This window comes from Helicobacter sp. MIT 11-5569 (assembly GCF_000765695.2).
Classification (GTDB): Bacteria; Campylobacterota; Campylobacteria; order Campylobacterales; family Helicobacteraceae; genus Helicobacter_D.
The window spans coordinates 57,672-115,103 of record NZ_JRPB02000005.1 but is presented as its reverse complement, the minus strand read 5'-3'; the positions used below and the strand labels follow the sequence as shown (position 1 = coordinate 115,103).

61 protein-coding genes, 2 tRNA genes and 6 pseudogenes (2 of these 69 running past the window's edge) are annotated in these 57,432 nt (G+C 34.3%); 51 read left to right on the top strand and 18 right to left on the bottom strand.

The window, feature by feature from the left end:
• Positions 1-1,101, bottom strand: partial view of a cache domain-containing protein gene (locus tag LS70_RS10090; RefSeq protein ID WP_052083449.1) — the 5' portion only. The gene continues 366 nt to the left of window position 1, outside the view; 1,101 of the gene's 1,467 nt are visible here — the first part of the coding sequence; it begins with the start codon at positions 1,099-1,101; its stop codon lies beyond the left edge, outside the window.
• Between the two features lie 264 nt (positions 1,102-1,365).
• Between LS70_RS10090 and LS70_RS05940 the strand changes: the two are divergent.
• The 8 genes and pseudogenes from LS70_RS05940 to LS70_RS05905 form a co-directional block, all read left to right on the top strand.
• Positions 1,366-1,908 (top strand): annotated as a pseudogene (locus LS70_RS05940) (type I restriction-modification system subunit M N-terminal domain-containing protein); the annotation flags it as partial.
• Between the two features lie 223 nt (positions 1,909-2,131).
• On the top strand, positions 2,132-2,407 hold the full coding sequence (locus LS70_RS05935) for a type II toxin-antitoxin system RelB/DinJ family antitoxin (RefSeq protein WP_034291061.1): 276 nt from the start codon (positions 2,132-2,134) through the stop codon (positions 2,405-2,407).
• On the top strand, positions 2,404-2,670 hold the full coding sequence (locus LS70_RS05930) for a type II toxin-antitoxin system RelE family toxin (protein WP_034291063.1): 267 nt from the start codon (positions 2,404-2,406) through the stop codon (positions 2,668-2,670). Before LS70_RS05935 ends, LS70_RS05930 begins: the two co-directional genes overlap by 4 nt.
• A gap of 202 nt (positions 2,671-2,872) precedes the next feature.
• Positions 2,873-3,448: an ATPase gene (locus LS70_RS05925; RefSeq protein WP_236096448.1), complete on the top strand. Its 576-nt coding sequence runs from the start codon at positions 2,873-2,875 to the stop codon at positions 3,446-3,448.
• Positions 3,449-3,626: 178 nt separating this feature from the next.
• Entirely contained in the window at positions 3,627-4,280 is a 654-nt protein-coding gene (locus LS70_RS05920) for a restriction endonuclease subunit S (protein ID WP_236096447.1), read from the top strand.
• A gap of 4 nt (positions 4,281-4,284) precedes the next feature.
• Positions 4,285-4,761 (top strand): restriction endonuclease subunit S, encoded by a 477-nt coding sequence (locus tag LS70_RS05915; RefSeq protein WP_052083451.1) that lies wholly within the window; start codon positions 4,285-4,287, stop codon positions 4,759-4,761.
• A complete protein-coding gene (locus LS70_RS05910) occupies positions 4,754-6,391 on the top strand; it encodes an RNA-directed DNA polymerase (RefSeq protein ID WP_052083452.1) in 1,638 nt (545 codons plus the stop codon). Before LS70_RS05915 ends, LS70_RS05910 begins: the two co-directional genes overlap by 8 nt.
• A gap of 94 nt (positions 6,392-6,485) precedes the next feature.
• Positions 6,486-6,950: a type I restriction endonuclease gene (locus tag LS70_RS05905; protein ID WP_034291067.1), complete on the top strand. Its 465-nt coding sequence runs from the start codon at positions 6,486-6,488 to the stop codon at positions 6,948-6,950.
• Positions 6,951-7,075: 125 nt separating this feature from the next.
• Here LS70_RS05905 and LS70_RS05900 read toward each other — a convergent pair whose 3' ends face one another.
• Positions 7,076-8,236, bottom strand: coding sequence for an MFS transporter (locus LS70_RS05900; RefSeq protein ID WP_034291068.1), 1,161 nt, complete (start codon positions 8,234-8,236; stop codon positions 7,076-7,078).
• 138 nt (positions 8,237-8,374) lie between these two features.
• On the opposite strand from LS70_RS05900, the gene LS70_RS05895 reads away from it, so the two are divergent.
• The 16 genes and pseudogenes from LS70_RS05895 to LS70_RS05825 all read left to right on the top strand — a co-directional run bounded on the left by LS70_RS05895 (position 8,375) and on the right by LS70_RS05825 (position 18,791).
• The gene (locus tag LS70_RS05895; RefSeq protein ID WP_034291070.1) at positions 8,375-8,776 is read left to right on the top strand and encodes a VOC family protein; all 402 of its coding nucleotides are present in this window, start codon (positions 8,375-8,377) and stop codon (positions 8,774-8,776) included.
• A gap of 149 nt (positions 8,777-8,925) precedes the next feature.
• Positions 8,926-13,068: pseudogene (locus LS70_RS05890) on the top strand (type IIG restriction enzyme/methyltransferase); the annotation flags it as partial.
• 199 nt (positions 13,069-13,267) lie between these two features.
• Positions 13,268-13,864: a TaqI-like C-terminal specificity domain-containing protein gene (locus LS70_RS05885; protein WP_138109378.1), complete on the top strand. Its 597-nt coding sequence runs from the start codon at positions 13,268-13,270 to the stop codon at positions 13,862-13,864.
• On the top strand, positions 13,857-14,324 hold the full coding sequence (locus LS70_RS05880; protein ID WP_081949656.1) for a TaqI-like C-terminal specificity domain-containing protein: 468 nt from the start codon (positions 13,857-13,859) through the stop codon (positions 14,322-14,324). Before LS70_RS05885 ends, LS70_RS05880 begins: the two co-directional genes overlap by 8 nt.
• Positions 14,324-15,499, top strand: coding sequence for a protein kinase family protein (locus LS70_RS05875; RefSeq protein WP_034286972.1), 1,176 nt, complete (start codon positions 14,324-14,326; stop codon positions 15,497-15,499). Before LS70_RS05880 ends, LS70_RS05875 begins: the two co-directional genes overlap by 1 nt.
• A 10-nt stretch (positions 15,500-15,509) precedes the next feature.
• Positions 15,510-15,821, top strand: a pseudogene (locus LS70_RS05870) (TaqI-like C-terminal specificity domain-containing protein); the annotation flags it as partial.
• 46 nt (positions 15,822-15,867) lie between these two features.
• Complete coding sequence (locus tag LS70_RS05865) at positions 15,868-16,134, top strand: hypothetical protein (protein WP_034286963.1); 267 nt, start codon at positions 15,868-15,870, stop codon at positions 16,132-16,134.
• Positions 16,131-16,316, top strand: a complete 186-nt coding sequence (locus tag LS70_RS05860) for a hypothetical protein (RefSeq protein ID WP_034286966.1) — start codon at positions 16,131-16,133, stop codon at positions 16,314-16,316. The genes LS70_RS05865 and LS70_RS05860 overlap by 4 nt, the downstream gene beginning before the upstream one ends.
• A 67-nt stretch (positions 16,317-16,383) precedes the next feature.
• On the top strand, positions 16,384-16,545 hold the full coding sequence (locus LS70_RS09945) for a hypothetical protein (protein ID WP_161594704.1): 162 nt from the start codon (positions 16,384-16,386) through the stop codon (positions 16,543-16,545).
• A 2-nt stretch (positions 16,546-16,547) separates the two neighbouring features.
• A pseudogene (locus tag LS70_RS05855) lies at positions 16,548-16,706 on the top strand (class I SAM-dependent DNA methyltransferase); the annotation flags it as partial.
• 48 nt (positions 16,707-16,754) lie between these two features.
• The gene (locus tag LS70_RS05850; RefSeq protein WP_034286967.1) at positions 16,755-16,961 is read left to right on the top strand and encodes a hypothetical protein; all 207 of its coding nucleotides are present in this window, start codon (positions 16,755-16,757) and stop codon (positions 16,959-16,961) included.
• Positions 16,962-17,234, top strand: a complete 273-nt coding sequence (locus LS70_RS05845) for a type II toxin-antitoxin system RelE/ParE family toxin (protein ID WP_034286969.1) — start codon at positions 16,962-16,964, stop codon at positions 17,232-17,234.
• Positions 17,228-17,449: pseudogene (locus tag LS70_RS10430) on the top strand (hypothetical protein); the annotation flags it as partial. The gene LS70_RS05845 and the pseudogene LS70_RS10430, both read left to right, overlap by 7 nt.
• A gap of 48 nt (positions 17,450-17,497) precedes the next feature.
• The gene (locus tag LS70_RS05835; protein WP_034286973.1) at positions 17,498-17,716 is read left to right on the top strand and encodes a hypothetical protein; all 219 of its coding nucleotides are present in this window, start codon (positions 17,498-17,500) and stop codon (positions 17,714-17,716) included.
• Positions 17,703-17,969, top strand: coding sequence for a type II toxin-antitoxin system YafQ family toxin (locus LS70_RS05830; protein ID WP_034286974.1), 267 nt, complete (start codon positions 17,703-17,705; stop codon positions 17,967-17,969). The genes LS70_RS05835 and LS70_RS05830 overlap by 14 nt, the downstream gene beginning before the upstream one ends.
• Positions 17,970-18,089: 120 nt before the next feature.
• Positions 18,090-18,791 (top strand): hypothetical protein, encoded by a 702-nt coding sequence (locus LS70_RS05825; protein ID WP_034286975.1) that lies wholly within the window; start codon positions 18,090-18,092, stop codon positions 18,789-18,791.
• A 116-nt stretch (positions 18,792-18,907) separates the two neighbouring features.
• Here the strand turns inward: LS70_RS05825 and LS70_RS05820 are convergent, their stop codons facing one another.
• The 4 genes from LS70_RS05820 to LS70_RS05805 form a co-directional block, all read right to left on the bottom strand.
• The gene (locus LS70_RS05820) at positions 18,908-19,465 is read right to left on the bottom strand and encodes a Fe-S-containing hydro-lyase (RefSeq protein WP_034286976.1); all 558 of its coding nucleotides are present in this window, start codon (positions 19,463-19,465) and stop codon (positions 18,908-18,910) included.
• Positions 19,466-19,474: 9 nt separating this feature from the next.
• A complete protein-coding gene (locus LS70_RS05815) occupies positions 19,475-20,320 on the bottom strand; it encodes a fumarate hydratase (protein WP_034286977.1) in 846 nt (281 codons plus the stop codon).
• A 94-nt stretch (positions 20,321-20,414) separates the two neighbouring features.
• On the bottom strand, positions 20,415-21,566 hold the full coding sequence (locus LS70_RS05810; RefSeq protein WP_034286979.1) for a hypothetical protein: 1,152 nt from the start codon (positions 21,564-21,566) through the stop codon (positions 20,415-20,417).
• Between the two features lie 125 nt (positions 21,567-21,691).
• Positions 21,692-22,327 (bottom strand): HAD family hydrolase, encoded by a 636-nt coding sequence (locus LS70_RS05805; RefSeq protein ID WP_138109376.1) that lies wholly within the window; start codon positions 22,325-22,327, stop codon positions 21,692-21,694.
• 306 nt (positions 22,328-22,633) lie between these two features.
• Between LS70_RS05805 and LS70_RS05800 the strand changes: the two genes are divergently transcribed.
• From LS70_RS05800 to LS70_RS05790, 3 genes are all read left to right on the top strand, one after another.
• Complete coding sequence (locus tag LS70_RS05800) at positions 22,634-24,412, top strand: DUF262 domain-containing protein (protein ID WP_034286980.1); 1,779 nt, start codon at positions 22,634-22,636, stop codon at positions 24,410-24,412.
• A 270-nt stretch (positions 24,413-24,682) separates the two neighbouring features.
• A tRNA-Pro gene (locus tag LS70_RS05795) sits at positions 24,683-24,760 on the top strand.
• A gap of 20 nt (positions 24,761-24,780) precedes the next feature.
• A tRNA-His gene (locus LS70_RS05790) sits at positions 24,781-24,857 on the top strand.
• Positions 24,858-24,962: 105 nt separating this feature from the next.
• Here LS70_RS05790 and LS70_RS05785 read toward each other — a convergent pair.
• Complete coding sequence (locus tag LS70_RS05785; RefSeq protein WP_034288860.1) at positions 24,963-25,574, bottom strand: DedA family protein; 612 nt, start codon at positions 25,572-25,574, stop codon at positions 24,963-24,965.
• A gap of 87 nt (positions 25,575-25,661) precedes the next feature.
• Between LS70_RS05785 and LS70_RS05780 the strand changes: the two genes are divergently transcribed.
• From LS70_RS05780 to LS70_RS05715, 14 genes are all read left to right on the top strand, one after another.
• Positions 25,662-26,438, top strand: coding sequence for an OmpA/MotB family protein (locus LS70_RS05780; RefSeq protein WP_034286981.1), 777 nt, complete (start codon positions 25,662-25,664; stop codon positions 26,436-26,438).
• Positions 26,439-26,450: 12 nt separating this feature from the next.
• The gene (locus LS70_RS05775) at positions 26,451-27,110 is read left to right on the top strand and encodes a carbonic anhydrase (protein WP_052083249.1); all 660 of its coding nucleotides are present in this window, start codon (positions 26,451-26,453) and stop codon (positions 27,108-27,110) included.
• Positions 27,111-27,112: 2 nt separating this feature from the next.
• Positions 27,113-27,922: a 3-deoxy-8-phosphooctulonate synthase gene (gene kdsA / locus LS70_RS05770; RefSeq protein ID WP_138109375.1), complete on the top strand. Its 810-nt coding sequence runs from the start codon at positions 27,113-27,115 to the stop codon at positions 27,920-27,922.
• A gap of 2 nt (positions 27,923-27,924) precedes the next feature.
• Positions 27,925-28,395, top strand: a complete 471-nt coding sequence (gene ribH, locus LS70_RS05765; RefSeq protein ID WP_034286984.1) for a 6,7-dimethyl-8-ribityllumazine synthase — start codon at positions 27,925-27,927, stop codon at positions 28,393-28,395.
• On the top strand, positions 28,396-29,064 hold the full coding sequence (gene nusB / locus LS70_RS10385; protein WP_081949658.1) for a transcription antitermination factor NusB: 669 nt from the start codon (positions 28,396-28,398) through the stop codon (positions 29,062-29,064).
• On the top strand, positions 29,061-29,750 hold the full coding sequence (gene pyrF / locus LS70_RS05755) for an orotidine-5'-phosphate decarboxylase (protein ID WP_034286985.1): 690 nt from the start codon (positions 29,061-29,063) through the stop codon (positions 29,748-29,750). Before nusB ends, pyrF begins: the two co-directional genes overlap by 4 nt.
• An 11-nt stretch (positions 29,751-29,761) precedes the next feature.
• Complete coding sequence (locus LS70_RS05750) at positions 29,762-30,364, top strand: FAD-dependent oxidoreductase (protein ID WP_034286986.1); 603 nt, start codon at positions 29,762-29,764, stop codon at positions 30,362-30,364.
• Between the two features lie 147 nt (positions 30,365-30,511).
• Complete coding sequence (locus LS70_RS05745; RefSeq protein ID WP_034286987.1) at positions 30,512-31,159, top strand: ferritin family protein; 648 nt, start codon at positions 30,512-30,514, stop codon at positions 31,157-31,159.
• A gap of 178 nt (positions 31,160-31,337) precedes the next feature.
• A complete protein-coding gene (locus LS70_RS05740) occupies positions 31,338-31,553 on the top strand; it encodes a flagellar basal body rod C-terminal domain-containing protein (RefSeq protein ID WP_034286989.1) in 216 nt (71 codons plus the stop codon).
• Positions 31,554-31,565: 12 nt separating this feature from the next.
• Positions 31,566-33,422 (top strand): arginine decarboxylase, encoded by a 1,857-nt coding sequence (gene speA, locus LS70_RS05735; RefSeq protein WP_034286991.1) that lies wholly within the window; start codon positions 31,566-31,568, stop codon positions 33,420-33,422.
• The gene (cysE, locus tag LS70_RS05730) at positions 33,419-34,117 is read left to right on the top strand and encodes a serine O-acetyltransferase (RefSeq protein ID WP_034286992.1); all 699 of its coding nucleotides are present in this window, start codon (positions 33,419-33,421) and stop codon (positions 34,115-34,117) included. Before speA ends, cysE begins: the two co-directional genes overlap by 4 nt.
• A gap of 29 nt (positions 34,118-34,146) precedes the next feature.
• On the top strand, positions 34,147-34,737 hold the full coding sequence (locus tag LS70_RS05725; protein ID WP_034286994.1) for a bacteriohemerythrin: 591 nt from the start codon (positions 34,147-34,149) through the stop codon (positions 34,735-34,737).
• 80 nt (positions 34,738-34,817) lie between these two features.
• Positions 34,818-36,743: a transketolase gene (tkt, locus tag LS70_RS05720; protein ID WP_034286995.1), complete on the top strand. Its 1,926-nt coding sequence runs from the start codon at positions 34,818-34,820 to the stop codon at positions 36,741-36,743.
• Positions 36,744-36,778: 35 nt separating this feature from the next.
• Positions 36,779-38,977 (top strand): PD-(D/E)XK nuclease family protein, encoded by a 2,199-nt coding sequence (locus tag LS70_RS05715; protein ID WP_236096445.1) that lies wholly within the window; start codon positions 36,779-36,781, stop codon positions 38,975-38,977.
• Here LS70_RS05715 and LS70_RS05710 read toward each other — a convergent pair.
• A complete protein-coding gene (locus tag LS70_RS05710) occupies positions 38,952-39,452 on the bottom strand; it encodes a DUF4149 domain-containing protein (protein WP_034286998.1) in 501 nt (166 codons plus the stop codon). The genes LS70_RS05715 and LS70_RS05710 overlap by 26 nt on opposite strands.
• An 85-nt stretch (positions 39,453-39,537) precedes the next feature.
• Here LS70_RS05710 and LS70_RS05705 point away from each other — a divergent pair, with 85 nt between their 5' ends.
• Complete coding sequence (locus LS70_RS05705) at positions 39,538-40,773, top strand: DUF2130 domain-containing protein (protein ID WP_034287000.1); 1,236 nt, start codon at positions 39,538-39,540, stop codon at positions 40,771-40,773.
• On the opposite strand, the gene LS70_RS05700 is transcribed toward LS70_RS05705, so the two are convergent.
• Positions 40,770-41,654: a DMT family transporter gene (locus LS70_RS05700; RefSeq protein WP_034287001.1), complete on the bottom strand. Its 885-nt coding sequence runs from the start codon at positions 41,652-41,654 to the stop codon at positions 40,770-40,772. The genes LS70_RS05705 and LS70_RS05700 overlap by 4 nt on opposite strands.
• 115 nt (positions 41,655-41,769) lie before the next feature.
• Between LS70_RS05700 and der the strand changes: the two genes are divergently transcribed.
• Positions 41,770-43,161: a ribosome biogenesis GTPase Der gene (gene der, locus LS70_RS05695; protein WP_034287002.1), complete on the top strand. Its 1,392-nt coding sequence runs from the start codon at positions 41,770-41,772 to the stop codon at positions 43,159-43,161.
• 15 nt (positions 43,162-43,176) lie between these two features.
• Here der and recO read toward each other — a convergent pair whose 3' ends face one another.
• The 9 genes and pseudogenes from recO to LS70_RS05650 form a co-directional block, all read right to left on the bottom strand.
• Complete coding sequence (recO, locus tag LS70_RS05690; protein WP_034287004.1) at positions 43,177-43,788, bottom strand: recombination protein RecO; 612 nt, start codon at positions 43,786-43,788, stop codon at positions 43,177-43,179.
• Between the two features lie 18 nt (positions 43,789-43,806).
• Positions 43,807-44,595 carry a thiazole synthase gene (locus LS70_RS05685; protein ID WP_034287005.1) on the bottom strand — a complete coding sequence of 263 codons (789 nt, stop codon included), beginning with the start codon at positions 44,593-44,595 and terminating at the stop codon, positions 43,807-43,809.
• Between the two features lie 16 nt (positions 44,596-44,611).
• A complete protein-coding gene (locus LS70_RS05680) occupies positions 44,612-46,009 on the bottom strand; it encodes a bifunctional ADP-dependent NAD(P)H-hydrate dehydratase/NAD(P)H-hydrate epimerase (protein WP_034287006.1) in 1,398 nt (465 codons plus the stop codon).
• Positions 46,010-46,019: 10 nt separating this feature from the next.
• Positions 46,020-47,021 carry a hypothetical protein gene (locus LS70_RS05675; RefSeq protein ID WP_034287008.1) on the bottom strand — a complete coding sequence of 334 codons (1,002 nt, stop codon included), beginning with the start codon at positions 47,019-47,021 and terminating at the stop codon, positions 46,020-46,022.
• Positions 47,009-47,401 carry a type II toxin-antitoxin system death-on-curing family toxin gene (locus tag LS70_RS05670; protein ID WP_034287010.1) on the bottom strand — a complete coding sequence of 131 codons (393 nt, stop codon included), beginning with the start codon at positions 47,399-47,401 and terminating at the stop codon, positions 47,009-47,011. The genes LS70_RS05675 and LS70_RS05670 overlap by 13 nt, the downstream gene beginning before the upstream one ends.
• On the bottom strand, positions 47,398-47,589 hold the full coding sequence (locus LS70_RS05665; RefSeq protein ID WP_034287013.1) for a hypothetical protein: 192 nt from the start codon (positions 47,587-47,589) through the stop codon (positions 47,398-47,400). Before LS70_RS05665 ends, LS70_RS05670 begins: the two co-directional genes overlap by 4 nt.
• Positions 47,590-47,605: 16 nt before the next feature.
• Positions 47,606-47,887: a type II toxin-antitoxin system YafQ family toxin gene (locus LS70_RS05660; protein ID WP_034287017.1), complete on the bottom strand. Its 282-nt coding sequence runs from the start codon at positions 47,885-47,887 to the stop codon at positions 47,606-47,608.
• Positions 47,884-48,117: a hypothetical protein gene (locus tag LS70_RS05655; RefSeq protein ID WP_034287705.1), complete on the bottom strand. Its 234-nt coding sequence runs from the start codon at positions 48,115-48,117 to the stop codon at positions 47,884-47,886. Before LS70_RS05655 ends, LS70_RS05660 begins: the two co-directional genes overlap by 4 nt.
• Before the next feature lie 27 nt (positions 48,118-48,144).
• Positions 48,145-49,849: pseudogene (locus LS70_RS05650) on the bottom strand (hypothetical protein).
• Between the two features lie 124 nt (positions 49,850-49,973).
• On the opposite strand from LS70_RS05650, the gene LS70_RS05645 reads away from it, so the two are divergent.
• From LS70_RS05645 to LS70_RS05610, 8 genes are all read left to right on the top strand, one after another.
• Positions 49,974-50,393 carry a hypothetical protein gene (locus tag LS70_RS05645; protein WP_138109373.1) on the top strand — a complete coding sequence of 140 codons (420 nt, stop codon included), beginning with the start codon at positions 49,974-49,976 and terminating at the stop codon, positions 50,391-50,393.
• A 79-nt stretch (positions 50,394-50,472) separates the two neighbouring features.
• Positions 50,473-51,186, top strand: coding sequence for a UMP kinase (gene pyrH / locus LS70_RS05640; protein ID WP_034287699.1), 714 nt, complete (start codon positions 50,473-50,475; stop codon positions 51,184-51,186).
• Between the two features lie 15 nt (positions 51,187-51,201).
• On the top strand, positions 51,202-51,420 hold the full coding sequence (locus LS70_RS05635; RefSeq protein ID WP_034287696.1) for a DNA-directed RNA polymerase subunit omega: 219 nt from the start codon (positions 51,202-51,204) through the stop codon (positions 51,418-51,420).
• A gap of 21 nt (positions 51,421-51,441) precedes the next feature.
• Complete coding sequence (locus tag LS70_RS05630) at positions 51,442-53,589, top strand: RelA/SpoT family protein (protein ID WP_138109372.1); 2,148 nt, start codon at positions 51,442-51,444, stop codon at positions 53,587-53,589.
• 9 nt (positions 53,590-53,598) lie between these two features.
• Positions 53,599-54,813, top strand: a complete 1,215-nt coding sequence (gene tyrS / locus LS70_RS05625; RefSeq protein ID WP_034287693.1) for a tyrosine--tRNA ligase — start codon at positions 53,599-53,601, stop codon at positions 54,811-54,813.
• A 9-nt stretch (positions 54,814-54,822) separates the two neighbouring features.
• Positions 54,823-55,914, top strand: coding sequence for a nitronate monooxygenase (locus LS70_RS05620; protein WP_034287691.1), 1,092 nt, complete (start codon positions 54,823-54,825; stop codon positions 55,912-55,914).
• Complete coding sequence (locus LS70_RS05615) at positions 55,911-57,116, top strand: N-acetylmuramoyl-L-alanine amidase family protein (RefSeq protein ID WP_034287689.1); 1,206 nt, start codon at positions 55,911-55,913, stop codon at positions 57,114-57,116. Before LS70_RS05620 ends, LS70_RS05615 begins: the two co-directional genes overlap by 4 nt.
• Positions 57,117-57,129: 13 nt before the next feature.
• A protein-coding gene (locus LS70_RS05610; protein WP_034287687.1) for a hypothetical protein crosses the window boundary here: on the top strand, positions 57,130-57,432 show its start. Its footprint extends 534 nt past the window's final position; 303 of the gene's 837 nt are visible here — the first part of the coding sequence; the start codon lies at positions 57,130-57,132; the stop codon falls past the right edge of the window.

Genomic DNA, 57,432 nt, shown 5'->3' with positions numbered 1-57,432 from the left:
TTGCTCAATACCATCATTGATTTTTTCAGTAATTTTTCCTATTTCATCATCGGCAATAATGGGATTTTTCGCAATATCTTTACGCTTAAAATTTAAATAATCAAAGAAGTTTTGAATCCCCCATTGAAGTTTTTTAAGTGGTGAAAGAATATAAAATAATACAATGGTAACAAGCGACAAAGCTATTAAGATTCCTATGCCTCCGCTGATAACTTGACGCACGAGATTGTTTCTAAGTTCTTTGTAGTAAAAATCTTTTTTAACTATAGAACAAGCTACAAAATTTGTTTTTGCGATATTGCTGCAAATTACTTCGCTTAATTCTTTCTCATTATCTACGACTTCAAACAATGTTCCATTAGTTAATCCGGGATTTGTTTGCAAACTCTTAGCAATATTCTCACTCAAAGTATTCTTGCTTAAAACTTTGTCTTGTTCAGTATGAAATACAATTGTGCCATCGCTATCATAAACATTTGTGGTGCCAACTTTTGTCTTTCCAACTTCTAAGAGATTGCTTAATTTGCTTAAATTATCATCACTCGCGATAACGCCGATAAACTCTCCATCTCGATACATTGGCAAAACATAACTTACGCTAATATTTCCGCTACTATCTTTGTAAGGAGTTGTTATGCCAAACTCTATTTCACCTTGACTAGTTTTATTCTTTGCAAATTTATACCAACCTCTTTCGCGCACATCATAGTTTGTCTCTAAAGATAGAATCTTGCCATTAGAACGAATATTTTTAATACTCTTATCAAGTCCGATATACAATAAATCCAAATCTTTTCCTACCCTAAAAAGCTCAAGCAGGTTGATAATTTCTTTATCACTTAAGTTTGGATTCTCTACAATTTCTTTTCTTAAAGCCTGCAAGGCAACTTGCTGTGTATTGAAATAAAATTCTAATGCCTTGAGTGTATTAGTATTGATTTCTCTTTGAGTGTTCTCTATGGATTCTAAATTATATTCTTTTAAATACAGGTAACTCCATATATTTCCAAGCGAAATAACAAAAATAATCGACAACGATACAAGCAGACTTAATTTTACAATAATGCTTAAATTTGAAAAAGTTTTAATAGGATTCCACATTGTTTATAATCCATTAAGAATTTTTTGATATTAGAATAGCTTTAATATTAACATAATAAAATTTTAACTTTAAAGTATAGTGGTTAGTAAATGTAACTTCTATAACTTTTGTGTTACGATTTGTAAATTTTGCTTGTATTTTTTGCTTTTTCAGGAATTAAAAATTACTTGTGGAATCGTTTGAGAGAAAAAATTTACAATATAAAGTTGCTTAACAATGCCTATGCTACAATACTTAAATCTTTAAGTCGCACAAGGAATACTATGGCAAAATCTCTTGAACAAACTCTTTTTATTGCTGCAGATAAACTCCGCAAAAACATAGACGCAGCAGAATATAAGCATATTGTCTTAGGGCTAGTTTTCTTAAAATACATTGGCGATAGATACCAAAGCACCTTTGAAGAGGTGCAAAATGAGGGTGGAGATGTGGAAGACAAAGATGAATATCTTGCACGCAATGCGTTTTTTGTCCCGCTAAAATCGCGTTGGGATTATATTATGCAAAATGCCAAACAAAGCAATATCGGCGTTATACTTGATTCTGCAATGCAAAGTTTAGAGCAAGAAAACAAAAGCCTAAAAGGTGTTTTGCCCAAAGTCTATGCCAAAAAGAGTGTTGTAGAGTTATTAGTTACAATGCTTGAGCCATTTGGTGGGCGCGTGTTTGACCTATGCTTTGGAAGTGGAGGCATGTTTGTGCAAAGTGAAGCCTTTGTGCAGAGCCATCAAGGAAATATTGATGATATTAAGGGCTTTTGCAAAAGTGCGAGCAAGCAGGAGATAGCCAAGCTTGGATTTGTCCTCACTCCCGGGCGTTATGTGGGATTAGCAGATAGTGAGTAAGAATTTGACTTTGCAAGTGAGTTTATGCGTCTTAAAGCAGAGCTTACAGAGCAGATAGAAGAGGAGTAAGCCCTGAATGCAAAGATTCTAGCCAACCTAGCACTTATGAGCGGAAGTGAAAAAATAGCTAATTTATGCTACAATTACTTACAAAATAATACAAAACCATACAAAAGGATAGAAAATGACTTCAGTTGTGCAATTTAGAATGGATAGTAACGACAAAGAAGTGCTAGAAGCAATGCTTAAAGATATGGGGCTAGATATGGGGACAGCCTTTAGAATGTTTGCAGCAAAAGTGCTCAAAACCGGCGAGATTCCCTTTAGCATAACAAGTAGTATTGACCCTGATACGATTTGGACAAAAGAAGATGAAAAAGCCTACAAAAAGGCGTTAAAAGAGCTAGAAAGAGGCGAGACAATAAGCCACGAAGAGCTAAAGCGAAAGTTTGGACTATGAGCAGTATTTTAGAATATAGCAAAGATATAGAGAAGTTTTTGCTTAAACATCGCGACTTAGCACCTAAAATCCTTAGTGCTTTGGAGCTTATCGCACAAAATCCCTACAACAACACACAAGATACCAAAAAGATGCAAGGCTATGAAAACCACTATTACTTAAGAATAGGTAAATATAGAATCCTCTATGAAATAAGAGAAGATAAGATTCTAATCATCTATGCCTACAAGGCAGATTCTCGCGGGGAAGTGTATAAAAAATGATAATTTTAAAATTCATTGAAAGAAAAAAGAAGTATCAAATGTTAAAAAAGAAATTCAGAGTAGCCTCTCACTGAAGAGTTCCCCGCACTTTTGGCAGGTTAGCCCTCTGAACTGCTAGAATTGTAGTATAATTATTCTAATACAAGTTTTAAAAATCGTGGGAATATATAAAATAATAATTTGGATTCTAAAAAGGAATATAGTGGATATAGCAAAACAGCATAAACTCTTTTCACAAAAAAGGCTACAAAGTTATAAAAACCCAAAACAGCATTATGAGAATTTTTTGCTTATCAGTCATTTGAGCTTTAAAATAGGGCTTTTGGAGATTATCACAAGAAACAAAATTGCCGCTTTGCTTGATTTAGAGGATAATCACTTCATCTCCACGCAGACACTAGGCTTTTGGTGTAGCTTAATGAAATGCACTAAAATACATAATAAACTCATTGACTTAACGCATATAAACTTTAAAGATTACTCATCATTTAATAAAAAAGACAAGATGAGAAACTATCAAAAAGTAGAGATAGCCTATTCACTATTCCGCACAATCCGCAACAGAGCCTTTCATTTTGAAAATCTATTCAAACAAAACACCAATGGCACACCTAGACTTTCCACTTGCCTATTATTTGGACAGACAAAGATTTTAGTTGGCATAGAAACACATAAAATTGAAAAGTTTTTAGATGATATGCTTGATTGTTTTGATGATGAGATAAGCAAGTATGTAAATAGTGGATATGAAATGGCGGTAAAGCACCGCCGTGAATGAGCTAAAATTATACCATAAATTTATTAAATCAAGCAAAAACAATAAATAAAATGGAGCGTTAATAATGGAATCTCTTTTACAATCCCAAAAGGAAAGTAATGAATCAAAAATTTAAGCCAAATTTTTTTGAATCCCTCCCCATAAACAGCAATGGAAAGAAGTAAGGTTGGGGGAGGTTGTGGAGTTTAATCCCAAAGAATCTTTACAAAAAAATATCCCCTACAAAAAGGTTTCTATGGACAATTTAGAGCCATTCAATAAAAAAATTTATTCTTATGGTTTGGAATCCTTTAAGGGTGGAAGTAAATTTAGAAATGGAGATACACTCCTAGCAAGAATCACTCCTTGCTTAGAAAATGGCAAAACTGCATTTGTGGATTTTCTGCAAAATAATGAAATAGCATTTGGTTCAACAGAATTTATTGTTTTAAGAGAAAAGAAAGATATAAGCAATAAGCACTTTTTATATTATTTAGCAAGAAGTGAAAGATTTAGAAAAACTGCCATTAAATCAATGACATGGAGCTCAGGCAGAGAAAGAGTGCAAATTGATGTTTTACAAGATTTTATTCTAAGTCTCCCACCCCTACCTATCCAAAACCAAATTGCGGAGATTCTAAGTAGTTTTGATGATAAGATTGATTTACTTACGTGGCAAAACAAAACCTTAGAATCCTTAGTCCTAACCCTCTTCCGCCATAAGTTTATAGAGAATCTACAAAATTCACTTTTTACAAGCAAAAATACGAATAAAGATAAATGGGAAATAGGGAAGTTGGGGGATTATGTAAGAAATAGAATTAGACGTAACTCCAAATACTGCAAAAAGTGAGTATTTGGGAGGCGATATTGCTTGGATTAATTCAGGAGAAATTAATAAATTTAGAATCATAAGTCCTACAAAATATATTACCAAATTAGGTTTGCAAAAATCTAATACAAAACTTTTACCTAAAGGCAGTGTGGTTGTGGCTATCACAGGAGCAACTTTAGGACAAGTCAGTTTGCTTGAAACTGATTCTTGTGCGAATCAATCAGTGGTAGGAATTATTCCAAATCTTGAGTTTTCAAGTGAATTTTTATATCTATGGATAAAGTTTAATATTGATAAAATTATTTTGAATCAAACAGGTGGAGCACAACAACACATTAATAAAAATGATATAGCCAATTATCCAATAATTAAACCTAATAAAGAATATTTGAAAACAATAAATCTAAAAGTGTATTTTGATAGAATATCACACAATACAAAAGAGATTTTAAACTTGCAACAAATGCGGGATTTGGTGTTGAGGAAGATATTTGAGTGAGGAAATGTTGAGAGATAAAGTAAAAAATATTTTAAAAATTAATGCTGAAGAAGCTAGAGAATTTTTCTTACAAGAAGAAAGTTATTGCAATTTTGATTTGCCACCCTATATAAAATTTTGTCCTTTGCTCAATGTAATTAATGATAAGATTCAAACTGAGAAATATGAACTTAATGGAATTTGCTCAAACAAAAAGATTGAAAATTGCGAAAATGTAAATTATAAATTATTTAACAACAAAAATGCTAAATATGATTGGCGTCCTTTTGAATTAATAAATCCTGTATTATATGTTTTTCTTGTTAGGGAAATCACACAAGAAGAAAATTGGAATAATATTCAAAAAAGATTCAAAGAACTTAATAGTAAAAGTTTTGTGCAATGTTTTAGTATTCCCATTATATCGGAAACAAAAAAATCCAATAAAGCGGAACAAGTATTACAATGGTGGAATCGTATCGAACAAGATTCAATAAAATATAGTTTAGAATTTAATTATTTATTTCATACAGATATAACTAATTTTTATCCATCTATTTATACACATTCTATTGCTTGGGCTTTACACAATAAAGAAATAGCAAAAGAAAAAAAGAATGATGACTTATTGGGTAATAAAATTGATAAATATATTAGAAAAATGTCCTATGGGCAAACAAATGGAATCCCTCAAGGTTCAGTATTAATGGATTTTATTGTAGAAATTATTTTAGCATATATTGATAATCTATTGACTAAAAAAATGAGAAATGAAAAGAAAATTAAAAATAAGGATTTTAAAATCATAAGGTATAGAGATGATTATAAAATTTTTGTGAATAATCCACAAAATGCAGAAACGATATTAAAAAACTTATCAGAAATTCTTGCAGAGACTGGCTTAAAACTCAACCCAAGCAAAACAATTGCTTCACAAAATGTTATCCAAAGTTCTATCAAAAAAGATAAATTAGAATGGCTTTTTGTAGAGCCGATTTTAAAGGAACAAAATACCTTGCAAAAACAACTTTTGGTTTTGCACCAATTTTCTTTAGAATATGAAAATAGCGGGACACTTACTAAGGCTTTAGATAAATTATTAAAAGACTTAAATCAGAAATATAAAGAAAAATCAAATGGAAGTAATGAACAATATAAATACTTGTTTAAAACGAAGGACAAAGAAAATAAAGAAATTTTGGTTGCTATTCTAATAGATATAGTTTCATTAAATCCAAGAATATATCCACTTGCAATGGCAATTTTAGGAATTTTATTTGTTGAAATAAAGAAAAAAAGTTTTATTAACAAGGCAATACAAAAACTTGAAAAAATTTACAATAATTCATATATGCAAATTTGGTTACAAAGAGCTATTATCAAGCAAAAAAATATTGATTATAAAAATTTTACCGAATCTATTTGTCAAAGAGTGGCTGACATTTTTGCAGGAAAAAAAGATAAAATATCATTATGGAATAATGAATGGTTATCTTGCAACGAGATTAAAAGTCTTTTTAAAAAATATCCTGTAATATTAAAAGATGAGATAGACAAGATGACGCCTATTACACAAAGTGATGAAATTTCTTTATTTGACTATAATAATCCATTTAAAGATGAAACTAGCGTTAGTGTCACACAAAAATAGCAACAATGATATTAATTTGTAACTTATAAGAGATGCTTCTATAAATATTTAATATTACAATTGGGAAAAAACAATAAAAACTAAAAGGACACAAATGCCCCATAAACTCAACGAAGCAACCATAGAATCCTTACTCTTAGAGGGTTTAGCAACGCTTGGTTATGAATATAAAAATGCTAAAGATTTGGAGCGCAAGGGCAATGCGTGGATATTAGAAAATGAGTTTAGAGAATCTATGCATAGAATTAATTTTGGGATTAATTTTAATGCAGATTCTAAAATGCCCTATCTCCCCCTAGAAACGCAAGAGAGGCTTATTAATGAAGCATTAGCTAAGCTTAAAGCTCTAGAAAATGAGGAACTTTTAGAATCTAATGCCAAATGCAGTGCGTATCTCACACAAGGGATAAAGCTTGAAATCACTATTGAGGGTGAAACGCGGGGTGTCTTGCTACAACTTATAGACTTTCAAAATCCTTTCAATAATCACTTCCTTGCGTGCAATCAACTGCATTTTGAATTCAAAATGTCCAAATGCAAAATGTGGCATAGCGCCTAGAGAGATTCCCAAAACAAGGGATTTGAGAAGTTTTAGGCGGTTTGTGTTGTGCATTTTTGCTCCTTGTCAAAGTAAAATACCATTATAAAACCTGATACCTAGTGTTTGTCAAGAGGCAAGGGAGTCTATTTCTCATCTTTTTGTGCTAAGAGTTGTTGTCTTGCAAGCAATAAACAAATGCCAAGAATACTCAAAAGCACAGCAGCAAGCACAGAAAAACGCGAACCATTGAGTGAGATAAATAGCCCACAAAGTGCTGTCCCAAGCGTTACGCCAATATTTCCTGCACTGATAAATAGTCCATTGGCAAGCTCTTTGGCATGTGGCAAGGGTTGTGTCATAACAAAATGGCTCATACTATTACCCACACCAGCAACGATTCCAAGCACGACTAATATTGCCGCTGCAAATTGCCATACATTGCCACCCAAAAACAACGCAATATAAAGCGCAATAAGTGCCAGTGGCACGATTCTTAGTGTGGCATTGGGAATACTCACAAGAGCCTTGCCCGCAATGGAATTGCCCACAACATTACTCAAGCCATAGACTAATAATAGCGCGCTAATAATATCAAAGCCAAGTTGTGAGATATTGAGCAAAAACTCACTCATATAGCTATAAAAGCCAAACATAGCACCATTAAACGCTATCACCACAAGCGCACAAACCCACACAATAGGCTTAGCGAGTGTTGCAAATTGGTCTTTTTGTGAGGCTTTTTGTGTTTGTTTTGATGAGGGAATAAAAATAAGTGTGGCAAGTAGTGCAAGCGCATTGAGCACAGCAAAAAAGACAAATGGAATCATAAGATTTGTGTTGCTTGCAATATAGCTTGTTAGCGGGACACCAAGCGTCATACCTGCCGAAACAGCCATAAAAATTTTGCTTGTTGCTTTTGGGGCTTGGTCGTGTGAAACAGAGTTTGCAGCGACACTAAAGGCAAGTGCGCAATAGATAGGGTGAAAAAACGCAGGGATTGCACGCAAGATAAGCAACACAATAAAATCACTGCAAAATGCTGCAAGAAGAGAGCTAGCCGCAAAAACAAACAAGCATAGAATCATCACCTTTTTGGCATCATATTTTGCAACAAGAAGTGGCAAAATGGGTGCAGAAAAAGCAACAATGAGTGCAAAAATGCTCACAACCCAACCCGCATCAGCTACACTGATTTGATAAACTTCAGCAATGATTGGGATAATGCCCATTGCCCCAAGTTCCATTGTTAGAAGCGCAAAAACACCAAACATTAAAGTGGAAATAAGCAAAGAATGATTTTTCATTATTTCTCCTTTTGAAATTTAAAATTGGCATTATAAAGCCTAACACTTGGTGTTTGTCAAGGGGTAAGGGAGTTATTCTATTAAGCTCTTTTAGCAAAAAGTGTGGTAAAATTGCATCAAATGTTTGTGGAGGCATAGATGAGGCTAGATGGCTTTGGCTTGTTTGTAAATGATATGGGCAAAATGATACGATTTTATAGAGATGTGTTGAGTTTTGAAATCAAGGAAAGCGAAGATAGCAATAATGTGCATTTAATAAAAGATGGCACATTATTTATGTTCTTTGGTAGAGAAAATTTTGAAAAAATGACAAGTAAAAAATATGAATACATAAAAGGTCTTAATGGTCATTATGAAATTGCTTTATATGTTGATACTTTTGATGAGGTTGATGAAAAATACAAAGAAGTTATAGCAAAAGGAGCAACTTCAGTTCTTGAGCCAACAACGCAGGAATGGGGGCAAAGGACATGCTATATTGCAGATCCTGAAGGGAATCTGATTGAAATTGGTTCGTTTAATAAGCCATTTGAAAGATAAATATAAAGCACCAATTTATTAACCGAGCTTGTAGCGCAAGACTTAGTGTAGTGTGCAAGTGAAAACTATCTAAAAGGCTAAGGAATTTAAAAAGTAAAACAGCTTGCTAAATAATGCTATAATGCGCAAAAACAAGCCAAAGGCGCAAAATGTCCCTAGAATTTCAAAACATTCCTTTAAAAGAATTTTTAGCACTCCAAAATAGAGACTATGCAGATTCTAAACCCCAAAATATAGAATCCTTTAAACAAGAAGTTGCGAGATATTTGGAATCCCTTGACGCGCACAAAGCCCAAAATGAAAAAGCCATTGTGAGCGAAGCTCTTAAGCCTTTTTTGCAAAGCTTAGGATTCCACGCACAAGCTGCCTATAAGCAAAAAGGCAATAGCGAGATTGATTGTGCTTTACTTAAAAGTTCTCAAGTTGAAATCATCATTGAAGCCAAAAAGCCAGATAATAAAACCAAAATGTTTAGCCCACAAAATCCAAATTGCGAAGCCTTGCATGAGTGCATTTTGTATTATTTGCGGGAGCGCGAGGGCGAGAATCAAAGCCTTATGAGAAATGCGAGTGTGCATTATATCATCATTACTGATTTTTATCACTTTTTTATTTTTAGAGCAGGAGAGTTTAAAAGATATTTTTACCAAAATAAGCAAATTCTTAACGCATATCAAGAACTAAAGAAAAATAAAAATAGCAATATTGACAACCAAAAAGAATTTTACAATGAGGTATCAAAGATTCTAAATGCAAAATTTGGCGGGGATTTGGAGGGAGATATTTTTAATACTACACTGCAAGGCACATATTTTGATTTGCGTAATGATAAACATTTAAGTTTTGCCGCCAAAATCCTAAATAGAGATTTTTTGCATAATGAATTCCAAAGGGATTCTAATGCGCTAAATCCTAGATTTTATAACGAGCTCTTGCATATTTTAGGGCTCAAAGAATCTAACGACAAAGGCAAGATTCTTATCCAAATTGACCAAACCCAAAAAGTTAGCTTTGCCAAACATATCCTTGAGAAACTAAGCCAAAAATTCCCGCAAAGTAGTGATGATTATCTTTTTGAAGCCACAATGAGCCATCTCATTATATGGCTTAATCGCATTTTGTTTCTCAAACTCATTGAAGCAAATTTACTACATTTTAATGATTCTGATGAAGAATTGAAATTTCTAATACCTAAAAAAATTACAAGCTTTGATACTCTAGCGCATCTCTTTTTTGAAGTTTTGGCAAAAGATTATGAAACTAGAAAAACCGATAAAGGCTTTAATTTCTTGCCTTATCTTAACTCCTCACTTTTTAACAAAGACAGCCAAGAAACTTTAGATTTAAATATGCTTGATGATGATTTGGAGATTTTTCCTTTTGACACAACCCAAACAAACTATGCAAAAGACAAAAAGGAGAGATTCCTTGCCTATCTCTTTGACTTTTTGGCTTGTTTTGACTTTGGCAAGGCAAATAATGATACTCCAAGCGATAAACTCATTAGCTCCAGCGTGTTAGGAGCAATGTTTGAAAAACTTAATGGCTATAAAGAAGGTAGCTTCTACACCCCAAATTTTATCACAAGCTATATGTGTAAAGTTTCACTAACAAAAATCGTATGTGAAAAATTTAATACAGAATTTAATTGGCAAGTTACAAACTTGCAAGATTTGCGCAAACAAATTGATAGAGATTTTGCTCACACAGAAAAAAGAGCAAAAGAGATTCTAAACTCTATCAAAATCTGCGACCCAAGCGTAGGCAGTGGGCATTTTCTTGTTTCAGCCCTTAATGAAATGATAGGCATTTATCACGCATTAGGGCTTCTTGGCTTTGGATATAAAGATTTAGAAATTAAAGATGATGAGATTTATTTAACGACTAAAAACAATGAAAATTTTACTTACAAACGTTTTGATGATGAGAATCACCAAATACAAATTACCCTTTTTAATCTCAAAAAATCCATTATTGAAAACAATCTCTTTGGAGTAGATATTAACGACAAATCTTGCAATATCGCAAGACTTAGGCTTTGGATTGAACTGCTTAAAAATGCGTATTATCTAAACTTCTCTAGTGCTAAAGATTCCAAAACCCACAAACTCCAAACCCTGCCAAATATTGATATTAATATTAAGTGTGGGAATAGTTTGATTTCAAACATTGATACAAATCTTACTTTAGAAAATTTCACACAAAATTTGCAAGAGCGATTGCTCAAAGCACAGGAAGAGCAAGATTTGTTTTTGCGCGAAAGTTTGGAATCCCAAATCAAAGATACAAAGAAAAAGGCGCAAATTAAATTCCAAGAAATGCGCGAAAATGTGGAATTCTATAAAAACGAAAACGACAAACAAGCCTCAAGAATTTATAAGCAAAAATATGAAGAATCTTACCAATATCTTTGCGAACTTTTTAAACGAAATTGCGATGAATATATTAATTTCCATCAAGAGCTTGAATATTTTTTCCAACAATATGGCTATATTAATCTTAGAAATTTAGAGGAACAAACGAGATTTGATATAGAATCTTATGTAGAATTTTTTGACTTTCACAAAAGCGTAAATTTTGAGAGACAAACACAAAGAGAGATTCCACAAAAGCAGTTAGAAAATCTCTTAAAACTTATGGGGATTTATAAAAATTTTGATAAGCAAGAAACTTTTGAATGGCGGTTTGCATTTCCTGAAGTGTTAGATAACAATGGCGACTTTTTGGGATTTGATTTAGTCATTGGCAATCCGCCTTATATAAGACAAGAAGAAATCAAGCATTTAAAGCCTCATTTGCAAAAGGCTTTTAGCATTTACAAAGGCACAAGCGATATTTACACCTACTTTTACGAGCAAGGTTATAAGATTCTAAAACAAGGCGGAATCCTAAGCTTCATCACAAGCAATAAATGGTGCAGAGCGGGATATGGCGAGCCTTTGCGTCAATTTTTGCTTGATAGCACGACAATACATTATTATCTTGACTTAAATGGTGTAAAAGTCTTTGAATCTGCCACTGTGGATACAAGTATTTTAGAATTTAGCAAATCTAAGGCAAAAGCAAACCACGCCTTAAACTTTGCTAATCCTAAAAATTATAACCCCAAAGACAATAAGCCCCTATCTCCAAACTTTATTGAAATCCCTCAAAATAGCCTAAAACCGCAAGCCTTTATCTTTGGTAATCAAGATTCTTTAAAACTCAAAGCAAAGATTGAAAAAATTGGCACACCGCTTAAAGATTGGGATATTAATATCTATCGTGGAATCTTAACAGGCTACAACGAAGCCTTTATTATAGATTCTGCTAAAAGAGAGGAGATACTAGCAAAGTGTGATGATAGCAAAGATAGCTTACTTCCCTATTCTCTAAGTGAATATGATGAGAATTTAGAATCTAGCAGTGAAGCAAGTCTTCACTGCGATAATAATAAATTGCACGATAGTGCGTCCTTGAGATCGGTGTCGGGGCGGGGGCTCAATAAGGGGGAGGGAGCGACCTCAAGATTTAAGCCCCTCCCCCTTGTTAAAAATTCTCAAAATAACAAAATAGACCTTAAAAACAACACCATATTTTTGACTGAAAAGCAACGCACAGAGCAAATTATTAAACCTATTTTGCGTGGCAAGGATATTAAAAGGTATTCTTATGAATGGGCAGGATTGTGGATAATCAATACCCATAATGGGTATAGTAAAGACGCGTTGCCTTTTAGCGAAATTTCGGGGAGATTTGACTTTTCTTGCTCGGCAGATGCTGTATCTAGCCTCACTTCAAAAAGTCTGCACAACCCCAAAATTTCATCTAAAAATGCTTCCGCTTCTTGTCATTCTGAAAGAGCGTTAGCGACTGAAGAATCAGCAAAAGACAAAATCAAAATCCCACCTATTGATATAGAAGAGTATCCTACTTTAAAAGCATATTTTGATGAGATAGGCAAAAAGCACAAAGGAAAGGGTAAAGGGCTTTTTGATAGAGATGATAAAGGAATTACTCCTTATAATCTTAGGAATTGTGCATATTTGCCTGAATTTGCCAAGGAAAAGATTGTGTATAGTGAAATCGTGCGTGAGCCACAATTTTATTTGGATAATGGAGAATTTAAGTTTGGGCATTTCTATGCGGAAGCGACAAGCTTTATTTTAACAGGTAATGAAAATTTTCATAGCAATTTAGAATATTTGCTAGGCATTTTGCACTCTAAACTCGCAACCTTTGCTTTTAAAGAATTTTACGCAGGAGGAGGACTAGGAGAGAATGGCTATCGCTACAAAAAGGCATTTTTAGAAAAGCTCCCAATTCCTAAAATTAGCGAAGAACAAGAGAAAGAATTTATAACATTAGTGCAGCAAATCATTGATAATAAAAAGCAAGGCAAAAGCAGCAAAGAGCTAGAAAATGAGCTTGATACAAAAGTTTATGCACTCTATAATTTAAGCAATGAAGAGATAGCAATTATTAGCGGGGGGGGGGGGCAAATATAGAGCATTGATACTTGCTTTATTGCTCCTCTCTAGTATAGAATCTAAATACCTTGATTCAGTGAAGATTCTATGTGAAAATTTTGAATCTGGACTTGGGGAAGCCTTTAGATTCTGCGAGGGGTTAAAACTGCCTTGTGTAGAAAAAGGGGCAAAGATTTCTTGGCAACGCGTTACGCAAAAGCCTAGCTTTGTTTTAGAATCTGATTATTATTTGCTTGATTCTATGGCTTTTTTAACGCATTATTCTTTAAAAGAATTGCACTATCTTTTAGGTTTCCTAAACTCAAAAGCAATTTTTTATTATTTTAAAAATATCGGGCATTTGTATTCTGACAAAGGATTTTTATTGTCTAATCAATATGTAGAGAGATTCCCTATTCCACAATCTACAAAGATTGATAAGCAAATACATCAAGAAATTATAGATTATGTAAAAGAGATTTTAAAATGCAAAAAGCAAGATTCTTCAAGCGATACGAGCAAGTTAGAATCCCGCCTTGATTCTTTAATTTATCAAATCTATGATTTAAATGATGATGAGATTAATTTAATTGAATCTGAATTTGCAAGTAGCGGGGGGGGGGGCAGAAATAATGAATAGTATTTATCGCTTATTAGAATCTTTTATGAGGGATTCTCATAGACAATATCAAGGGAAAATCATATGGGCTGAAATGACAAATACCCCTTGTTTTGTATATGATGATAAAGGATATTACATTAATCAAACTTGCTATTTTATCCCCACAGATGATAAATATCTTTGTGCTTTATTGAATTCTAGGCTTATTTATTTTTATATGCAACAAATTGCTTCAAGTTTGGGAGAGGGTGCGTTTCGTTGGATAAAACAATTTATAGAAAAACTCCCGATTGTAAAAATCACCAAATCTAACCAACAAATCGCAGATTCTATTGTCGCTTTGGTAGATAAAATCCTATCAATCAAAGCCAAAGATTCCACTACTAACACAAGTAAGCTAGAATCTGAAATTGATAATTTAGTGTATAAACTCTATAATCTTACTAATGAAGAAATAAAAATTGTGGAGATGAAGTAATGAACCATATTCTTAATGCGATAGTTTCTGCCGAAAAAGAATTGGGGGAGAGATTAAATAATGAATATAAAAATTTATACAAAAATATTAATAATAACAGATTGCAAATTATTTTCTCAACACTCCATGCAGATATTATTAGTTGTTTTAAAGCAATGAATAATAGACTTCCTGCTACAAAAACAAGCAATAGACATTATTGGGCTCAAAACAGCAGAATTTTAAAAAAAGCCATAGAAGTTTCACAAAGACTTGAGAAACAACTTAAAGATAGTTCTTATTGCTTTAAAATAGAATCAAACTATCTAGGATTATTTAATGAATGCTTAAAATTTTTAGAAGATTCTGGAGGTAGTGAGATTCCTATTGGTATGGAGAAAATAGAAGTTTATTATGAAATTCCTATTTTTCAGCTTGGAATAGTTACAGAAACTCCTAGTAATCCCACAATATCAGTTAGTTTAAAATTAATTGGTGAAGGCTCTTATGCTAAAGTATTTAAATATAAAGATAATTTTTATAATACAAATTTTGTATTAAAACGAGCAAAAAATGAATTAGATAAAAAGGAGCTAGAAAGATTTAGGCTAGAGTTCAATACAATGAAACAATTAAAAAGCCCTTATATTTTAGAGGTTTATTCATTTGATGAGCAAAAAAATGAGTATATTATGGAATATATTGATATTACTCTTAAAAAATATATTGATGAAAATAACTCAAAATTAACTTATGAAGATAGAAAAAATATAGGCTTACAAATCATTAAGGCTTTTGAATATATTTTTAATCAAAACTTACTGCATAGAGATATTAGCCCAAACAATATTCTATTAAAGAAATATGATGATGTGTTGGTGGTAAAAATTTCTGATTTTGGATTGGTTAAAATACCAAATAGTGAGCTAACAAGTGAAAATACAGAAATCAAAGGCTCATTTAATGATTATTCAGATTTATCTAAAGTAGGTTTTGATAACTATGCTACACATCATGAAATCTTTGCTCTAACTCGCATTTTATTCTTTGTGCTAACAGGCAAAATTAATTGTGGAAAACAACAATATGATTTTTTAGATAAAGGAACAAATGGCAATATAAATGAGAGATATAAAACATTAGATGAGCTAAAAAAAGCTTTTTTAGAATATTTTACCCTTAACAATAAGAACTAAAAATTTTTAAGATGATAAATATCTTTGTGCCTTGCTAAATTCTAGGCTCATTTATTTTTATATGCAATAAATTGCTTCAAGCTTGGGTGAGGGTGCGTTTCGTTGGATAAAACAATTTATAGAAAAACTCCCGATTGTAAAAATAGATTCTAAAAACCAAAAAACCGCAGATTCTATTATTGCTTTAGTTGATAAGATTCTATCAATCAAAGCCAAAGATTCCGCAACTAACATAAGCGAACTAGAATCTGAAATTGATAATTTAGTGTATAAACTTTATAATCTCACAGATGATGAGATTAAAATCATCAAAACAAGCTAAAAATTTATTATCATTATGTTAGAATACAAAAATATAAGGTAGAGAAATGAAAGAATCAAAGTGGTTGTTATTTGGCATTTTAACTGCTGGTGTTGGCTTTTTACTTTACAATCTTTACAAAAAAGATTCTGATAGAAATACTTGTATTGATGGATTTGCAGAGGGATACACAAACGCTTTTTCTGCTACACCCTCACCAACTGCGCCCAAAAAATATGGAGAGATTGCAAAAGAGATTCAACAAAAGCAAATACAAGCTTACAAGCAAATCAACGCAAATCATCAAAAACAAAGAATAAGTCTTGAAAAATGAATAAAAAACCTGTAAAAAATAGTCATTCTAACAACACAAATCCACAAAACCAACTCAATATCCAAAACAATATTTTTATGGAAAACGAGCTTAATGCCATAGGTAAATTACCTGAACCTTTAGCAGAACGAGCAATGAATTTACTAGAAAAAACCGCCGAACACAAAATGCAAATAGGATAAAGAAATTATTGAATTAGAGAAACAAGAACAGAAAAATAGAGCGAGTGATAGTCGTTGGTTCTATGCTTTGCAAGGATTGGGAGCTTTAGGCGCATTTATTTTTATTGTCGGGAGTTTGGTTATATTTGCTTATCTTGTTATAGAGGATAAACCTAATGCGTGGCTTTCACTGCTTCCCGCAATCATTGCTTCTCTTGTAAAACTAGGAAATATTAAAAATCGTAAGTGAAAACCACAGATTCTATTATTGCTTTAGTAGATAAGATTCCATCAATCAAAGCCAAAGATTCCACCGCCAACACAAGCAACCTAGAATCTGAAATTGATAGTTTAGTGTATAAACTCTACAATCTTACAAATGAAGAGATAAAATCAATAGAATCCAAATAATGCTATAATTTCTATGTTTTGTGCAATAGTTAGATTAAAGGAGAGAATATGACGATAAACTTAAGTGTGGAAAATGCCAATGAAGATTTAATCAAAGCTTTTAAAAATATGGCTAAGGCATCGGGGGCAAAGCTAAAGATTCAACAAGATAAAAAAATAAGTGAATCTCTCAAACAAACAATCAAAGAAGTGAGGCAAGGCAAGGTAGAAAAGTTTAAGGATTTTGAGAGCTACAAAAAGGCTATGGATTCTTAAATGTTTGAAATCCACACTTCGGCAAAATATAAAAAGCAACGCAAAAAACTTGCACTAAATGACAGAATCTTACTTGATGATATTGTATATAAACTCGCAAACAATCAAACTTTAGAACAAAAACACAAAGACCATAAGCTTAAAGGCGAATTGAAAGGCTTTAGGGAATGCCACATAAGACCGAATTTACTTTTAATCTATCAACTCCAAAAGGACATTTTAGTTTTAACCTGCATTGAAGTAGGTAGTCATAGTGAGTTATTTGGTGGATAAAGCAGTTTATAGAAAAACTCCCGATTGTAAAAATAGATTCTAAAAACCAAAAAACCGCAGATTCTATTATTGCTTTGGTAGATAAAATCTTGAGAGCCAAAGCCAAAGATTCCACAACCAACACAAGCGAACTAGAATCTGAAATTGATAATTTAGTCTATAAACTTTATAGTCTCATAAATGAGGAGATAGCAATCATAGATGAGAAAAACTAAGATGCGCTATTTATGTTATAATCGTATAAGATAAATTAAGGAGAATAAATGACACTTATTATAGAAAATGTCAAAGATGAATTCCTCCCGGCACTAAAAGCCCTAACAAAAGCAATGAATGCAAAATGTAGAGTAGAAAAACCTAAGCTATCAAAGTCTTTACTAAAAGAGCGAGAAGAATTACTAAAAAACTACAAAAATGGCACATTGAATGTATTTGATAGCCATAAAGACTTTGTGAAAGCCATAGATAATGGCAAAATATAAGATTGCTTATTCCAAAGTCTTTATCAAAGAGTATAAGAAGCTCGGTGTTGATGATAGGACAGGGGTTGATGAAGTGGTTATAAAACTAGAAAATGATGAGGCATTAGAGAAAAGATATAAAGACCATAAGCTTCAAGGCGAGTATGCAGGCTTTAGAGAGTATCATATTAAGCCACTAATATATGAGAAGTTTGAGCAGATTTTGATTCTAAATCTAGCACGAGTAGGAAGCCATAGTCAGTTGTTGAAATAGTGGTGAATTTTGGGAAATCAAAGATAAAGATTCCTCAGCTAACACAAGCAAACTAAAATCTGAAATTGATTTTTAGTGTAAAAATCTATAATCTAAAACTAAAATTATGGAGATGCAATAATGAATAATATTAGATATAAAATGAAAGCAATTAAAAAAGATTTTGTAGAGCCAGATACCGAGTCTTTTTGTGGAAGAAAAAAACTAACTTCAGGAAAAGCTTATTTTTTGGTCAATGAGGATGGCAAAACCTTTATGGCAGGAACACAATGTGCGATGCAGTATAGTCAAACTGATTTGAGTTCTGTGCCAGATTTTACCACCTCTCTCCTTGTGAATTTTACAAAAGACAGTCAAGGTATTCACGCTTCCTCTCATTTAATTACCAAACAACAAGAGCAAAATAAAAAATCTCTAGCTCTAACCTATTTACTCTTAAGAGAAGAAATTTTGAAAGAATTAGATTTTATTAATGTTTCATATCCTAGCTTACAATCTTATTATCAAGAATATCTAAAAAATGGTAATATATCCCAAGAAGCGATGAAACACATTTGTAATCTTATGGTTGTCCAAAAAAAATTTAAAAAATTTTGTCTGGAAAATCTTTTGACCTGTTATGCTTATCATTATAAAATGAAAAAAGCCTTGCAATACACAAATGAAGAAGGAATAAACTATATTAATAGTTTATTAACATATTTAAAGAGACGATATCACCTTACAAAAGACCAAATTAGTGGTTTGTCTAATTGGTTTCAACATATTAAGTGTAAAGAAATAAGAGAAGCAAAATTAAAAAATTTTGTATTTCAAGGTTGAATTATGAAAAGACATGATAAAGCAATGCCATAAATTTCAGGTAATAAGCCTATAGATTCCCTCTTGTGGAATCTACAAGCCAAAAGCAGCCAAAGTCTCGCTATAAATCTCCCAAACTATATTTTCTTATAAGGAGCTTGCCCAACCTCATAATAATTATTGCCTTGTGCGTCAATTGCGACAATTGCAGGGAAGTTTTCAATCGTAAGTCTTGCCACCGCTTCAGGTCCAAGCTCGGGATATGCCAAAACTTCATATTTAGTGATACATTTAGAAATCAACGCCGCTGCACCGCCAACTGCAACCATATACACCACGCCGTGCTTAATCATAGAATCTATTACCTCTTTGCTGCGATAGCCTTTGCCAATCATTCCGTGGATTCCTTGTTCGATAATTGTCGGGGTATATTTGTCCATTCTCCCGCTTGTTGTAGGTCCTGCTGAACCAATCGCGTTTCCGGGCTTTGCAGGTGTAGGTCCTAGATAATAAATCGTCTCACCACTCAAATCCACAGGGAGTTTTTCGCCTCGTGCTAGTGCTTCAGTAAGTGCTTTGTGTGCCGCATCACGCGCACATAGAATCGTCCCGCTAATAAGCACACTCTCCCCAGCCTTTAGGCTTTTTGCTGTTTCTTTACTCAAAGGAGCTGTAATTTTTTTTGGTTCTGACATTTTTCCCTCCTAAAGCTCAATATCAGCGTGTCGTGCCGCGTGGCAATTAATATTCACTGCCACAGGAAGCCCTGCAATGTGGGTTGGATACCACTCTACATTCACAGTGAATGCTGTAGTTGTCCCGCCCAATCCTTGTGGTCCAACACCTGTTTTGTTTGCAATTTCTAATAGCTCTTCTTCAAGCTTGGCATAACGGGGGTCGGGATTTTTAGAATCAATCTCTCTAACCGCTGCTTGTTTAGCAAGGATTGCTGCTTTTTCCATTGTTCCGCCGATTCCTACGCCAATCACCATTGGAGGGCAAGCATTTGGTCCTGCAAGTTTGACTGCTTCGGTAAAGACCTTTTTCACCCCATCGATTCCATCTGCTGGGACAAGCATTTTAAGAATGCTTTTATTTTCGCTTCCAAAGCCTTTTGGGCAAACTTTGAGGTGCAATTTATCACCCTTTACAATGCGTGTGTGAATTACTGCGGGTGAATTGTTGGTTGTGTTTTTGCGCTCATAGAGCGGCTCTTCAACGACTGATTTACGCAAATAACCCTCTGTGTAGCCTTTTTTAATCCCCTCATTAATCGCATCTTCAAGATAGCCTCCCACGATATGCACATCTTGCCCAATCTCGACAAACACAACAGCCATTCCTGTGTCTTGACAAATTGGCATCATATTAGTTTCTGCGATTTTGCCATTCTCAATCAATGTATCAAGGATATTTTGCCCTAATGCTGATTGTTCGGTTTTTTTCGCACCTGCAAAAGCGTGTTTGATGTCTGGTGTTTGGATACAACAAGCATCAATAGCAAGCTTCGCAACAGCGGATTTAATCTGCTCATATTGCACTTCTCTCATATTTCCTCCTTAAAATTTATATCAAGGGATTTTACTCCACTAAATGTAAAAAATGCTTTAAAAGTTTTGCGATAGAATCAATAATCTTAAATCACTACCTTGTTGGATTAGGGTCATCAGGGTCATAGATTTTATGCGTTTTAGCAGGAATAATCTCATTGCCTATTTCTTTGGGATTGACATCTTTGCCATCATTGCTAAGCTTTAAAAGTTCTTTTTTAAACGCATAAACACTATCTGGCGCATAAAAATTCCCCTCTGTTTCTTGAGCAAGATTTTGCAAAAATGGTATATTCTCCTTTAAAGAAAAGGTATGAATCTTTACCCAATTTTCCTTCGAACCTCCACTATTAAAGACAATATTTTTATTAAGGTTTTTCGTAAGTTCAAGCATTCTTTGGGTGCTAGAGGTTTCAGCTGCTTTATCAGCAATTAGATAGATTTCTTTTTTTAGTCCATTATCTTTTGTAAAATGGCTCATTGCTTTAATTAGCGCAAAATTTATCATTTCGCTTGGGGCGTCTTTTGTTTTTAAGGTTTTTGCATTTTGGATAAAATCTTCTGCATCAATTGCATCATCAAAATCCCTGACATCATAAGCATTAAAACTTACTAATGTGATTTTAGAAAAAACTTCTTTTTCCTCATCTTTGAGAATATGTTTAGCAACATAAGGGGCAATCTCTTTAAAAGCAAGCACATAATCCCTCATAGAATCTGCGACATTTATCACGATAGCTACTTCTTTATCGGGTTTATTTCTAAGCTTGATATGAAACATATCGCTTTCCTTATCATAATTACTTAAGGTAAATTGTTGTTTATCGCAGATACTTTGCACTACTAAATTATTATTTTTTAAATAATACATAAATTCTTTATCTGCACTTACATAAGCTCCTGCTTTAGAATCATAAATACCCCCTGTTAAAATCCTACCTGCGAAACGAACATAACGCATTTTGTTAGAAATTGTTTGTGCATCGATTTTGTCTTGGTCTTTTGCCCAAAAAACACTTGGGTCAAAATCTGGAGGAGTTCCTATCATTTGTTGATTGCATTTAAATCCATAAATCAAATGCGGAAGCATAGTTTCAATAAGCTTATCATCAACCTCTGGGATTGGGGAAGTTTGGTTTTGAGCGTTTGTTAAAGTGAATGTCAAGGTTAAGCTCAATACGATTTTGCTAATTAGGCTTAAAAAATCTTGATTGAAAGCAAAAAATACCCTTTTGTAAAGTTTCATAATGTGCTCCTTTTGAAGTTATTAATCTTTAAGATTTTAACTATTAATAAGTTAGGAAACAATAAAACTGCACCAAAACATCAAAAGTAAATTTAGTTTATAAAGCCCTAATATTTTCGCAATACCTAAAATCTAGGCTCATAGGCTTGAAGCTTGGCTAGAAGTTCTTTTGCTGTGCAAAATTCATTGTCTTTAAGCGTTTTTTCATCACTGTCCCATTTAGCTTCTAAATAAGGGATTTTGGCATTTGCCGCAGCACCCTCATCTTTGGCACAATTCCCAACAAAGACACTTTGAGTAAAAGGAGCATTTTGTAAGATATAATCAATCATCATAGGATTGGGTTTGGATTCCATATTTGGATTTGTGCCGATGATACAATCAAAATATTGTGCGATTCCATGCTTTTGCAGAATCGGCTCGAGTCCATTATGAGGAGCATTAGAAGCAAGGGCTAGAAAATAGTTTCTTACTTTGCAAGTTTGGAGCATTTCACGCACACCTTCAAACAGCTTTGCGCTTTGCTCATAATGCTTTTTGAAATACGATTCAAAGCCGACTTTATAGCTTTTGTGAGAGAAATTATCAATGCCATAAAAAACCTGTGCGCAATTGATTCCGGGTGTGTGGATAGCGTGCTGTATTGTCTCCTTTGGGAGTGGTGGGAGGTTTTTATCACGGCGAATCTCTGCAACTGCTGCACAAATGCAATCTTCACTATCAAGCAATGTCCCATCCATATCAAAAATTACATTTATCATTGTAGCTCCTTAAGGCTCGTTTTGTTGTTGGGTGTGACTTTAAGTATTATAGACTAAATGGGGTAAGAATGGGCTTATTTGAAAAATACGCCGACTTACTATTTTGAACTTTAGCTCAAGAATCATCGAAACCCTAAAATAGAATTTGTATTTGTTTATCGCATATTAGTTTCTCACGATTGCAAATATAATAAACTAAATAATAATTTGTTCAAAAAACAATACAGAATCTTAAACCTAACTCATTGATTTTTTGATAAAATAATAAAGTTAATTTTGAAATTTAAAAAATAAAAGGAGTGGGGAATGGCAGAAATGAAAACTGAACGTAAAAGCGTATTGGAATATCTATCAAAAAATAAATTTTTAATTCCAATGTATCAAAGACCTTACACTTGGGATAAAGAAGAGTGTGAACAGCTTTGGAATGATATTGTTGAATTTACAGAAAATACGGAAAATACAGAAGATGATGAGTATTTTTTGGGGACGATTGTAATGTATGATGACAATGGACAAAAAAATATTATTGATGGACAACAGAGAACAACAACACTTAGTCTTTTGATTCGGGCTTTATATCAAAAAGCGCATCAACAAAAGAAAGATATAGGGAGAATTTCTGATGATTTAGAAAGTTGTCTATGGATACAAGACAAAAAAACTAGAAAAGTTGACTACAATATGTTGCGTCTTGAAAGCAAGGTGGCTATAGATTCTGACAATGAACTTTTAAGATTAATCTTAAGTGATAAATATGATATTCCCAAAAATGAAAATGATATTAGAATTAAAATTAAAAAATCCAGATCAAATTATGAGAAGAACTTTCTATATTTTATCCTCAAATCTGATGAATATGCAAAAAATCAGCCTCAAATATGGGAAGATTTTTGCTTAAAAATTTTAAATGAATGTATCGTTTTGCCCATTGAATGTGATAGTCGCGACAATGCATTAAGGATATTTAATACACTGAATAATCGTGGTATACCTCTGTCTGATTCTGATATTATTAAGGGGGAAATTTTTAGTCATACAGCGGAAAAAGAACAAGAATATTTTGCAAATGAATGGAAAAAATTAGAATCAAAAGTTAAATCATCTGAGCATTTAAAATCTTTAGATTTTCTTTTTACCCAATATATGCACATTCTACGAGCAAAAAATGGTGATTATGATACCACTACGCCAAGCACCTTGGATTTTTTAATGGGAAAAATTAAAAAAGAATTTTACAAAGATAAAAATATTCATCAGATTCTTATCTCTAAAGAAACTTTTATTTTTATTAAGCAACTTGCTGATTTTTGGCTAAATCCTTATACTCATCTTTCTGAAATTTCTCAAAAATATTTTGATGTATTAAATAAGTATCAAAATGATTATTGGAAAATACCTGTGAGTATGTGTATTTGGGAATTTAGAGATAAAAATAAAGAAGAATTAAAAATTGATGAGAATATATTTGATAAACTTTTTCCTAGACTCATTACATTTATAAGTGTTTCTCTTGTCAATGGTAGAGGCACAACCTCTTCTTTAAAAACTACGCTCTACAAAACTAATGTAGAAATACATAAAGATAAGAATATTGTATTCCAGCATAACCTGAAATGGCTTTCTTATGAAGAGTTTTTAAAGTTTTGCTCAATAACACAAACAAAGAATATCAAATATTTGCTTCTTTTGTATGCGTATTTATTTGATATAAAACAGCAAAGAGAATGGGATTGGAAAAATGATAAGTCAAAACAATATCATTTTTGTGCTTTAAATGCTGAAGTAGAGCACATTTTACCAAAAGCTTGGCAAAATGCTTGTTCTGACGACTGGAATGAGACTGAACATAAAGAATATTTAGAGCAAATTGGCAATAAAATGCTCTTAGAAAAGCAATTAAATATTAAATCCGCAGATAATTTGCTAGCCAAAAAACAAGAAACTTATCGCTCATCTGGCTTTAAAGAAGCTCAAAAAATGGGTAATATTATCAATAAAAACAAGTGGCTTAAAAAAGACATAGAGGCAAGAAATAAAGAAATTTATACAAGATTAAAAAATTTTTTTGAGGAAAATTTATAATTGAGCTAGGAAATTTCTATGCACTTTTCTCAATTTTCCAAATCCAACCAACAAAAAGTTTTTGAAGTTGTTGGGATTTTAATAATACAGATTTAGAGTATTTTCTTTAATTCCTAATTTGGATTAATTACTAAAAACCACTAAGCAATACTTATTACTTAAATAAATACTAACAAGCACTAATTTTCTATGATTACAAAACAAAAGAAATTAGGGGATTAGCCTTGACAAAGAGAGATGAAAAAAGTATAATTGCGTTTCTTTTTTAGTCGGGGCGTAGCGCAGTCTGGTTAGCGCACTTGGTTTGGGACCAAGGGGTCGAAGGTTCGAATCCTTTCGCCCCGACCATCTCCTTTCATTTTTTAATGGTGGGCGTAGCTCAGTCGGTTAGAGCATCAGATTGTGGTCCTGAGGGTCGTGGGTTCGATTCCCATCGCCCACCCCATACTTGATTCCAAATTACAACTAGAAACTTAACTCAAAATCACATAAAACAATCCAATTTGGCGTTTATTTCTCTAGCATTTTTTGTGTAACCAAAATATTAATTCTATGAATTCCTAACTTTTTGTCTTTTGCGCCATAGGTAAATATAGATGCAGATTCCAATACACACAAGAATAACAAGCGCAATAGTAATACTATGCAAATACTCTTTTAAAATCTCTTCATTCTGTCCTAAAAAATAGCCTAATGTCGTTAGAATAATCACCCAGATTCCAGCACCCAAACTTGTATAAAAACAAAATAATGCTAAATGCATTTTACCAAGCCCTGCTGGAAGTGAAATGTATTGTCTAACCACTGGAATCAAGCGTCCGCTAAATGTAGAAATGTGTCCGTGTTTGTCAAAAAAAGTTTCCATTTTTACCATTGTTTTTTCATCAAAAAAGAAATATTTGCCCCATTTTATGAGTAATTCTCGTCCAAAATAAAGTGCTAAATAATAGTTTAAAAGCGCGCCACCAAGTGAGCCTAAGATTCCATAAAGAATCGCAATAAAGAAATTCATTTCTCCTTGATGAGCCAAAAATCCCGCTGGAATCATCACAACTTCACTAGGAAAAGGGATAAAGCTGCTTTCTAAAAACATCATAAAAAAGATTCCAAAGTATCCAAAAGCACTGACAGACTCTACGATAAAATCAATGATTGCGTGCAAAATTCCCTCACAAAATTTAAAAATAAATGGCATTATAACTAAATATAGGCTATAATCCTAAAATTTTGGATTTATAAAAGGGATAAAGTGGCAAAACAGAAAAAATGTCCAGCTTGTGATTGTCCGCAAGGTGTTCCATTATGGCTTGGGACTTATGGGGATATGGTTACACTTATTTTAACTTTCTTTATTTTGCTGCTTTCTATGGCGACTTTTGATACACAAAGAATCGCGCAAGCAGTGGGTTCGCTAGAAGGTTCTCTTGCTGTGCTTGAAAAAGGTTCTCAAAGTCAAATTAATCCTCCAGCACCTATTAAAGCAACGCCGATTGAAACAGAAGTGGAAATGGATAATGTTGTGAATATTTTTGGAAGTTTGATTACAGATTATAATGAAGTTAATCGCATATCTAATGGTCCTAGTGTAGAGCTTGAAGAGGCAGAAAGGGGTGTGATTATTAGGATTCCAGAAGAGTTACTTTTCGCTTCTGGAAGTGCAGAGCTTACTAACCCTAGCGGAATCGCATTTTTAAAGCGTTTGACTTTGGAACTTTTGAGAATGCCAAAAGCAGTGCTTGTAAAAGCAATCGGACATACAGATAATGTGCCGATACGAAAAGGGGCTATTTTTGAAGATAATTTAGAGCTTTCAGTCGCACGTGGTGTTAATGTTGCGGATTTAATCATTAAACAAGGTTTAGAGAAAAATCGTATTTTAGGTGGGGGAGAAGGTGAGTTTTCTCCGATTGCAAACAATGATATTCCTGCATTGCGTGCGAAAAATCGCCGTGTGGATTTGTATGTATATAGTATTGGAGAGGATTTATCAGGCGTGATTGGTGATATTGCCAAACCAAAACCTTAAAAAAGAGTGATAATGCAAGAAAAGTTAGAATCACAAAATGCACAAAATACAATAGATTTACTCTTTGAAGGGGCAATAAAGTTCAAAGAGGAAAATTTTTTAGCCTATAAAGAGCTTTTTGAAAATTTAAAAGAAGGGCAGAATCCCCACACGCTTTTTGTGGGTTGTGCGGATTCTCGTGTCGTGCCAAATCTAATCACAAACACTTTACCCGGAGAACTTTTTGTTGTGCGTAATATCGCAAATATTGTTCCCCCTTATCGAGCGACTGATGAATATTTAGCGACAACTTCCGCGATTGAATACGCGTTAGAAGAATTAAAGGTTGAGAATATTATTATTTGCGGGCATTCTCATTGTGGGGGTTGCGCTGCATTGTATGAAGAGGGGCATTTTGAAAGTATGCCAAATGTTAAAAATTGGCTAAAGTTAATTTCTTCGGTAAAAGAGCAAGTTTTGGCACTAAAGCCAAAGGATAGTGCAATGCGTGCGTATTTGACAGAACAGATTAATATCGAAAAACAAATTGTTAATCTTTTTACTTATCCAAAAGTCAAAGAAAAATATCTTGCACGCACACTTAAGATTTATGGTTGGCATTATATTATTGAGAGCGGAGAGGTGTATAATTATGATTTTAAAATGCATGAATTTAATTTATTAAAAGGTTAGAGATGATTATTATTGCAGGACCTTGTGTTATAGAACATCAAGAGATTTTAGAAAAAATTGCGGAATCCTTAAAGCCATTAGCGAAAAATCCTAACATTGATTTTTATTTTAAATCAAGTTTTGATAAGGCAAATCGCACGAGTTTAGAGTCTTATCGCGGACCGGGTTTAGAGAAGGGTTTGGAATCTTTAGCACTTATCAAAAAAAAATTTGGTTATAAACTACTTACAGATATTCACGAGTGCTATCAAGCCAAACCCGTAGCAGAAGTGGTGGATATTATACAGATTCCAGCATTTTTATGCAGGCAAACAGATTTGATTGTCGCAGCAGCCCAGACAAAAGCAATGCTAAATATCAAAAAAGGGCAGTTTATGAGCCCCCAAGATATGCAATATTCTGTTTTAAAAGCTTTGAAAACGCGGAATCCAAATGTAGAGAGCGTAGAATTTGAAAGCGCAAAAGCACATAAAATTTGCCTAACAGAGCGCGGCAGTAGTTTTGGTTATGGAAATTTAGTCGTGGATATGCGTGCATTAGCGATTATGCGCGAGTTTGCTCCGGTGATTTTTGATGCAACGCATGCTGTGCAAATGCCAGGTGGCTTAAAAGGCAAAAGCGGCGGTGATAGTAAATTTGCCCCACTTTTAGCGCGCGCAGCAGCGGCAGTCGGGATTGATGGATTGTTTGCTGAGGTGCATAGTAATCCTAAAAATGCTTTAAGTGATGGTCCAAATATGCTAACCCCGCAGATTTTTTTAGATTTAGTCAATCAAATTTTAGAAATTGATACAATTCTTAACAAAGGATAATTATGCAAGTTATTGAAGGAAGTTTGTCTTTAATGGGCGATGAGAAAATCGCAATACTTTCAAGTCGCTTTAATCATTTAATCACTGATAGATTAGTAGAGGGTGCTAGGGATTGTTTTTTGCGTCATGGTGGTAGAGATGAGAATCTCTCGCATATTTTAGTTCCGGGTGCTTTTGAGATTCCTTTCGTGTTAGAAAAAGTTTTAGCGCAAGGTGATTTTGATGGTGTGTGTTGTTTGGGCGCAATTATTCGTGGCTCTACACCGCATTTTGATTATGTGAGTGCCGAAGCAACAAAAGGAATCGCCAATGTAACAGTGCGCTATGGAGCGGCAGTAACTTTTGGTGTGCTAACGACAGATAGCATTGAGCAAGCCATTGAGCGCGCAGGCACGAAAGCAGGAAATAAAGGTTTTGAGTCGATGATTGGGCTTATTGAGTTGATTAATCTTTATAGAAAGCTTGGTGTATAAATGGCGACACGCACGCAAGCGCGCGAGGTTGTTGCACAACTTTTGTATGCTTATGGAAGCGGAAATGACGGAATCACAAATTTTATAGAAGAGATTTTAAGCGAACAAAAGATTAAAAATGCGCAAAGTGAATTTGCAAAAGCACTATTTAATGGTGTTTTGGAGCATTTAGAAGAAATTGATTTGCGCATTAAACACCAAATCAAAAATTGGGATTTTGAGCGCATTGGCGATATGGAACGCGCAATTTTACGCTTAGGAGTGTATGAGATTCTCTTTAGTAAAACAGATAAAGCCATTGTGATTAACGAGGCTTTAGAGATTACAAAAAATTTTAGCAATGAAGCTTCTACAAAGTTTATAAATGGAATCTTAGATGGAATCGCAAAAAATGCGACACTTAGTGTAGAATCCATAAAAGAAGCCCTAGAAGAAGCACAAAAACAAAAAGAACAACAGCAGAAAGAACAAAAAGAATCGCAAAATGTAGGAAATGCAGAAAGTGCAAAAAAAGATTCCACAAAGCGTGATAATAACATAAAGAAAAAAGGTGCTAAGGATTTTAAAAACAAAGAATCTAAAAGCTTTAAAAATTCAAGAAAAAGCAATTTCAAACAATCAAACTTCAAAAACAAAAAAGATTCCACATTTAAAAAGGCAGAGAAATGAAACTTTGTGTTGCGCTAGATTTGCCAAGCAAAAAAGAGAATCTGGAGCTTTTAGAATCTCTAAAAGATATGCAGCAAGTGTGGGTAAAAGTGGGTTTGAGAAGTTTTATCCGCGATGGTGCGCCTTTTTTAAATGCAATTAAAGCAATCAATCCTTTATTTAAAATCTTTTTAGATTTAAAGCTTTATGATATTCCAAACACAATGGGTGATAGTGTGGAATCTATCGCTGGGCTTAATGTGGATATGCTAACCCTCCATGCAAGTGCTGGAAAAGAAGCAATGCGTGAAGTCATGGCGCGCTTAAAAGCGATTCCAAATCCGCCTTTGGTGATGGCAGTTACTGCACTGACAAGCTTTGATGAAAAAGGATTCTTTGAGATTTACCACACTAGCCTTGAAGCGCAGGTGCTAGAGTTTGCCAAAATGGCTAAGGAATGTGGTGTCAATGGTGTGGTGTGTTCTTGTGCGGAATCCTTAGCAATAAAAACGCAACTTGGTGATGATTTTTTGACGCTTACTCCTGCGATTCGTCCTTTTGGTGAGAGTAGAGGAGACCAAAAACGCGTGGCGACATTAGAAGACGCAAAAGCTGCGAAGAGTGATTTTATTGTCGTAGGACGTCCGATTTATAAAGCACAGAATCCGAAATTTGTAGTGGAGCAGATTTTTAATAATCTTAATTAAAAAGGAAAAATATGACAACAAAAAAAGTAGTAATTATCGGTGGTTCAATCGCGGGATTAAGCGCGGCATTAGTGCTTGCAAGTGCGATTAAAGGGGAGCTTAGCTTTGAGCTAGCTATTATTGAAAAAGGTGGCAAAGAAGCGGATTTATATAAGGCTGATGTGTATAATGTGCCGTTGTTTAAAGCAGGAATCAATGGAGAAGAGATTATTGATTCTACAAAAGAGCAATTACAAAAGCTTGCAAAAGTTAATTTTATTGCAGGTGAGGTGACAGAGATTAGCGGAGAAAAAGGAAATTTTATGGTAAATGGCACGGGATTTTCTGAAAAAGCGGATTATGTTATTGTAGCAACAGGTGCTAATGCGTGTAATATTAAAGGATTAGAAAGTTTTGTAAAGCCCCATACACTTATGCCAAAGCCCGGCAAAATCTGCTTAGAAGTGGGTGCGCGTAATGTGATTAAAGATGGAATCTATGCTGCTGGAATCGTCTCTGGAGTAACAACAATGGTAGCTTGCGCTATGGGGAGTGCCACAGAGAGTGCTTGCGCGATTTTAAGTGATATTGCAGGAAATGTCGCAGTAATCCACGATTTCAAAGGTTCAAGATAATCTTTATAGTTTGTGATTCAAGCCTTTTGGCTTGGAGACTTTTCTGCTCTTCTAATCCTATCAAAATATTAAAAATCTTTATTGATAATATTTATTATTTAATAATTCTATGTTATAATACAGAATCTTAAATCTAAGGAGCATTCAATGCGACAATACGAAACATATAAGTGCCAAAAATGTGGTAATGAAGTTGAAGTTCAAAATGTTGGTGGTGGGACACTTAGCTGCTGTGGTGAAGCAATGGTTTGCACAACACAAGACTTAACTGCTGTTAATCTAATGAAAGCGTTTGCAGGAGAATCTATGGCACGCAACAAATATGATTTGTTTGCTGATGTAGCACAAGAAGAAGGCTGGCATGCAGTAGCTAGACATTTTAGAGAAGCGGCAGAAAATGAGAAATGGCATGCAAGAGCAGAGTTTAAAGCGTATCATAAAATTGTCGATGGCAAAGAGCTTGAAATCACAGCTAAAAACTTGCTTAGCGCAGCAGAAGGTGAGAATTACGAGCATACAATAATGTATCCAAATTTTGCAAAGATTGCTGAAGAAGAAGGCAAAAAAGATATTGCAAGACTTTTTACAGCAATTGGTAAAGTAGAAGTCGAACACGAAAGAGAATACTTAGAGCTTAAGCAAATGCTAGATGAAGAAGGATTCTTTGAAAGTGGTGAAGAAGAAGTATGGGTATGTGAAATCTGCGGACATATCCACAGAGGCAAAAAAGCTCCCGGAGCTTGTCCATTATGCAAAGCTTCACGCGAATATTTTAAGCGCGAGTTTTTGGGCTAAGATTTTAAAGCTTGAAGCGCGAAAGTGCTTCAAGCTTTATGCTACACATTAAAACTTCACAAAATTTTTTAAAAATTTATAATTCTTAATAATTACTCCCCATTTTTAGATTTTTTTAGTTATTTTTTGGTTATAGTTTTAGTGTCTTTAAGGCAAAAACTAGATAAAAGGATAAAAAATGATGGTTAGTCCAAGTTATGGTTATGACGCGTTTTCAGTAGCGCAAAGTGGAATGAGTGCAAATGTAACAAGCGGGACTTTAGAGACTTCAAATGTAAATCTAACAGACCAAATGACACAGCAAATTTCCGCACAAAATAGCGTAGAGGCAAATGCGCAGAGTGTCAAAACAGCAGATTCTATGATGCAAAGTCTATTAGATATTAAGGCTTAAAGAGGCGTATATATGGTGGATTATGGGATTAATTATTGGGGAAAAGATGATTTTATTATTGAAGATGGACAAGTAAAGGTCAATTATAAGTCCAAGCCTGCGCTTATTGATATTGTCAAAGAAGTGCGCGAAGATGGGTATCGAGGACCTTTGCTTATGCGTTTTCCGCATTTGATAAAAAAACAAGTAGAGAAAATTTTTACAAGCTTTGAATCTTCTATCAAGGAACATCATTATAAAGGGTGTTTTAAGGCAGTTTTTCCCATTAAAGTTAATCATTACCCAAATTTTATCTTGCCATTAATGGACCAAAATACAGACCGTTGCTATGGATTAGAAGCAGGAAGTAAATCTGAACTAATTATTGCAATGGCTTATACAAACGACCACGCTCCTATTACCGTGAATGGATTTAAAGATAAAGAGATGATTTCTCTAGGCTTTATTGCGGCGAAAATGGGGCATGATATTACGCTAACAATTGAGGGCTTAAACGAGCTTGAAACAATTATTGAAGTTGCAAAGACGCTTGGGAAACCTTATCCAAATATTGGACTGAGAATCCGCTTGCATAGCACAGGGGTTGGAATCTGGGCAAAAAGTGGTGGGATTAATTCTAAATTTGGATTGACTGCAACAGAGCTTGTTGAGGCAATTTCTCTTTTGCAAAAAAACAAATTGCTTGATAAATTTACAATGATTCATTTTCATATCGGAAGCCAAATTAGCGATATTGCTCCCCTTAAAAAAGCATTACGAGAAGCAGGAAATATCTATGCAGAATTACGTAAAATGGGAGCTAAGAATCTTAATAATGTTAATATTGGTGGTGGGTTAGCTGTGGAATATGCGCAGCATGAAAATACACAGAATCGCAATTATACATTAGCAGAGTTTAGTGGGAATGTTGTTTTTACGCTAAAAGAAATTGCAAAAAACAAGAAAGAACCAGAGCCAGATATTTTTATAGAATCGGGACGTTATGTTTCTGCAAGCCATGCAGTGCTTATTTCTCCAGTGCTAGAGCTATTTTCTCAAGAATATGACGAAAAAGCCTTGCATTTAAAAGATAAGAATCCTCCTTTGGTAGAAGAGCTTTTGGATTTGTATAATACAATCAATGAACGTTATGCCATTGAGTATTTGCATGATAGTTTAGAGCATATGGAATCACTACTTACGCTTTTTGATTTGGGATATATTGATTTGCAAGATAGAAGCAACACAGAAGTTTTGGTGTATTTGATTATTAAAAAAGTAATTAAGATTTTAAAACATAAAAACCATAGTGATATTATAAGAATCCAAGAGCAAGTGCAAGAAAGGTATTTGTTAAATTGTAGCTTTTTTCAGAGTTTGCCAGATTATTGGGGATTATCACAAAATTTTCCCGTGATTCCTTTGGATAGACTCAATAAACGCCCAACAAGAAGTGCTAGTCTTTGGGATATTACATGCGATAGTGATGGAGAAATTGCTTTTGACAAAAACGCACCTTTATTTTTGCATGATATTGATGTGAATAATGAGGAATATTTTTTAGGATTCTTTTTAGTAGGAGCTTATCAAGAAGTTCTTGGAATGCGGCATAATCTTTTTACGCACCCAACAGAGTTTAGCGTTGTATTTGATGAGGAGAATGGAAATTATACAATTGAGAATCTTTTAGAAGCGCAGACGGTTTTAGATGTTCTTGATGATTTAGACTATGACACAAAAGAGATTGAACGTTGTTTGAAACAAAGAATTGATGAGAGTGAAAAGATTTCACAAGATGCTAAAAAAGAAGTGTTAGGGCAGTTGTATGTAATGCTTAGTGAGAATGGGTATTTAAGAACTGTGTTTAAAAGCGAAGGGGAGCTGTCTTGACTTATGCCACAACACTCTTTTCTACAATCAAAGAGGATTTTGCTGTGATTTTAGAAAAAGATCCCGCGATTAATTCTAGGGTAGAATTGTTTTTTAATTATCCCGGGTTAATTGCGCTTGTGCATTATAGAATCGCACATCAGTTATATGTAAAAGGTTTTAGAGTGCTAGCAAGAATGCTTATGGGTTTTACACAATGGATAACAAATATTGATATTCACCCAGCTTGTAAAATTGGTCATCGCGTATTTATTGACCATGGTGTGGGTGTGGTGATTGGTGAAACAGCAGAAATAGGAAATGAGGTCATAATTTATCAGGGGGTAAGTTTGGGTGGTGTGAGTTTGGAGAGAGTTAAAAGACACCCAACTATTGGGGATTATGTGATTATCGGTGCTGGAGCAAAAGTGCTTGGAAATATTATTGTAGGGGAGCATTCTAAAATTGGAGCAAATTCTGTTGTGATTCGCCCTGTTCCTCCAAATTCTACCGCAGTTGGAATCCCTGCTAGAAATATTGTTAAGGGAATGAGTGATGACTTAGATAAGATTCCAGATGTTTCTTATCAATTATTTACTTATTTAAAAAAGAGATTAGATTTGCTAGAATCTCAAACACAAAAGGACGGAGAGTATGCAGAAGCATTAAAAAGACTAGAAGACTTGTATGGCGAGTTTTTGAAAGTTAGAAATTAATAAATTTGGGCAGCTGATTTAAAGGAGTGATGATGATTGAGTGGAATGATTCTTATAGTGTGCATAATGCACTTATTGACGCACAACATAAAAAACTTTTTGAGTTAGCCAAACAAGCATATTTTATGTTAAATCATCAAGTAACGCCAGATGAGATTCGTGAAGTTTTAGCAGAGTTTTGTAGTTACATTAAAGAACATTTTGATGATGAGGAAAAATATATGGAAAAAATTGGCTATCCAGATATAGCTAATCATAAGAAAATTCATAACGAACTCACGAATAGCTTGGTAACACTCATTAAAAATGTAAAAAATGTTAATGAGATGAAAGAAAAATTGCATATTGTTGCTAAAAAATGGCTTTTGGAACATATTTTAAAAGAGGATATGAAGATTGAGAAATTTCGCCGCAGTATGATTGCAGGACTAAATGCTGGACCAATAGAAGGGGGAATTGAGCCTGTTGAAGAAATGTATTATTATGGTTGCTCTTGTTCTGGCAAACTGCATGATGTTCCACCGGATATTCATAGGCGTATTGAAAAAGGTGAGAAATTTCGGTGTAAGACTTGTAAGCAAGATATAAGATGTGTGAAAGTATGCAAGATTCTAAATTAAGGCATTTTGTAATAGAATCCCACTTTTTAGGTTATCTTAGATAATATAAAATTGCAAGATTGTAATAGCAAAGGAAGACTATGTTAGATGAAAAAGAACTTGGTGAATATACTTTAATGGCAAATTCTTTGCGATTCTTGTGTGCGGATATGGTGCAAAATGCAAATAGTGGGCATCCGGGTGCTCCAATGGGATTAGCAGATATTGCTGTTGTGCTAGGCTACCATATTAAGGTAAATCCTAACAATCCGCAGTGGATTAATCGTGACCGCGTAGTTTTTAGTGGAGGGCATGCAAGTGCGCTTGTGTATTCTCTTTTGCATTTATGGGGTTTTGATATTAGTTTAGAGGATTTAAAGCATTTTAGAAAATTAGATTCCAAAACACCCGGACACCCAGAGTATAAACATACTCCCGGAGTTGAGATTACCACAGGACCTTTAGGGCAGGGTGTAGCAAATGCGGTTGGTTTTGCAATGGCTAGCAAGCTTGCTAGCCATTTATTAGGTGAAGATTTAATCAATCATAAAGTGTATTGCTTATGTGGCGATGGAGATTTGCAAGAAGGAATCTCTTATGAGGCTTGTTCGCTTGCTGGGCATCATCATTTAGATAATCTTATTTTGATTTATGATTCTAATAATATTACGATTGAAGGGGAATGCGAGGTTGCTTGGAGTGAGAATGTTAAGCAACGCTTTGAAGCGCAAAATTGGGAGGTTTTAAGCATTGATGGGCATAATTTTTTAGAAATTGATAGCGCATTAGAACAAGCAAAACAAGCAAATAAACCTGTGTTAATTCTTGCTAAAACACAGATTGCAAAAGGCTCACAAAGTCTTTGTGGCTCTCATAAGGCGCATGGAGCACCTTTAGGAGAAGAAGAGATTGCAGTTTCTAAAGAAAAATTAGGCTTTAATCCAGAAGCAAAGTTTTTTGTCCCAAATACTTCTGCTTTACGCTTTAAAAATACAGCAGAACTTGGGGCTTTAGCAAATCATGCTTGGCAAAAGGTTTTAGAACAAAGTGATAAAAAGGCACTTTTAGAGCAAATGTTAAAGCCAGATTTTTCGAATGTTGTGTATCCAGATTTTGCACAAGAGGCTAAACCCATGGCAACGCGTGTAAGCAATGGAATGATTTTAAATGCCATTGCCAAAGCATTGCCCGGATTTATTGGAGGAAGTGCGGATTTAGCACCATCAAATAACACAGAATTAAAAGGCTTAGGCGATTTTCCAAAAGGAAGAAATTTTCATTTTGGAATCCGAGAACACGCAATGGGAGCGATTAGCAACGCATTAGCAAATTATGGATTATTTTTGCCTTTTTGTGCAACTTTTTTTGTATTTAGCGACTATATGTCTTCTAGTGTGCGTGTGGCAAGCCTTATGCGCTCTAAAGTGTTTTATATTTGGACGCATGATAGTATTGGTGTGGGGGAAGATGGGGCGACACATCAGCCTATTGAGCAGTTAAGCCATTTTCGTGCAATGCCAAATTTAAATGTTTTCCGTCCTTGTGATGGGTTTGAAAATATTGCATGTTGGCAAGCTGCATTAGAATTAAATGCTCCAAGCGCATTTGTGCTTAGTCGTCAGAATTTACCATTGCTACAAAGTGTAAGTAAGGAAGAAGTTTTAAAAGGTGCATATCTCAAAAAAGATTCCACAAATGCAAAACTTACACTGCTAGCAACAGGAAGCGAAGTTGAACTTGCGCTTAAAAGCGCGCAAGCATTAGAAGAAGAAGGAATCACTACGCGTGTAGTGAGTGTGCCTTGTTATGATTTATTCTTGCGACAAGACAAGGCTTATAAGGATTCTTTATTAAGTGGTAAAGTAATAGCTATTGAAGCAAGTAGAGGTCTTGAGTGGTATGCTTTTGCAGATGCAGTGATTGGAATGCAAGGATTTGGTGCAAGCGGAAAGGGTGATGCACTTTTTAAACATTTTGGTTTTAGTGTAGAAAATATTGTGCAAGCGGCTAAAGACTTACTAAAATAGTGGAATCCCTATATCTATTTTCTAGTATGCGCTCTATGAAGCGTTTTTTTGTGCAAAATTATGCAGAAAGTTTTTTGCCGCCTACAAAGAGCGTGGGAGAGTTTTTGGAATTTATATTGCGTGTGGATAAAAAGCGCAAGATTCCAAAATTTTTAAGGCAATATTATCTTTATAAGGCTATTTGTCTTACAGATACACAAAAATTAGGCGAGTTTGCAAAAAACTTCACACAATTTTTACAAAATTCTAGTTTTTTCTTAAAATTTTATGATGAGTTATGTGCAGAATGTGTGGAGATTAAATCCTTATCAAAACTTGATATTTACGCATTTTATGATGACCATTTGCAAGTCCTAGAAGCGGTATTTGATGCTTACCAAAAGCTACTTGCAAAGCATCATTTTTTTGACCAATATTTTTTGCAAGATTATACAATTACTTTTGAATTACTTAATGAATTTGACCGCATAATTATGCAAGTTGATGGATTTTTAACACGTTTTGAGATAAAGATTTTTCAATGTATTTCTCAAAAAATTCCTATGACTCTTAAACTCAAAATTGATACTTTTAATCAAGAATACTATCAAAAATTTTTCGATTTAGATTTGGAATTTGGTGAATATTCTATTTTGCTAGAGCAAGAAAAATTTAGCATTGTAGATTTTATCCAAGCTACGCAAAAAGCAAAAAATTTAGAGATTTTAGAGTTTCAAGATAGAATCGCGGAAGTGGGCGGAATCTTTGCGCAAATTGATATTTGGTTAAATCAAGGTGTGCAACCAGAGCAAATTAGTATTGTTTTGCCTGATGAGAGTTTTATAGAATATTTAAAACTTTTTGACAAAGCAAGGAATTTTAACTTTGCAATGGGGACACATTTAAGCACATTTGAGATGTATCAAAAGATTGTAGAATCCAAAGAAAGCTTTGCAAATTTTGAATCTTTTGAAGAGTTTTTAATGCTTCAGTTAGAACATCAAAATGCTAATGTGCGTCAAAATGTGTTAGAGGTTTTGGGAGAATTTAAATTTTCTCTAGTTTATATGGAAAGCCTTGAAGTATATGAGCAAATTTTGGTGTTTTTAGAAATGCTAAAAGAGCAGAGTTTGGACGATATTGGCGGTGGGCGTATTAGCGTTATGGGGATATTAGAAACAAGGGGGGTAAGTTTAGATTATGTAATTATTCCAGAGTTTAATGCAGGAAATGTGCCTTCTATTAGTGATAAAGATATTTTTTTAAACACAAAAATCCGAGAAAATGTAGGTTTGCCAACGCGCAAAAATAGAGAAAACTTACAAAAACACTATTATGCAGAACTTTTAAATGGTGCAAAAGAATCTAGGATTCTATGTTTGAATAATGATATAACAAAGCCTTCACGCTTTTTATTAGAGGATTCTATATTTGGTGCGCAAAAACCACAAAAAACAAGTTTGGTTTATAGTGAATATTTTTTAAATGGCAAGGCGTTAAATTATAAAGAGCAACAAATCCTTGCACCTTTAAATGTTGAAAGTTTTAGTGCGACAAGCTTAGAGTGTTTTTTAACATGTAAGCGCAAGTTTTATTATCGCTATATTTTAGGGCTTAAATCTGAAGCAGTAGAAGCAGTGAATATGGGAAGTAAAATCCACGAAGCTTTAAAAGAAGTGTATAGCAGTGCAAAAAACTTTGATACAAAGACTTTGTATGCAGAATTGTGTTTGCGTTTAAATATAAGCAATAGCGCAAAGGAGCGTTTTGAGAGTGAGTTGGCAAAACAATATTTAAAACACGTGTTTGATTTTGAAAAAAAACGTTTTGAGGGTGGTTGGATTCCTGTTGCATTTGAGAGTGATTTTATTTTTAATTATGCGGGCTTTACACTAAAAGGGCGCATTGATAGGATTGATAGACGTGAAAATATGCTTTTTGTGCTGGATTATAAATACAAACGTTCTTTAAAAATCGATTCTGCAAAAAGCTATGAAAAATCCACAGATTTTCAACTTCCTATCTACTATCTTGCGACAAAAGCACAAAATCCAAACAATGCAATAAAAGCTGGATTCTATGATTTATATGAAGCAAAAATTATAGAAGAAGTTGATTTGGATACAAAAGTTGCTATGCTAGAAGAAAAATTAAAAGCAATCAAAAATGAGGCAAGGGAAGTGGATTTTTCCCTAGCTACAAAGCGTGATGCGTGTAAATTTTGTGATTTTATTTACCTTTGCAACCGCTATTAATTTTTAAAAGACGCACAATAAAAAGTAGACAAAGGCTTGCCATTAGCATTTTAAAAACAAGCACAGATTGTGTGTGCATCGCATCAAAAGCAGCATTTGCTATCCCATCTTCTCCTAATTTTTGGGCTTCTACAATATAAGGTGTGTAATAAAGTGTAAAAAGAAAAATCAAAATCACACTAATAAAGCCTAAGAGCGGAGCGACTTTTGCTCCGCTAATACGCAAAGATAAAATTTCATACACTAAAATGAAAATTGCCAAAATATTTAACAGCATGTTAAGTTTTACAAAAATACTTGTCATTAGGATTCCTGATTGGAAGACAGAGATTTCTAACTCTGGAACAATGCTAGAAGCACGAAAAATTGTAGGTGCGCTCAAAACCCCGCTTGCTAGAATTGCACCTAAAGAAACTCCAATAAGCAAGGTATAAAGGGTAAAAAAATAAGGCTGTAGCTTGAATAGATTTTGCATGAATATCCTTTGTAAGTTAAGTGCGCAATTATAGCTTAAAACTCTAAAAACAAAATTGCGTTATAATGCTTTCAAAGGAGTTTTTATGCAAGATAATCAAATCAAATGTCCAAAATGTGGGGAAAATATCAATGTGCAATCTCTCGTGTATCAACAAGTCAATCAGCAACTTCAACTACAATTTAAAGAAAAGCAAAAGGAATTTGAAAAAGAAGTTTTACAAAAAAGAGAGGAATATCAAAAAGCTTTTAGTGATTTAAAAAATAAAGAAGATTCCCTGCAAGAGAATATTAATAATGGAATCAAACAAGCTTTACAGCAAGAACGTATCAAAATGCAAGAATCGCTAAAGCAAGAAATTACAGCAGAATATCAAGAAGCATTAAATGCGGCACAAAAAGAATTACAAGAAAAATCCAATCAAGTTAAAGAATTAAATGCTAGTAAAATGGAGATTGAACGTTTAAAACGCGAAAATAGTGAAATTGAATCTAAAATAAAAGCACAAACTCAAGAACAATTGACTTTGCAAATGCAGGCTTTTAGAGAAAAAATGCAGCAAGAAATGGAATCCCAACATCTCTTAAAACTTAAAGAAAAGGATAAGCAGCTAGAGGATTTGACAAGACAACTACAAGATGCACAGCGCAAAGCAACTTTAAGTTCCCAACAACTTCAAGGTGAAGTGCAAGAGCTAGCTATTGAGGAATATTTGCAAACACAATTCCCCTTTGATAGCATTACAGAGGTTAAAAAGGGGCAAAGCGGCGGGGATTGCGTGCAAATTGTGCATACAAGAGAAATACAAAATTGTGGAATGATTTATTATGAAAGCAAGCGCACAAAGCATTTTCAAAGAGAGTGGATTGAAAAACTAAAAAACGATATGCGCCAAAAAGGGGCAGATATTGGTGTGCTTGTTACAGAAGCTCTGCCAAAAGAGCTAGAGCGCATGGGGCTTTTAGATGGAATCTGGGTTTGTCGTTTTGAGGAATTTAAAGCTTTAGCATTGATTTTGCGTGAAAATGTGATTAAAGTTTTTTTGGCGAAAAAAACAACAGAAAATAAGCATGATAAAATGCAAATGCTTTATAGCTATCTCACAAGTTCAGAATTTAAAATGCAAATTGAAGCAATTGTTGAAGGATTTACGCAAATGCAAAGTGATTTGGACAAAGAAAAAATCGCAATGCAAAAATTATGGAAGCAACGAGAAAAGCAAATCCAAAAAGTGTTGGAGAATTCTATTAATATGTATGGTGCGCTAAAAGGAATCGCAGGCAATGCAATTTCTAATATTAAAGCTTTAGAATTCGATTAGTTTTGTTGGTGTTTGTGTAGCACTGCTAGGATTCCTCCACAGATGATTAAAAGCATTCCTAAAATGACAAGCGTATTTGGAGTTTTATCTCCTAATGCGATTCCAGCAAGCGTTGCTAAAAGAATCGTGCTATAAGAAATTGCGCCAATAATAGGGGGATTTCCTAGACTATAAGCTTTTGTGAGATAGATTTGCGCATAGGTAGAAACAAGCCCTAATGCGAGAAACAATAAAAATTCTTTAAGATTTGGCATAACAAAGGGTTTAAAAAGCACAATAGGGTAATTTGCATAAGGCACAAGCTGTGTGAGAAGGGGTAAGATTGTCCCAACAAGCATTAAAGAAAGAATAATAACGCGTGTATCATAAAGTTTTGCAAGTTTGGTAATAGAAAGATAAGCAAGTGCTGCACCAATGCCGCTATAAAGCCCAATGCAAATTCCTAAAAAAGTGAAATCTGCTCCTTTAGGATTTGAGATGAGTAAAATCCCGCTAAAACCAAGCGCAATTGCAATCCAAGTTTTTAATGCGACTTTATCGTGAATAAAAAGCGCGCTAAAAAGTGCTAAGAAAATTGGCGAAGTGTATGAGAAAGCATACGCAGTTCCAAGAGACATAACAGACATATTATAAAAATATGCAAGCATTGCGCTACCCCCTGCAAATCCGCGCAAGGCTAAAACAAAAGGTTTTCCTCCTATTTGTTTAGGCGGGTGCAAGAGTAGAGCGACTAAAATCCATACAACTCCAAAAAAATTTCTAGCAAACACAACTTCCATAACAGGCAAATTTGGTGTTAGAATCTTTACAAACATACCCATTGCAGTAAATAGAACTGCTGCAAAAAGAATCGCAATGATTGCTTGCTTGTTAGATTCCATATTGCGCCTTTAAAAAGTTTTTGGAATCTTAGAATCTTATGTTTAAACTTGGATTAATTTTATCGAGAATTGACAAATAATGCAGTAAAATTTGATATTCAATTAAAGGGCTAAAATGGATAAAGTGTATGGAAGTATTGCAATTGTTGGGCGTCCAAATGCTGGAAAAAGCTCGTTGTTTAACCGATTTTGCAAACAACGCATTGCAATTACTTCAGAGATTGCTGGCACAACACGTGATGTGAAAAAAGCAAGAATCCTTTTGCAAGATTCTCCCTTTTTGCTTTTAGATACTGGCGGTTTAGATGATAAAGATGCGTTATTTCAAAGTGTCTCAAAACATTCTCAAAAAGCAGGGGAAAGCGCGGATTTGATTTTGTATCTTGTTGATGGCAAAACTCCCCCAGCTGCTGAAGATAAAGAGATTTTTTATTCCTTAGAAAAAAAGAATCCCAATATTTTTTTAGTGATTAATAAAATTGACAATGATAAAGAGAAGCAAAATGCATGGGAGTTTATGGAATTTGGTGCGAAAAATGTGTTTTATATTTCTGTGGCTCATAATCGCGGAATCTTAGAATTAGAGCGTGCGATTATTAAGGCTTTGAAAAATGATGCGGTGCAAAGTTTAATAGATACGCCACTTAGTGAAGAATCTTTGGAGGATTTTTTAGAAAATGAAGAAAATGCGCAAGATATTGCAGAAGAAGTGATAAATATTGGAATCATAGGGCGCGTAAATGTAGGAAAAAGCTCCCTTTTAAACGCACTTCTAAAAGAGGAACGCTCTGTGGTTTCAAATGTCGCAGGGACTACGATAGACCCTGTTGATGAAATCGGGGAGATTAATGGACAAAGGGTAAATTTTGTCGATACTGCTGGAATCCGCAGGCGTGGCAAAATAGAGGGATTAGAAAAATACGCACTAAACCGCACACGCACGATTTTAGAGCGCACAGATATTGCGCTTTTGGTTCTTGATGCTTCTGTGCCTTTTGTGGAGCTTGATGAAAAGATTGCTGGGTTGATTGATGAGTTTAAGCTAGGTGTGATTGTTGTATTAAACAAATGGGATATTGCACATAAGGATTTTAAGGGGATTGTGGAGGATTTTAAGTTGCGCTTTAAATTTTTGGAATACGCACCTATTTTGACAATTTCAGCAAAAAATGGACGCCATATCCAAAAACTTGAAGAAGAGATTTTAAAAGTGTATGCAAACTTTAGCTTTAGGATTCCAACTGCAAAACTTAATGCTGTGATACAAGAAGCCATAATGCGACACCCTTTGCCAAGCGACCATGGGAAAATTGTAAAGATTTATTATGCGACACAATTTGAGAGTAAGCCACCACAAATTGCTTTAATTATGAATCGTCCTAATTCTTTGCATTTTAGTTATAAAAGGTATTTGGTAAATTTTTTAAGAGATAAATTTGATTTTAGAGGAACGCGTGTGATTTTTATTGCTAGGGGTAAAAATGATTTTGAACCACAAGAAAATTAAGGGTTTTATAGAATCTTAAAGCCCTTGCATTAGGAGATTCCATAAAAAATCTATGCTGTTAGAATCCAAAAATTCTCCTTGATTATCTAGCCATTGTAAAATTTGCTTTCTTTTAAAAATCACTCCTTCCATACAGCCCTTATGAGCGCATACTAATCCACGTCCTAATACAATTTCTTCTCCTAAAGGATTTTCACAGACTAAACAAGTTTGCATGGTATTTTTGCGTCCTTCAAAGTTTAGAAGTTTTGCATAAAGATTTAGCATACAACGTTTGGGATTTTCTTTTTCAAGACGTTTTGCCCCTTCTTCTAGGTGCTGAAAATAAAAAGAATCCAAAGTGTTAATATCTCTTAAATGCGTATTTAAGAGATATAAATATTGTTGCCAAAAATAGCGGATTTGTGCTTCTTTTTCCCATATAAATGCTAAATGCAAAGGCTCTCTTAGCTTTCCAATTTCTCTTAAATCATAATCAATAGAAAAATCAATTTTATGTCCTAAATGCACCACGCTATGCCTAGCACCATAGAAGCGATAAAGCGTATAAATGCGTTGTTCTGTAAGAATCTTAACAATCAAATCTTCATCGCGCACACGTGTTGTGCTTAAAATATAGCCTTGCAAATCAAATCTTTTAAGATTTTAAAACTCCACCATTCCAATCGTAGGTGAGCTTGCAGTAGCATAAGGTTTTTTAGGGATTCTGCCTGCAAGGTAACTTGCTCTTCCAGCACGCACTGCATCGCGCATTGCTTGTGCCATTAAAATAGGATTTTTGGCTTGTGCAATCGCAGTGTTTGTTAGCACCGCATCTGCGCCAAGCTCCATAGCAATCGCAGCATCTGATGCGCAACCCACGCCCGCATCTACAATTACAGGCACTTTTATGGCTTCTTTGATAAAAGCGATATTATAGCGATTTTGGATTCCAAGTCCGCTACCAATAGGCGCAGCAAGGGGCATAACCGCACTAGCTCCCGCATCTTCAAGTCTTCTTGCGATAATTGGGTCATCATTGCTATATGCTAGCACACAAAATCCATCTTTTGCTAGCACTTCGCACGCTTTAAGTGTTTCAAGAACATCGGGATAAAGTGTTTTTTGCGTATCGCCAATAATTTCTAGTTTGATAAAATTTATCCCTGTTGCTTCTCTAGTTAGACGAAACAAAGTGATTGCTTCTTCTGCTTTTGTGCAGCCAGCAGAATTTGGGAGAAATTCCACATTGCTATTTTTGAAATAATCAAGCAAATTTTCTTCATTTGGATTTGTGATATTCACGCGGCGCACAGCAACAGTTATCATTTCTGCTTCTGAAGCGATTGTTGCTTCAAAGGTGGTTTGAAAATCTTTGTATTTTCCACTACCTACAATCAAGCGATTTTTAAATGTTTTATCACCAATTTTTAGGGGGTTATCAAGAGTTTGCATAAAAATCCTTTAGTAATTAAAATTGCTTAATGTAGCGGATTTGCTCAATTAAATCAAGGGGGGAGAGCGAGAAATTATTAGAAGTTTTCAGATAGGATTCCGCACAAAAACTATGGAGCAAAACCCCTTGTAAAGCAGAATCTAACAAGCCTAAGCCTTGCGCTAAAAGCCCGCTAATCATTCCTGCTAACACATCTCCGCTTCCACCTTTTGCTAAAACATTGTTACCAAAAGGGTTAATATAGACATTTTCTTGATATGCAATAATCGTATTTGCGCCCTTTAGCACCAAAACACTTTTTGGATAATGCGTGCTAAATTGTAGTGCATAAGCGATTCTATCAAGTTGTAAATCTTGTGTGGAGATTTCTGCGAGATTGAGTGTTTTTAAAATTTGTGTAAATTCCTTTGGGTGCGGAGTTAGAATCGTATTGTGCTGCGTAAGAAGCTCTAAAAATTCTTTATGGTAAAAAATATCCGCATCTAAAAGTAAAGGAATATCATAATCCTTTAATAGTGGAATTTTTGTTGCTCCAAGCCCCATTCCAAGAGCGATGGCAGTTGTGTTTTTTGGAATCTCTGTTGCTTGCATTAGGCTAAAAGGTAGATGATTTGCATTTAGCACGCTAACAAGCCCACAACCACTTCTAAGCCCACTTAGAGCGCATAGGATTCCAGCTCCTTGTTTCTCTCCTGCACACACGCATAAATGCCCAAAATTGCCTTTGTTTGTATTTTGTTTTTCTCTAAAAGGGGGCTTAAAATCACTGCATTCTAAAAGTTTTATAGGAGATTCTGGGGCAAAAACACTTTCTGCTACCCCTAAAGAGAGCAAATGCACTTCCCCGACAAAGTCTTTTGTGCTATCAAGATACAAAGCACTTTTTAATGCACCCATTGTAAGTGTGAAGTCGGCTTGAAATGCAATATTTGGAATCTTGCCATCTTTTAAGATTCCGCTTGGAATATCACAAGCGATTTTTATCCCTTTTTTTTGGTTTAATTGCTTAAGAAGATTTAGAGATTCCGCATTTAGCGCACCTTTAAGCCCAGAGCCAAATAAGCCATCAATGATAATATCAAATTCCCCTTCTAATTGTTGTAAAAAGCATAGATTTTCACCCACTGCATTTAAGCGTTCAAGCTGGAGTTTGCTAAGTGCGCTTTTTGTGCCAAAGGGTAGATAAATGCTAATGTTAGTGATTTTATACAGCATTCTAGCAAGCGCTAAGCAATCCGCTCCGTTATCTCCACTTCCGCAAACAAGCAGGATTTTGGAATTTGGATTAACTCTAGGGAGCAAAAACTCTAACATGCCTCTTGCGGCATTTTCCATTAGGATTTCACTTGAGAGTTTAAACTCTGTATTTGCGCGTTTATCTAATATGCCTGTATCTAAAAAGAGATTTTTCATTAAATGTCCTTTATTCTAACAAAAACCCATATTCATAGATTTTAGGTTCAATTTTTTGGGCAAGATTATTTAGTGCAAAGTTTAGATTCCCAATTAAATCTTTATAGTAAGAATCTTGCGCCTTTTGGGGTGGATTCATCTTGCCTTTGTCATTAAAGCCTTGAAAATGCGCTTTAATATCTAAAAGAGAAGCATTAGCATTATAAGGATTCTTAGAATCCTTAAATTCTTGTGCGTGATAATATTTCCAAAGCTCTAAACCTGCTTTGAAAACTTCCTTTGCTTCCTCGCCAAACTCTAAAGGCTTTGTGGGGATAAATGATAGAATCCCTAAATCATCATTAGAAAACAAATTTTGTTGGGATTTCTTTTGTGTTAGAGATTCTGCATTTGAAACTGAAGAGGCAATAAGGAAAGATTTGCTGGTCAAATCTAGGTTGCCTTTTTTTGCCTCCGAAGTTTTAAATGTAGAATCTAAGGGCTTGGAATCTTTGATTTTCCCATTGATAAAGCGGTGCATAAAGTTAGATTCAAAAGCTTCTTTAGCACCCACTTGCGATTCGCTAAAAGGGATAAAATGATTTACGCCTTCTTTGCTTGTGATACGATTCTGTCCATAAAAAAGCATAAAAGCTAAACAATCATTTTGAAAACTAGAATCTTTTTCCCATAAATGGTTAGGATACAAAAACTGGTCGCGGTCATTTATCCAAGTGTGTGCAATACAATGGCGCACAGCGAAATAAACTGCAATGAAAATAAAATTTTGCTTTGCGATAGCTTTTGTCATTTGATTATTGCAGGGGAAATTATTTAAAATGGCTATTTGTTTATTATGCTGAAAGTCTGGAGCGTCTGCCATTAAGATTCCTAAAGTCTCTCCCGCACTTTTATATTCCCTTAGCCAATCGTTGATTGTCTTGTTTGCTTTGCTTGATGTTTGGCGATAGAATCGCTTTTTGCCCAAAAATTCCCCATTTCTCCCAAAAATATCAAGTTCTATTGTTTGCATACAAGTCCTAATAAATGTTTTAGAATCCCTTTTAGCTCATCTTTGCTCACACTATCATCTGCTACACACACGATAATATATTCTAATTCTTGATAAAAGTTAGTCGGGAGAATCTCTGGTTTGTTTGCTTTTATAAAAGCTTTTGCTATATAAATTGCAGTGCGTTTATTGCCATCTGCAAAGGGGTGGAATTTCACACAAGCAAACATTAAATGCGCAAGTTTATCTATAAAGTTTGGATAATAATCATCATTTTGGATTTGCATTAAAGCCGAATCTAAAAGCCCTATTTGTTTAGGATTTGCTCCTTTTAGTCCGCCTATTTCATTGATAATATCATCGTGCATAATTTGCACTTCTTGTAGGCTTAAATATCTCATTTATTCTTTAATCTTTCAAACACTGCTCTATTTTCTGGCTTTTTTAAATCTTGTAACATAGTTTTGCGCAGTTGCTCAAAATCATCGTTTTTTGGTCGCTCTATGCTTAAGCTTGATTCTGTCTTTTTGGCTAGGGCTTCAAAGTCTTTTATAAACTCTTCTTTAACATCTTTTATAATTAATGTCATTTCTACTCCTTTAGCTTTAAAATAACTCGCTATGGCTACCAATATCCACGCAAGTGAGGATTAAGACTCCCCTTTGTTTTTTGTAGATTAAAAGTAAGTCTGGTTTAATATGGCATTCTCTGTAACCTTTATAATCGCCTTTTAGCTGATGGTCGCGATATTGGTTTATGAGTGTTTTATCATCTATTGCATCATGTGCAAGTGCATAGATAAACTCCATTGCTATTTCTTGGTATTTTGCATCAAGCTTTTTGAAAGATTTTTTGAAATCCTTAGCGCGTTTTATGGCGTATATCATTGCATTAAATCCGCTTTGAAACTTTCAAAATCTTTATAGCTAATAACATCACCTTTTTCTATCTCTTTAATCGCCTTTTTGAGCCTTTTTTCTGCCTTAGGATTCAAAGTATAATCCGCTGCTGCGCAAATAGGACATTCTTCTTGAATCTCAAGCTTTGGATTAAAGGCTTTTAAACTCTCCAAAACACCTAAAATTTTAGAATCTGCATTTTTTAGTGTGATTGTCATATTCTCTCCTTTTTAAAGTATTATAGCCTAATGTTTCAAATCCCACACTAAAAAGCCAATGGGAAATTGTCCTTTGACATTATCAAAGGTATCTGCTGGACACATAAAGCCACCTAAAAACTTCGCTTGAAAAATCTCACGAAATCTCACGAAATTGCTAGAATTAATATATTTTAATTTGCTAAAACTTGCTAGTTTGCAATGTGGAATCTCTTTGTAGATTCTGATAAAAAATTGTGCAAAGATTTCATTACTTGCTTTTCCCATAGAATCTTTGTATTTTTCATAAGTCGCATTGCCTAAGCTCACACCGCTTTTATTCGCACCTGTGCCTGCAGTTTGCTTGATATTTCCCGCTTCTGCATAAGTGAGGATTGATAAAAATAATGAGTTTCTCACGTTTTTTTGCATCATTTAGAATTTCTTGCAAGGTTTTGGGGAGTTTGGATTCTTTGCAGTCTTTGCAAGTGGAATCTAGTTTGTTTCTATGTTTAGCACAAGGTTCATCAAAAAAGTTATCATTTAAAAAATCAAATTGGAAAATATGGTTTTGCAAAAGTGGTAAATGAGAATTGCTAGAGAGTTCTTGCATAATCTTAATATCAGCAATATCAAGTGTGCTTGCATAGAAATTGCGCGATTCTGCGAGATTTACAAAGAGATTTCCTGTGCCTGCTGCACAATCCCATACGACATAATCATTTTGCCAATCTTCGCCCAAAGCTTTAGTAAGATAATTATGTGCCTTTTGCACCCAAATTTGCGGGGTAAAAAACGCCCCTTTGCGCTCTCTAATATCACTAGGGACAAGCAAATCGCGTCTATCTATAATATAATCCCAATACTCTTGTTTGGGTGGGCGCTCATAGAGATTCCAAAAGGCAATGTGCGCTTTTTGATTATCTTTGAAAGTTGCAGTGTCTTTTTGCTCTGTGCCAATAAGTGTGGTTGTTTTGTTAAACTCATAATGTGTATTTTTAAGCACGACAAAAAGCTTATCAATAAGGCTTTGATTCTCACTGCTTAACAAATCTGCCAAATAAAAATCCGCATCTAAAATCCCTGCATTTTTAGCAAGATTCCAATCAATACTAATCGAATCCTTAACGCTTAAAAGCCATTTTTGATAAATGATTGTGAAGTTATTTTTAGTGATTTGGATTTTATGAATCTGCTCATTGTCTAAGCTAAAATTGCTTTTAATGAAAGCTTGTAACGCTTTGCAATCGCGTTTGAAATGAAATTGAAGCTTTTGGGATTCCAAAAGTTCTTTGCTTGTGGTGTAGAGTTGTTTAAATTCTTTGCTTTGATGATTGCTAGGTGGGACATTCCAATTAAAATCATTTTGGCTAAAAATATCCATAATATTATGATAAGGGATAAAGGCAATTTTTTCACAATCAAATGCACCTAAGAAAAGCGGAGGGAGTTCGGCTTCAAAGGTGCGTTCTTTGCCGATTGTGAGAATTAGCTGCACAAAGGATTCGTAAATATCGTTTTTGTTTCCACTTTTTGCTTCTGCCCAAAGGAAATTGATGTTTTGAAAAAGGTTTTTTGCGCTAAAAGAGATACAAAAATCAATGCGCCCTAGAATTTGCGTAGAATCAAGTGTGCTTAAAAGGGCTTTGGAATCTTTGTCAAGCTTGATTGTGCTATTTTGTGGATTTGGGCTAAAAAAATCACTCGCAACTTTTGCTTTTAGTTCTTCTTCAGGAATATTTTGGGGATACATTTGCACTCTTTATTTTATGATTTATAAATATAACCTAAAAAGCTTGAAATAAGCAATAAGCTAAGAAAGTTTAAAGGAGAGAAAAGAGAGAATTTTATTTTTAATTTAGCTTAAGGTTTTTGGGTTGCGATTCTTAGTTTTGTGCTGTATTTTGGTTTTTTATGGGTGCTTGGGAGAAGATAAAAAAGAAACGCAAGAGCTTAATAAAGAATCGCAAATGAAATCAAACAAAACTTCAGAATCAAAAGAGGCTTTAGAAGCATTAGAAACGCCTTTACAAAAGGAGCTAAAAAAGAATCTTAAAAGCCATTTAAATACTTTAAGCAAAGAATTGCAAGACAAAAATTTAAATGATTTACACTTAGAGCAAAATACCGGATTACAGAAGCATGTGGAGCATTTTGAAAGCTTATATGGGAGAAAAGATATTCCCAAAAATAACAATTCAGATAAAAGTTTGAACCAAAAAATACAAAAAGCATACGATTTTCAACAAGAAAGAATCGAAAAATTGCGTCAAAAAAATGATGAAATTGGCAAGTGATTAAGAAATTTACGCGATTATTAAGTAAGTTTTGATTAGAATTCTGCATTTTAAGTTATTATAAATAAAGGCAAAGCAAATGGCAAAGCGCGTTTTGGTTAAGTATTCAGGGGAGGCGTTGGCTGGTGAGAGTGGCTTTGGAATCGAAAGTAAAGTTTTGGATTATTTAGCAAGCGAGATAAAAACACTTACAGAAAATAAAATTGAAGTTGGAATCGTAATTGGTGGTGGGAACTTTGTGCGTGGTGTGAGTGCGTCAAAAGATGGATTGATTCGTCGTACAAGTGGTGATCATATGGGAATGTTAGCTACGATAATCAATGGTGTAGCAATGCAAGAAGCATTAGAGTATTATGGTATTGATGTGCGCTTACAAAGTGCTTTAGAGATTAAAGAAGTGTGTGAAAGCTACATTAATCGCCGTGCGATTCGGCATTTAGAAAAAGGACGTGTTGTGATTTTTGTCGCAGGCACCGGGAATCCTTTTTTTACGACAGATACAGCAGCGACTTTGCGCGCTATTGAGATTGATGCGGAGATGATTATTAAAGCGACAAAAGTTGATGGTGTCTATGACAAAGACCCAGCGAAATTTAGTGATGCAGTAATGTTAGAAAAAATCAGCTATGAACAAGCTTTGCAAGATAATATTAAGGTAATGGACGATACTTCTATTGCTTTAGCAAAAGATAATAACTTACCGATTGTTGTTTGTAATATGTTGCGTGATGGGAATTTGCTCAAGGTTATACAGGGTGATTCTAACGCTGTTTGTTCAAAAGTATTTAATTAATCATAAAGGAAAGAAATGAGAATTGAAAAAATTGCTTCAGAAGCATTGGATAAAGTGAATGGAGATAGATATTTGCTTTCTAATATTTTATTTGCGAGAATTGATGAGTTAAGTCGTGGTGCAAAACCACTTGTTAATAAAGATATAAAAGTGCATAAGCTTTCTGATATTGCATTGCTTGAAGTCGCAGAAGGGAAAATCGGTTTAGATAAAATTGAAGAGGCGCAAAACTAGGCAAAATTGTTAAGGTAAAGTTTGAAATTTTTAAAACAAGTTGCGGAGATTTCTAGCCCAAAAGTGGCATTAGAGTTGTTGTATTCTATGGTGGAGATAACACCAAGTATTCAAAATGCGATTACCTTTGCGACAGAAGCACACAAAACACAAAAGCGTAAAAGTGGAGAGCCTTATATTGTGCATCCTTTGCTTGTTGCGTGTATTGTTTCATATTTTGGTGGTGATGAAGTAATGGTTTGCACTGCTTTGTTGCATGATGTTGTAGAAGATACAGATTATACATTTGAAGATGTGAGGCGTGATTATGGCGAAGATGTAGCGTCTTTAGTAGATGGATTAACCAAAATCGTAGCAATTCGTGCAGAAGAGTTGCCATCATCACATTCCAATGAAAAGTTAGTTGTTGCTGCTTTAAGTTTTAGAAAAATGTTAATCACTTCTGTTAAAGATGTGCGTGTGCTTGTTGTTAAGCTTTGTGATAGGCTGCATAATATGCTAACACTTTCTGCTCTTGCTCCAAACAAACAACGTAGAATCTCTGAAGAAACGCTTGTTGTGTATGCTCCTATTGCACATAGGCTTGGAATCTCATCACTTAAAAATGAGTTAGAAGATAGAAGTTTTTATTATATTTTTCCACAAGATTATCGTAAAATTGATACATATTTTCAAAGCCACAAGCAAACAATTCAACTAAAGCTTAATGCCTTTATTCAAAAAGTAAAAAAAAGCTTGATTCAAGGCGGAGTTCCAGAAGGAGATTTTACAATCACTAGCCGCGTGAAAAGGCATTATTCTATTTATCTAAAAATGCAGCGCAAAGGAATCTCTATTGATGAGATTCTTGATTTGTTAGCAATTCGCGTGATTGTAAAATCTCCATTAGAATGTTACAGAGTGCTTGGGATTCTACATTTGCGTTTTAAGCCCATTATGTCGCGTTTTAAAGATTATATCGCATTGCCCAAAGAAAATGGTTATCAAACAATCCATAGCACATTGTTTGATGATTCTGCAATTTTTGAAGTGCAAATCCGCACAGAAGATATGCACAAAAGTGCAGAATATGGAATCGCTGCACATTGGAAATATAAAACAGGTGGCAATAGCGGTCCTAGCCTTGATTGGCTCAACAAATTGCAATTTCAAAATAATTCTGTTGAAGAATTTTATGAGCTTGTCAAAAATGATTTATATCGTGAAGATATTGTCGTGTTTTCTCCTGATGGTGATAATTATTCCTTGCCTATTGGTGCTGTGGTTCTTGACTTTGCTTATGCAGTGCATACAGAGGTAGGTAATCGTGCAAAAGAAGCTTATGTCAATAACCAAAAAAGCTCACTTTTAACAATATTAAAAAGTGGAGATATTGTAAAAATTATTACTGCAAAAGATACAATTTTGCGTTGTTCTTGGATAGATGCGGTGAAAACTTCACGCGCAAAAAGCCAATTAAAAATGAATTGTGCAACTAGAATTAAGGAGATTGAGCGCAAAAGTGCGATTAATATTATCGCAACAATTTTTGGAAAAAGTGCAGAAGAAATTGAAAATTATATTGAAAAAAATGATTTAGAAGATACGATTTATCATGCAAGCACAGATATTGGATTCTTAAAAGATATTAAAAATCGTATTAAAAATGATTATCGCCAAAATGCAAGCTTTTTAGAGCAAATTAAAATTAGAATCTTAAAGCTTAAAGAATTGCATTTTGATAATTTAATCATTGAAACCAACCATACAATTAATCAAGCGGTGTTTGATTATTGTTGCCACCCAAAATTTGGCGATTCTATTATTGCGTTTAAAAGTGGCTCAAAAGCTTTTGTGCATCATAAACTTTGTGAGCGCGCGTATTTGGAAATTCAAAAGGGTGTTAAAATGCTCTATGTGGATTGGCTAGAAGATAAACTGCAAACTTATAAATTAATTGTGGCATTAGAAAATCAAAAAGGAGTTTTAGCAAACTTCTTAGCTTTTTTAGCAAAACACGATATTAATGTGTTAGCAGTAGAATTAGGCTCACAAAAAAGCACTTATGCAACACATTGTGAGTTACGTTTTGAAAGTCATATTTCTGATTTGAAAGTTATTAGAAGTTTGCTTGGCAATAATTATAAAATTATTGATGTATATGCTGTAAAAGACGCATATGCAAGTTAAGGAGAAAAAATGAGTGTGGAATCCCAAATTCAAAATGCTCTTGCTGAGATTCAACGCGGAACGCAAGAAATCATAGGTTTTGATTATATTAAAGAGCTTGTAACAAAGTATTTTAAAGAAGGCAAAACTTATATTATTAAAGCAGGATTTGACCCAACAGCTCCAGATTTGCACTTAGGGCACACAGTGCTTTTACAAAAACTTGCCACTTTTCAAAAATATGGCGCAAAAGTGTTTTTTCTCATCGGTGATTTTACAGGAATGATTGGCGACCCATCAGGAAAAAGCGAAACGCGCAAGCCTTTAAGTAAAGAGCAGGTGCTTAAAAATGCTAAAACTTATGAAGAGCAAGTTTATAAGGTGCTAGATTCTTCTAAAATGGAGATTGCTTTTAATTCTAAATGGTTAGATTCCTTAGGAACGCGCGGAATGATTGAACTAGCAGCGAAATTTTCAGTAGCTAGAATGTTAGAACGTGATGATTTTGAAAAGCGATTCAAAAGCCAAAGCCCTATTAGCATTGTAGAGTTTTTTTATCCTTTGTTGCAAGGGTATGATTCTGTAGCGTTAAATTGTGATATTGAGTTTGGAGGCACAGACCAAAAGTTTAATCTTTTGATGGGGAGACATTTGCAGCGCGCTTATGGATTAGACAAAGAACAATCTGTTGTAATGGTGCCACTTTTAGAAGGGTTAGATGGCGTGCAAAAAATGAGCAAGAGCTTGGGGAATTATGTCGGAATCACGCAAGAACCAAAAGAAATGTTTGGGCGACTTTTAAGCATTTCAGATGAGCTAATGTGGCGATATTATGAGCTTTTAAGCACAAAGAGCATACAAGAAATAGAATCTTTAAAGAACGGCGTGCAAAATGGTAGCTTGCACCCAAAAGCTGTAAAAGAGGATTTGGCTTTAGAGATTATTACACGCTATTATGATAGCAATATTGCAAATGCTGCAAAAGAGGAATTTACAAGAGTTTTTAGTAAAGAAGAATTACCAAGTGATTTACCAACATTTACGAAAGAAAAAGGAATTTGGATTGCGCAATTAGCACAAGATTGCGGGTTGTGCGATTCTAATTCTGAAGCATTGCGCGCTATTAAACAAGGTGCTTTAAAGTTAAATGGTCAAAAAGTGGAGGATTCTAAGCTAAATTTGCAAGAGGGTGAATATGTCTTGCAGGTTGGAAAACGCAAGTTTGCAAAAGTGATTATAAAATAAAGGAAATTTATGCCAAATACGACACTAAAACCCCTAAAAATTGGTAAATACACAATTCCGATTCCTATTTTTCAAGGTGGAATGGGAGTTGGTATTAGCTGGGATAAACTTGCTGGAAGTGTGTCAAAAACTGGAGCAATGGGAATCATCTCTTGCGTGGGGACAGGATATTATCAAAGAAGTGCATTTATCCAAAAAGCAATTAAGAATCGCCCTTTTGATACTTTAAACTTTTATTCTAGAGAATCCTTATTTGAGATTTTTAAAAATGCAAGAAAAATTTGCGGTGAAAATCCACTCGGGGCAAATATTCTTTATGCAATTAATGAATATGGGCGCGTGGTAAGGGACGCTTGTGAAGCGGGAGCAAATATGATTATTACAGGGGCGGGATTGCCTACAAATATGCCAGAATTTACAAATAATTTTCCAAATGTTGCTTTAATCCCTATTGTTTCTTCTGCAAAAGCATTAAAGATTCTGTGTAAGCGTTGGGAGGGCAGATACAAAAAAATCCCAGACGCAGTAATTGTTGAAGGACCACTTAGCGGAGGGCATCAAGGTGTGAGTTATGAGGATTGTTTCAAGCCCGAACACCAGCTTGAAGCTATTGTTCCAGAGGTTTTAGAAGAAAGCAAGAAATGGGGGGAGATTCCATTGATTGCCGCAGGCGGAATTTGGGATAGAAAAGATATTGATAAGATGTTAGATTTGGGAGCAAGTGGAGTGCAAATGGGGACACGATTCTTAGGTGCAAAAGAATGTGATGCGAGCTATTATAATACGCTAATGCCAAAGATTAAAAAAGAAGATATTGAGCTTATCAAATCCCCTGTTGGCTATCCTGCGCGCGCAATTATAACAGGTGTGGTTAAAGGCTTAAGAGAAGGAAGAGAGCCAAAGATTGCTTGTGTGAGTAATTGTGTGGCACCTTGCCATAGAGGTGAGGAGGCTAAGAAAGTAGGTTATTGTATTGCCGATGGTTTAGGCGATGGCTACTTAGGAGATTCAGAAAATGGTTTGTATTTTACAGGAGCAAATGGGTATAGGATTGAAAAAATCCAAAGCGTTCAAGAAATTATTAATGAATTAAGTCAATGATACGTCTTTTAATCGCATTTTGTTTGTGTTTTACGACTTTGTTAGCAGATTTGAAAATTACTGCTGTTAGACAACTTCAAAGTGGAATTGCTTTAGATTTTAATACAAATGTTAAAAGGAATGCCTTTAAACATTTTGTCTTAGAAGATAAGAATGCAGTGCGCTATGTGTATGATATTAACGCTGAATTAGTAGGTTCTGCAAAGGTTTTTGATTTTCAAGATAATGTAAGCATTAAAGTCGCACAAAATTCTAAAGACAAGGTGCGCCTTGTAATTTCTCTGCCAAAAAGTGCAAAGGTTGATTTAGGGATTGAAAAAAAACGTGCGAATTTTAAAATCCCAAATTTAAAAATGCAAACAGATAATATTTCTATTGCTGCATTATTTGATAAGAAAGCTCCGACAAAAAAAGAATCGCAAACAAGCAAAGCTACAACAAGTAAAAATGCGGTAAATAAAACTACAGCAAGCAAGGTTGCTACAACAAATAAAGCCGCAATAAAACCTGATAGCAAAAATAGTGGAAAAGGAAAGATAATTGTTGTAGATCCAGGACATGGAGGAAAAGATTGTGGTGCTATTGGAGTTGAAAAAGTGTGTGAAAAAACGATTGTGTTGAATATTGCAAAACATTTAAATGATGAGCTTAAAAAGCGTGGCTATAAGGTGTATATGACGCGACAAAAAGATGTTTTTATTAGATTAAGCCAAAGAACAACTTTTGCAAATAATAAAAATGCAGATTTATTTATTTCTATTCATGCAAATGCGATTGCTGAAAATAAAGCGAAATTTGAAGGTGTTGAGAGTTACTTTCTCTCTACTGCAAGAAGTGAGCGTGCCAAAAAAGTGGCTGCTTTAGAAAACAAAGATGATACAGAAGGAATGAATTATTTTTCTAAACAATCCTTTTTAAATACATTAAATACACAAAGAATCGTAGCTTCTAACAAGCTTGCTATTGATATTCAATATGGAATGCTGCAGTCTTTGCGTTCTAAATATAAAGTCATAGATGGTGGGGTTAGAGAGGGTCCATTTTGGGTGCTTGTGGGTGCATTAATGCCTTCTGTGCTTTTAGAAGTTGGTTATATTACACACCCAAAAGAAGGTAAGTTTATTAACCAAAATGCTTATCAAAAATCCCTCGCATTAGGAATCGCTGATGGCGTAGATGGGTATTTCCAAAAAAATCCTTAAAGGTTAGAAGAGTATGCGTAAAATTACTGTCCCTTATTTAGTTTTTGCTTCATTGTATTTTGTTTTAGCACTTTTTACGATATTAATGCTTGTTTTAACAAGCTATTTTGATGAGTTTGGGCAAATGTTTCGGCTGACAACCCAGCCTTTTGGTGTTTATTTTAATATTGGAATCGTTTTATTAGTATGTGGCGTTATCGTGGCAATTTTTAATATTGTGCGTATTTATATTAGTCATTTACCAAAAGCGTATAGTCTTATTATTGGAATTGCTCTATGTGTATTTATATTTTTACTTTATAGTGAGATGTTTTTA

Excerpts from the sequence above, each read along its gene's own strand:
- kdsA (WP_138109375.1), top strand. The coding sequence starts at position 27,113 with ATGATTATTATTGCAGGACCTTGTGTTATAGAACATCAAGAGATTTTA.
- LS70_RS05845 (WP_034286969.1), top strand. The coding sequence starts at position 16,962 with ATGTTTGAAATCCACACTTCGGCAAAATATAAAAAGCAACGCAAAAAA.
- LS70_RS05710 (WP_034286998.1), bottom strand. The coding sequence starts at position 39,452 with ATGCAAAATCTATTCAAGCTACAGCCTTATTTTTTTACCCTTTATACC.
- LS70_RS05660 (WP_034287017.1), bottom strand. The coding sequence starts at position 47,887 with ATGATATACGCCATAAAACGCGCTAAGGATTTCAAAAAATCTTTCAAA.
- LS70_RS05620 (WP_034287691.1), top strand. The coding sequence starts at position 54,823 with ATGCCAAATACGACACTAAAACCCCTAAAAATTGGTAAATACACAATT.
- pyrF (WP_034286985.1), top strand. The coding sequence starts at position 29,061 with ATGAAACTTTGTGTTGCGCTAGATTTGCCAAGCAAAAAAGAGAATCTG.
- LS70_RS05745 (WP_034286987.1), top strand. The coding sequence starts at position 30,512 with ATGCGACAATACGAAACATATAAGTGCCAAAAATGTGGTAATGAAGTT.
- LS70_RS05900 (WP_034291068.1), bottom strand. The coding sequence starts at position 8,236 with ATGAAAAATCATTCTTTGCTTATTTCCACTTTAATGTTTGGTGTTTTT.
- LS70_RS05820 (WP_034286976.1), bottom strand. The coding sequence starts at position 19,465 with ATGTCAGAACCAAAAAAAATTACAGCTCCTTTGAGTAAAGAAACAGCA.
- LS70_RS05865 (WP_034286963.1), top strand. The coding sequence starts at position 15,868 with ATGAAAGAATCAAAGTGGTTGTTATTTGGCATTTTAACTGCTGGTGTT.
- LS70_RS05810 (WP_034286979.1), bottom strand. The coding sequence starts at position 21,566 with ATGAAACTTTACAAAAGGGTATTTTTTGCTTTCAATCAAGATTTTTTA.
- LS70_RS05805 (WP_138109376.1), bottom strand. The coding sequence starts at position 22,327 with ATGATAAATGTAATTTTTGATATGGATGGGACATTGCTTGATAGTGAA.
- LS70_RS05875 (WP_034286972.1), top strand. The coding sequence starts at position 14,324 with ATGAACCATATTCTTAATGCGATAGTTTCTGCCGAAAAAGAATTGGGG.
- LS70_RS05635 (WP_034287696.1), top strand. The coding sequence starts at position 51,202 with ATGAGAATTGAAAAAATTGCTTCAGAAGCATTGGATAAAGTGAATGGA.
- LS70_RS05930 (WP_034291063.1), top strand. The coding sequence starts at position 2,404 with ATGAGCAGTATTTTAGAATATAGCAAAGATATAGAGAAGTTTTTGCTT.
- LS70_RS05665 (WP_034287013.1), bottom strand. The coding sequence starts at position 47,589 with ATGACATTAATTATAAAAGATGTTAAAGAAGAGTTTATAAAAGACTTT.
- LS70_RS05725 (WP_034286994.1), top strand. The coding sequence starts at position 34,147 with ATGATGATTGAGTGGAATGATTCTTATAGTGTGCATAATGCACTTATT.
- LS70_RS05715 (WP_236096445.1), top strand. The coding sequence starts at position 36,779 with ATGAAGCGTTTTTTTGTGCAAAATTATGCAGAAAGTTTTTTGCCGCCT.
- ribH (WP_034286984.1), top strand. The coding sequence starts at position 27,925 with ATGCAAGTTATTGAAGGAAGTTTGTCTTTAATGGGCGATGAGAAAATC.
- LS70_RS05615 (WP_034287689.1), top strand. The coding sequence starts at position 55,911 with ATGATACGTCTTTTAATCGCATTTTGTTTGTGTTTTACGACTTTGTTA.
- LS70_RS05850 (WP_034286967.1), top strand. The coding sequence starts at position 16,755 with ATGACGATAAACTTAAGTGTGGAAAATGCCAATGAAGATTTAATCAAA.
- LS70_RS05800 (WP_034286980.1), top strand. The coding sequence starts at position 22,634 with ATGGCAGAAATGAAAACTGAACGTAAAAGCGTATTGGAATATCTATCA.
- LS70_RS05860 (WP_034286966.1), top strand. The coding sequence starts at position 16,131 with ATGAATAAAAAACCTGTAAAAAATAGTCATTCTAACAACACAAATCCA.
- tkt (WP_034286995.1), top strand. The coding sequence starts at position 34,818 with ATGTTAGATGAAAAAGAACTTGGTGAATATACTTTAATGGCAAATTCT.
- LS70_RS05685 (WP_034287005.1), bottom strand. The coding sequence starts at position 44,595 with ATGCAAACTCTTGATAACCCCCTAAAAATTGGTGATAAAACATTTAAA.
- speA (WP_034286991.1), top strand. The coding sequence starts at position 31,566 with ATGGTGGATTATGGGATTAATTATTGGGGAAAAGATGATTTTATTATT.
- LS70_RS05880 (WP_081949656.1), top strand. The coding sequence starts at position 13,857 with ATGAATAGTATTTATCGCTTATTAGAATCTTTTATGAGGGATTCTCAT.
- LS70_RS05815 (WP_034286977.1), bottom strand. The coding sequence starts at position 20,320 with ATGAGAGAAGTGCAATATGAGCAGATTAAATCCGCTGTTGCGAAGCTT.
- LS70_RS05935 (WP_034291061.1), top strand. The coding sequence starts at position 2,132 with ATGACTTCAGTTGTGCAATTTAGAATGGATAGTAACGACAAAGAAGTG.
- LS70_RS05830 (WP_034286974.1), top strand. The coding sequence starts at position 17,703 with ATGGCAAAATATAAGATTGCTTATTCCAAAGTCTTTATCAAAGAGTAT.
- der (WP_034287002.1), top strand. The coding sequence starts at position 41,770 with ATGGATAAAGTGTATGGAAGTATTGCAATTGTTGGGCGTCCAAATGCT.
- LS70_RS05675 (WP_034287008.1), bottom strand. The coding sequence starts at position 47,021 with ATGCAAACAATAGAACTTGATATTTTTGGGAGAAATGGGGAATTTTTG.
- LS70_RS05655 (WP_034287705.1), bottom strand. The coding sequence starts at position 48,117 with ATGACAATCACACTAAAAAATGCAGATTCTAAAATTTTAGGTGTTTTG.
- LS70_RS05700 (WP_034287001.1), bottom strand. The coding sequence starts at position 41,654 with ATGGAATCTAACAAGCAAGCAATCATTGCGATTCTTTTTGCAGCAGTT.
- LS70_RS05740 (WP_034286989.1), top strand. The coding sequence starts at position 31,338 with ATGATGGTTAGTCCAAGTTATGGTTATGACGCGTTTTCAGTAGCGCAA.
- LS70_RS05705 (WP_034287000.1), top strand. The coding sequence starts at position 39,538 with ATGCAAGATAATCAAATCAAATGTCCAAAATGTGGGGAAAATATCAAT.
- LS70_RS05825 (WP_034286975.1), top strand. The coding sequence starts at position 18,090 with ATGAATAATATTAGATATAAAATGAAAGCAATTAAAAAAGATTTTGTA.
- nusB (WP_081949658.1), top strand. The coding sequence starts at position 28,396 with ATGGCGACACGCACGCAAGCGCGCGAGGTTGTTGCACAACTTTTGTAT.
- LS70_RS05775 (WP_052083249.1), top strand. The coding sequence starts at position 26,451 with ATGCAAGAAAAGTTAGAATCACAAAATGCACAAAATACAATAGATTTA.
- LS70_RS05835 (WP_034286973.1), top strand. The coding sequence starts at position 17,498 with ATGACACTTATTATAGAAAATGTCAAAGATGAATTCCTCCCGGCACTA.
- LS70_RS05895 (WP_034291070.1), top strand. The coding sequence starts at position 8,375 with ATGAGGCTAGATGGCTTTGGCTTGTTTGTAAATGATATGGGCAAAATG.
- tyrS (WP_034287693.1), top strand. The coding sequence starts at position 53,599 with ATGAGTGTGGAATCCCAAATTCAAAATGCTCTTGCTGAGATTCAACGC.
- pyrH (WP_034287699.1), top strand. The coding sequence starts at position 50,473 with ATGGCAAAGCGCGTTTTGGTTAAGTATTCAGGGGAGGCGTTGGCTGGT.
- LS70_RS05680 (WP_034287006.1), bottom strand. The coding sequence starts at position 46,009 with ATGAAAAATCTCTTTTTAGATACAGGCATATTAGATAAACGCGCAAAT.
- LS70_RS05750 (WP_034286986.1), top strand. The coding sequence starts at position 29,762 with ATGACAACAAAAAAAGTAGTAATTATCGGTGGTTCAATCGCGGGATTA.
- LS70_RS05905 (WP_034291067.1), top strand. The coding sequence starts at position 6,486 with ATGCCCCATAAACTCAACGAAGCAACCATAGAATCCTTACTCTTAGAG.
- LS70_RS05670 (WP_034287010.1), bottom strand. The coding sequence starts at position 47,401 with ATGAGATATTTAAGCCTACAAGAAGTGCAAATTATGCACGATGATATT.